This is a genomic window from Aeromonas sp. JL9 (genome assembly GCF_024436075.1).
GTDB classification, from domain to species: Bacteria; Pseudomonadota; Gammaproteobacteria; order Enterobacterales; family Aeromonadaceae; genus Aeromonas; species Aeromonas veronii.
Genome location: NZ_JANFNV010000003.1, coordinates 115,344 through 173,014, shown reverse-complemented (window position 1 = coordinate 173,014; position 57,671 = coordinate 115,344). Strand labels below are relative to the sequence as shown.

At 60.3% G+C, this 57,671-nt stretch carries 49 protein-coding genes (2 of these 49 cut by a window edge); 30 read left to right on the top strand and 19 right to left on the bottom strand.

Going from position 1 to position 57,671, the window contains the following annotated elements:
• Together NOM06_RS04320 and iadA are read left to right on the top strand one after the other, a co-directional pair.
• A protein-coding gene (locus NOM06_RS04320; RefSeq protein ID WP_019445361.1) for an ABC transporter substrate-binding protein crosses the window boundary here: on the top strand, nt 1–428 show its 3' portion. It extends 355 nt beyond the left edge of the window; 428 of the gene's 783 nt are visible here — the last part of the coding sequence; its start codon lies beyond the left edge, outside the window; it ends in the stop codon at nt 426–428.
• Nucleotides 429–494: 66 nt separating this feature from the next.
• Nucleotides 495–1,625: a beta-aspartyl-peptidase gene (gene iadA, locus NOM06_RS04315; RefSeq protein WP_255910013.1), complete on the top strand. Its 1,131-nt coding sequence runs from the start codon at nt 495–497 to the stop codon at nt 1,623–1,625.
• A 103-nt stretch (nt 1,626–1,728) separates the two neighbouring features.
• Here the strand turns inward: iadA and NOM06_RS04310 are convergent, their stop codons facing one another.
• Entirely contained in the window at nt 1,729–2,631 is a 903-nt protein-coding gene (locus tag NOM06_RS04310; protein WP_236340441.1) for a lysine exporter LysO family protein, read from the bottom strand.
• 533 nt (nt 2,632–3,164) lie between these two features.
• Between NOM06_RS04310 and NOM06_RS04305 the strand changes: the two genes are divergently transcribed.
• From NOM06_RS04305 to dcuC, 13 genes are all read left to right on the top strand, one after another.
• On the top strand, nt 3,165–3,935 hold the full coding sequence (locus NOM06_RS04305) for an ABC transporter ATP-binding protein (protein ID WP_005337310.1): 771 nt from the start codon (nt 3,165–3,167) through the stop codon (nt 3,933–3,935).
• A 49-nt stretch (nt 3,936–3,984) separates the two neighbouring features.
• Nucleotides 3,985–4,758, top strand: coding sequence for an ABC transporter substrate-binding protein (locus NOM06_RS04300; protein WP_005337307.1), 774 nt, complete (start codon nt 3,985–3,987; stop codon nt 4,756–4,758).
• A gap of 211 nt (nt 4,759–4,969) precedes the next feature.
• Nucleotides 4,970–5,710 (top strand): ABC transporter permease, encoded by a 741-nt coding sequence (locus NOM06_RS04295; protein WP_042053114.1) that lies wholly within the window; start codon nt 4,970–4,972, stop codon nt 5,708–5,710.
• 3 nt (nt 5,711–5,713) lie between these two features.
• Nucleotides 5,714–6,406, top strand: coding sequence for an ABC transporter permease (locus NOM06_RS04290; RefSeq protein WP_005337302.1), 693 nt, complete (start codon nt 5,714–5,716; stop codon nt 6,404–6,406).
• 176 nt (nt 6,407–6,582) lie between these two features.
• Complete coding sequence (locus NOM06_RS04285; RefSeq protein ID WP_255910012.1) at nt 6,583–7,242, top strand: TIGR01621 family pseudouridine synthase; 660 nt, start codon at nt 6,583–6,585, stop codon at nt 7,240–7,242.
• Nucleotides 7,242–7,937, top strand: a complete 696-nt coding sequence (locus NOM06_RS04280; RefSeq protein ID WP_255910011.1) for a haloacid dehalogenase-like hydrolase — start codon at nt 7,242–7,244, stop codon at nt 7,935–7,937. The genes NOM06_RS04285 and NOM06_RS04280 overlap by 1 nt, the downstream gene beginning before the upstream one ends.
• A gap of 224 nt (nt 7,938–8,161) precedes the next feature.
• Complete coding sequence (gene hppD, locus NOM06_RS04275) at nt 8,162–9,298, top strand: 4-hydroxyphenylpyruvate dioxygenase (RefSeq protein ID WP_206875344.1); 1,137 nt, start codon at nt 8,162–8,164, stop codon at nt 9,296–9,298.
• Nucleotides 9,291–10,442 (top strand): homogentisate 1,2-dioxygenase, encoded by a 1,152-nt coding sequence (locus NOM06_RS04270; protein ID WP_047438604.1) that lies wholly within the window; start codon nt 9,291–9,293, stop codon nt 10,440–10,442. Before hppD ends, NOM06_RS04270 begins: the two co-directional genes overlap by 8 nt.
• A 10-nt stretch (nt 10,443–10,452) precedes the next feature.
• The gene (locus NOM06_RS04265) at nt 10,453–11,448 is read left to right on the top strand and encodes a fumarylacetoacetate hydrolase family protein (RefSeq protein WP_255910010.1); all 996 of its coding nucleotides are present in this window, start codon (nt 10,453–10,455) and stop codon (nt 11,446–11,448) included.
• 139 nt (nt 11,449–11,587) lie between these two features.
• Nucleotides 11,588–12,223 (top strand): maleylacetoacetate isomerase, encoded by a 636-nt coding sequence (gene maiA, locus NOM06_RS04260; RefSeq protein ID WP_005361400.1) that lies wholly within the window; start codon nt 11,588–11,590, stop codon nt 12,221–12,223.
• Between the two features lie 457 nt (nt 12,224–12,680).
• Complete coding sequence (locus NOM06_RS04255) at nt 12,681–14,177, top strand: C69 family dipeptidase (RefSeq protein WP_255910009.1); 1,497 nt, start codon at nt 12,681–12,683, stop codon at nt 14,175–14,177.
• Nucleotides 14,178–14,661: 484 nt separating this feature from the next.
• Nucleotides 14,662–15,900 carry a peptidase T gene (pepT, locus tag NOM06_RS04250; RefSeq protein ID WP_255910008.1) on the top strand — a complete coding sequence of 413 codons (1,239 nt, stop codon included), beginning with the start codon at nt 14,662–14,664 and terminating at the stop codon, nt 15,898–15,900.
• Between the two features lie 9 nt (nt 15,901–15,909).
• Nucleotides 15,910–17,283 (top strand): C4-dicarboxylate transporter DcuC, encoded by a 1,374-nt coding sequence (gene dcuC, locus NOM06_RS04245; RefSeq protein WP_255910007.1) that lies wholly within the window; start codon nt 15,910–15,912, stop codon nt 17,281–17,283.
• 90 nt (nt 17,284–17,373) lie between these two features.
• Here dcuC and NOM06_RS04240 read toward each other — a convergent pair whose 3' ends face one another.
• From NOM06_RS04240 to NOM06_RS04220, 5 genes are all read right to left on the bottom strand, one after another.
• Nucleotides 17,374–17,898 (bottom strand): acyloxyacyl hydrolase, encoded by a 525-nt coding sequence (locus NOM06_RS04240; RefSeq protein ID WP_255910006.1) that lies wholly within the window; start codon nt 17,896–17,898, stop codon nt 17,374–17,376.
• A 248-nt stretch (nt 17,899–18,146) separates the two neighbouring features.
• Nucleotides 18,147–19,811, bottom strand: a complete 1,665-nt coding sequence (gene asnB / locus NOM06_RS04235) for an asparagine synthase B (RefSeq protein WP_005344767.1) — start codon at nt 19,809–19,811, stop codon at nt 18,147–18,149.
• A 192-nt stretch (nt 19,812–20,003) separates the two neighbouring features.
• Nucleotides 20,004–20,372, bottom strand: coding sequence for a cupin domain-containing protein (locus tag NOM06_RS04230; protein ID WP_255910005.1), 369 nt, complete (start codon nt 20,370–20,372; stop codon nt 20,004–20,006).
• Between the two features lie 144 nt (nt 20,373–20,516).
• Nucleotides 20,517–22,091, bottom strand: a complete 1,575-nt coding sequence (locus NOM06_RS04225; protein ID WP_255910004.1) for a cation:proton antiporter family protein — start codon at nt 22,089–22,091, stop codon at nt 20,517–20,519.
• Nucleotides 22,092–22,145: 54 nt separating this feature from the next.
• On the bottom strand, nt 22,146–22,895 hold the full coding sequence (locus NOM06_RS04220) for an HAD-IIA family hydrolase (protein ID WP_005337281.1): 750 nt from the start codon (nt 22,893–22,895) through the stop codon (nt 22,146–22,148).
• 197 nt (nt 22,896–23,092) lie between these two features.
• Between NOM06_RS04220 and NOM06_RS04215 the strand changes: the two genes are divergently transcribed.
• Complete coding sequence (locus NOM06_RS04215) at nt 23,093–24,157, top strand: adenosine deaminase (protein ID WP_255910003.1); 1,065 nt, start codon at nt 23,093–23,095, stop codon at nt 24,155–24,157.
• Nucleotides 24,158–24,257: 100 nt separating this feature from the next.
• On the opposite strand, the gene NOM06_RS04210 is transcribed toward NOM06_RS04215, so the two are convergent.
• From NOM06_RS04210 to NOM06_RS04195, 4 genes are all read right to left on the bottom strand, one after another.
• Nucleotides 24,258–25,244 carry a zinc-binding dehydrogenase gene (locus tag NOM06_RS04210; RefSeq protein ID WP_255910002.1) on the bottom strand — a complete coding sequence of 329 codons (987 nt, stop codon included), beginning with the start codon at nt 25,242–25,244 and terminating at the stop codon, nt 24,258–24,260.
• Between the two features lie 148 nt (nt 25,245–25,392).
• Complete coding sequence (locus tag NOM06_RS04205; protein WP_255910001.1) at nt 25,393–26,514, bottom strand: alkene reductase; 1,122 nt, start codon at nt 26,512–26,514, stop codon at nt 25,393–25,395.
• A gap of 182 nt (nt 26,515–26,696) precedes the next feature.
• Nucleotides 26,697–28,232, bottom strand: a complete 1,536-nt coding sequence (locus tag NOM06_RS04200; RefSeq protein ID WP_255910000.1) for a TerC family protein — start codon at nt 28,230–28,232, stop codon at nt 26,697–26,699.
• A 300-nt stretch (nt 28,233–28,532) separates the two neighbouring features.
• Nucleotides 28,533–29,459: a cation diffusion facilitator family transporter gene (locus tag NOM06_RS04195; RefSeq protein ID WP_255909999.1), complete on the bottom strand. Its 927-nt coding sequence runs from the start codon at nt 29,457–29,459 to the stop codon at nt 28,533–28,535.
• A gap of 167 nt (nt 29,460–29,626) precedes the next feature.
• Here NOM06_RS04195 and NOM06_RS04190 point away from each other — a divergent pair, with 167 nt between their 5' ends.
• The 4 genes from NOM06_RS04190 (at nt 29,627) to NOM06_RS04175 (ending at nt 35,898) form a co-directional block, all read left to right on the top strand.
• Nucleotides 29,627–32,698, top strand: coding sequence for an FAD-binding and (Fe-S)-binding domain-containing protein (locus NOM06_RS04190; RefSeq protein WP_255909998.1), 3,072 nt, complete (start codon nt 29,627–29,629; stop codon nt 32,696–32,698).
• The gene (locus tag NOM06_RS04185; RefSeq protein ID WP_204383010.1) at nt 32,698–33,186 is read left to right on the top strand and encodes a hypothetical protein; all 489 of its coding nucleotides are present in this window, start codon (nt 32,698–32,700) and stop codon (nt 33,184–33,186) included. The genes NOM06_RS04190 and NOM06_RS04185 overlap by 1 nt, the downstream gene beginning before the upstream one ends.
• A gap of 168 nt (nt 33,187–33,354) precedes the next feature.
• Nucleotides 33,355–33,816, top strand: coding sequence for a hotdog fold thioesterase (locus NOM06_RS04180; protein ID WP_124929190.1), 462 nt, complete (start codon nt 33,355–33,357; stop codon nt 33,814–33,816).
• A gap of 180 nt (nt 33,817–33,996) precedes the next feature.
• Nucleotides 33,997–35,898: a DEAD/DEAH box helicase gene (locus NOM06_RS04175; protein ID WP_204383012.1), complete on the top strand. Its 1,902-nt coding sequence runs from the start codon at nt 33,997–33,999 to the stop codon at nt 35,896–35,898.
• Nucleotides 35,899–36,399: 501 nt separating this feature from the next.
• On the opposite strand, the gene NOM06_RS04170 is transcribed toward NOM06_RS04175, so the two are convergent.
• The 3 genes from NOM06_RS04170 to NOM06_RS04160 all read right to left on the bottom strand — a co-directional run bounded on the left by NOM06_RS04170 (nt 36,400) and on the right by NOM06_RS04160 (nt 39,516).
• Nucleotides 36,400–37,722 carry a Na+/H+ antiporter family protein gene (locus tag NOM06_RS04170; protein WP_005361308.1) on the bottom strand — a complete coding sequence of 441 codons (1,323 nt, stop codon included), beginning with the start codon at nt 37,720–37,722 and terminating at the stop codon, nt 36,400–36,402.
• A 273-nt stretch (nt 37,723–37,995) separates the two neighbouring features.
• Nucleotides 37,996–38,673, bottom strand: coding sequence for a ribonuclease T (gene rnt / locus NOM06_RS04165; RefSeq protein WP_255909997.1), 678 nt, complete (start codon nt 38,671–38,673; stop codon nt 37,996–37,998).
• Between the two features lie 99 nt (nt 38,674–38,772).
• Complete coding sequence (locus NOM06_RS04160; protein WP_255909996.1) at nt 38,773–39,516, bottom strand: phosphatase PAP2 family protein; 744 nt, start codon at nt 39,514–39,516, stop codon at nt 38,773–38,775.
• A gap of 247 nt (nt 39,517–39,763) precedes the next feature.
• Here NOM06_RS04160 and NOM06_RS04155 point away from each other — a divergent pair, with 247 nt between their 5' ends.
• The 9 genes from NOM06_RS04155 (at nt 39,764) to NOM06_RS04115 (ending at nt 50,035) form a co-directional block, all read left to right on the top strand.
• Nucleotides 39,764–40,885: a 4-phosphoerythronate dehydrogenase gene (locus NOM06_RS04155; RefSeq protein ID WP_255909995.1), complete on the top strand. Its 1,122-nt coding sequence runs from the start codon at nt 39,764–39,766 to the stop codon at nt 40,883–40,885.
• 193 nt (nt 40,886–41,078) lie between these two features.
• Nucleotides 41,079–42,095 (top strand): aspartate-semialdehyde dehydrogenase, encoded by a 1,017-nt coding sequence (locus tag NOM06_RS04150; RefSeq protein WP_005344937.1) that lies wholly within the window; start codon nt 41,079–41,081, stop codon nt 42,093–42,095.
• 271 nt (nt 42,096–42,366) lie between these two features.
• A complete protein-coding gene (locus NOM06_RS04145) occupies nt 42,367–44,577 on the top strand; it encodes a FimV/HubP family polar landmark protein (RefSeq protein WP_255909994.1) in 2,211 nt (736 codons plus the stop codon).
• 197 nt (nt 44,578–44,774) lie between these two features.
• Entirely contained in the window at nt 44,775–45,584 is an 810-nt protein-coding gene (truA, locus tag NOM06_RS04140) for a tRNA pseudouridine(38-40) synthase TruA (protein WP_040066446.1), read from the top strand.
• 119 nt (nt 45,585–45,703) lie between these two features.
• A complete protein-coding gene (accD, locus tag NOM06_RS04135) occupies nt 45,704–46,567 on the top strand; it encodes an acetyl-CoA carboxylase, carboxyltransferase subunit beta (RefSeq protein WP_042053089.1) in 864 nt (287 codons plus the stop codon).
• Between the two features lie 2 nt (nt 46,568–46,569).
• A complete protein-coding gene (gene folC, locus NOM06_RS04130; RefSeq protein WP_201995822.1) occupies nt 46,570–47,829 on the top strand; it encodes a bifunctional tetrahydrofolate synthase/dihydrofolate synthase in 1,260 nt (419 codons plus the stop codon).
• A 74-nt stretch (nt 47,830–47,903) separates the two neighbouring features.
• The gene (gene dedD / locus NOM06_RS04125) at nt 47,904–48,704 is read left to right on the top strand and encodes a cell division protein DedD (RefSeq protein ID WP_255909993.1); all 801 of its coding nucleotides are present in this window, start codon (nt 47,904–47,906) and stop codon (nt 48,702–48,704) included.
• A 171-nt stretch (nt 48,705–48,875) separates the two neighbouring features.
• Complete coding sequence (locus NOM06_RS04120) at nt 48,876–49,193, top strand: heavy metal-binding domain-containing protein (protein ID WP_005333757.1); 318 nt, start codon at nt 48,876–48,878, stop codon at nt 49,191–49,193.
• A gap of 293 nt (nt 49,194–49,486) precedes the next feature.
• Entirely contained in the window at nt 49,487–50,035 is a 549-nt protein-coding gene (locus NOM06_RS04115) for a hypothetical protein (RefSeq protein ID WP_255909992.1), read from the top strand.
• A gap of 154 nt (nt 50,036–50,189) precedes the next feature.
• On the opposite strand, the gene cysG is transcribed toward NOM06_RS04115, so the two are convergent.
• From cysG to NOM06_RS04090, 5 genes are all read right to left on the bottom strand, one after another.
• Nucleotides 50,190–51,581: a siroheme synthase CysG gene (gene cysG, locus NOM06_RS04110; RefSeq protein ID WP_255909991.1), complete on the bottom strand. Its 1,392-nt coding sequence runs from the start codon at nt 51,579–51,581 to the stop codon at nt 50,190–50,192.
• 197 nt (nt 51,582–51,778) lie between these two features.
• Nucleotides 51,779–52,789: a sulfite reductase subunit C gene (gene asrC, locus NOM06_RS04105; protein ID WP_150388917.1), complete on the bottom strand. Its 1,011-nt coding sequence runs from the start codon at nt 52,787–52,789 to the stop codon at nt 51,779–51,781.
• 11 nt (nt 52,790–52,800) lie between these two features.
• Complete coding sequence (gene asrB, locus NOM06_RS04100) at nt 52,801–53,640, bottom strand: anaerobic sulfite reductase subunit AsrB (RefSeq protein ID WP_305120733.1); 840 nt, start codon at nt 53,638–53,640, stop codon at nt 52,801–52,803.
• Between the two features lies 1 nt (nt 53,641).
• The gene (asrA, locus tag NOM06_RS04095) at nt 53,642–54,700 is read right to left on the bottom strand and encodes an anaerobic sulfite reductase subunit AsrA (protein ID WP_255909989.1); all 1,059 of its coding nucleotides are present in this window, start codon (nt 54,698–54,700) and stop codon (nt 53,642–53,644) included.
• Between the two features lie 200 nt (nt 54,701–54,900).
• Entirely contained in the window at nt 54,901–55,743 is an 843-nt protein-coding gene (locus NOM06_RS04090) for a patatin family protein (protein ID WP_255909988.1), read from the bottom strand.
• A gap of 265 nt (nt 55,744–56,008) precedes the next feature.
• Here NOM06_RS04090 and NOM06_RS04085 point away from each other — a divergent pair, with 265 nt between their 5' ends.
• Nucleotides 56,009–57,025: a S66 peptidase family protein gene (locus NOM06_RS04085; protein WP_255909987.1), complete on the top strand. Its 1,017-nt coding sequence runs from the start codon at nt 56,009–56,011 to the stop codon at nt 57,023–57,025.
• A 78-nt stretch (nt 57,026–57,103) separates the two neighbouring features.
• On the opposite strand, the gene NOM06_RS04080 is transcribed toward NOM06_RS04085, so the two are convergent.
• Nucleotides 57,104–57,671: the end of an LTA synthase family protein gene (locus tag NOM06_RS04080; RefSeq protein ID WP_255909986.1), read on the bottom strand. It continues 1,688 nt past the right edge of the window; only the last 568 of its 2,256 coding nucleotides appear in the window; its start codon lies off the right edge, out of view; the stop codon is at nt 57,104–57,106.

Genomic DNA, 57,671 nt, shown 5'->3' with positions numbered 1-57,671 from the left:
CGGCCAAGGGGACCGAGCTGACGCTGACCCCGGAAGGCATGGCGGGCAAGCGCATCGGGGTGCAGCGTGCCACCACCCACGACAAGTACCTGACCGACAATTTTGGCTCGAATGTCACCATAGTCCGCTACGGCAATGCCGATGAGGCTTATCTCGATCTGAAGGCGGGTCGGGTGCTGGCCCTGTTGGCCGATGCCTCTGCCATCGAGCAGGGGCTCCTTGGCAAAGAGGGGGGCGACAAGTTCGACTATGTGGGGCCCGCCCTGACCGATCGCCAGTGGTTTGGTGATGGTATGGGGATCGCCGTGCGCAAGAGCGATAAGGAGCTCAAGGGCAAGCTGGACGAGGCGATCAAGGCCTTGCGTGCCAACGGCACCTATCAGCAGATCAACCAGAAGTACTTCAAGTACGATATATATGGTGGTTGACGGGGGGAGGGAGCTTGCTCCCTCTCTTTTCATTGGGCAAGCGACAATCGTGCAAGGAGGATCGCCATGTTGACCCTGATCGAGGGAGCCGAGATCTTCAGCCCCACCCACCTTTGCCAGCAGGATCTGCTGGTGGCTGATGGCCGTATCGCCTGGATGGGCAAGGGGTTGACGGTGCCCACAAACTGGCCGCTGCATCGGGTCGATGGTCGTGGCCGCTATCTGATACCCGGGTTGGTGGATCCGCTGGCCCATATTACCGGCGGCGGCGGTGAGGGGGGCTTTGCCTTTCGCACCCCTGAGCTGGCGGCGAGCGAGGCGCTTATGGCCGGTGTCACCACCCTGGTGGCGGCGCTTGGCACCGACAGCCTGACCCGCACCCCCGCGCAGGTGCTCGGCAAGGTGCGCGAGTTTCGCGCCGCCGGGGTGAGCTCCTTTATGTATACCGGCTCCTACCATCTGCCGGTCAAGACCCTGACCGGCACGGTGGAGTCGGACATCATCCTGATCCCCGAGGTATTGGGGGTGGGGGAGGTGGCCATCAGCGACCACAGATCCAGTGCGCCGACCCACGATGAGCTGGCCAGGCTTGCCAGCGAGGCGCGGGTGGCAGGGCTGCTTGCGGGCAAGAGCGGGGTCAGCTTCTTCCATGTCGGGGATAGCAAGAAGGCATTGGCCCCCCTGCGGGCCCTGCGCGATAAGACCGACATTCCGCTGCGCCAGCTCTATCCCACTCACTGCAACCGCAACCCCTGGCTCTTTGCCGAGGCCATCGAGTGGGGCAAGGCGGGAGGTTGGGTAGATCTCACCACCTCGAGCTTTCCCGATCTGCTGGAGGATGGCGAGCGGCTTGCCGCCGATGCACTCGTCGAGCTGCTGGCCGCCAATGTGCCTGCCGAGCGCATCACCTTCAGCTCGGATGCCAACGCCAGCCTGCCGCGCTTTGATGGCGAAGGGCGGCTAATCGAGATGCGCTGCGGTCAGATTGCCAGCCTGTGGCTGCAGTGCGTGCGTGCGACCCGGCTCGGTGTCTCGCTGGAGAGGGCGTTGGCCGTGGTGACAAGCAATCCGGCGCAGGCGCTGGGGCTTGGCAGCAAGGGGCGTATCGGGGTCGGGCAGGATGCGGATCTGCTGCTGGTGCACGACCGGACGTTTGCTATCGAGCGAGTGATGAGTGGCGGCCAGTGGCGCGAATAAGGCTGCGGGCAATATCGCAGCCAGTGCGAGTGCGTGGTTGCTCCAAACAGCAAAAGCCCGACAACAAGGTCGGGCTTTTTTATCTGCAATGTGGAAATCAGGCTTAGAGCGCCAGAAACCCGAGGATCAGGATGGGGCCGAGCAGGCTCAGGATAAAGCCGGAGACAATGGCCACCGGCACCACCTGAATGCCCCCTGATTTCTGGATGACCGGCAGGGTGAAGTCCAGCGCCGTGGCGCCGCCGTAACCGATGGCCGCCGAGGGGTGGCGACGCATCAGGACCGGGATGATCAGAATGGCGATAAGCTCGCGCCCAAGATCGTTGATAAAGGCAGCAGAACCGAGCACCGGCCCCAGTTTGTCGGCCACCAGAATGCCGGAGAGCGAATACCAGCCGAAGCTCGAGCTCATCGCCAGACCATGGGCAAAGGGCATCCCCAGCAACTGGGCCGCCAGCAGGCTACCCAGCCAGCTGCTGAGGATGACGGTGGCGGCTATCTTCATCCCCCAGGGGTTGAGCAGGATCTGGCGCAGCCGCATGCCGGAGTTGCGCATCTGCACCCCGATGAGAAACAGCAGCAGCATCAGGGCCCATTCGCTCCACTTGTCGATGGGCAGGGCGCGCAGATCCACCAGCAACCCGAGCAGCACACCGCCGAGCACCACAAAGCAGAGCTGCAGGGATTCCCACAACAGGTGCAGCTTGCTCGGCATTTTGCTATCGCTCGCCTCGTGGGTCGGCGGCGTGCGCTTGTCGAGCCACCAGAGGGCCAGCAGGTTGCAGATCGTGATCGCGGTCAGCATCACCCCGGCGACCTTGAAGATCACCGCCAGATTGCTGCCCAGGTTCTCCACATAGGCAAGCCCGAGCCCCATCAGAAACAGAATGAGGTAGACCATCTTGCCCAGGCTCTGGTTGACCAGCTTGATCAGTCGGGCAGAGGAGAGGGGAACCAGATAGCCGATTGCCAGTGGCAACAGGATCAGCAACACATTGAGCAGCATCGAGGCCTCGATCACAAAAACTGATAAAAACACCACCTTATCATTACTTATTGGCTCTGTGTCACATATCTCTCGCTTTCATGGCCAAAAACAGCCCTTTTAGAGGCGGATTGTTACTTTTTTGCCACAACCTCTCTGTTTGATAAGGTTCTGTGCGAGCCCGAGTGCACCAATGAAATCAAGTCGATCCGATCGGGGGGCTGATATTTCGCTCGGCAAGGGGGTGCATAAAGCCATTTTGGTGCCGGTTTGGCACACATCACGCTTTTCTCTTGCCACTGATATGATTGGGGTATAAAAAGGCGTTATCGGAATAGCCATTGAAACGGCTGTTTATGCAAACAAAGTGCTGAAAAATACGCAAAGAGCGAATAAAAATAGAGCGAATCCCCTGAAGACCCTCGTTCTGTATTGTTTTTTCACTATCCGGGTGATATTTTCGCTGAAGGTTGCCATCGGTTAACTTTTTGTTAAATGGACGATGGTTGAGTCACGCCCCCTGCGGCGTCTAGGGACAGACAAGGTTGTAATGGATGAGCGACGTTGCCGCACTGGAAGTACGTGATCTGCACAAATATTTTGGCACCCACGAAGTGCTCAAGGGCATCGACATGACCGCCCACAAGGGGGATGTGATCTCCCTTATCGGCTCCTCCGGCTCGGGGAAGTCGACCTTTCTTCGCTGTATCAATCTGCTCGAAACCCCCTCATCCGGCACCGTCTCGCTCCATGGCGAGCTGATCCGGATGAAAACCAGCCGCGCCGGCGAGCGGTTGCCGGAAGATATGCGTCAGGTGGAGCGGATCCGCAGCCGACTGGCCATGGTGTTTCAAAGTTTCAATCTCTGGTCACACATGACCATCATGCAGAACATCATCGAAGTGCCGATCCAGGTGCTCAAGGTACCTCGCGCCGAAGCACTGGCCAAGGCAGAGCAACTGCTCAACCGGGTTGGACTCTGGGAGCGGCGTGACTACTATCCCGGCCACCTCTCCGGTGGTCAGCAGCAGCGGGCCGCCATCGCCCGTGCGCTGGCGGTAGAGCCCGAGGTGATGCTGTTTGACGAACCCACCTCGGCGCTGGATCCCGAGCTGGTGGGGGAGGTGCTCGGCCTGATGCGCGAGCTGGCCGAAGAGGGGCGCACCATGCTGGTGGTGACCCACGAGATGTCGTTTGCCCGGGATGTATCGAACAAGGTGATGTTTCTGCATCAGGGGCGGGTGGAAGAGGAGGGCAACCCCAAGGAGATTTTCGCCCATCCCAAATCCGAGCGGTTCAAGCAATTCATCTCCTCCATCTACTGATGGCGGGATGCCTGGTTACCCAATCAACTGTTTTATCAAGGAGAGATACATGAACAAGCTGATGCTGGCGACAGCCGTAGTTACTGCCCTCGCTTCCGGTAGCCTGATGGCCAAGGAGTGGAAAGAGGTCCGGATCGGGGTTGAGGGTGCCTATCCCCCCTTCTCCTGGACCGAGCCCAGTGGCGAGGTGAAAGGTTTTGATATCGACATCGCCAACGCCCTGTGCGAAGAGATGAAAGTGAAGTGCACCCTGGTCAAGCAGGACTGGGACGGCATCATTCCGGCGCTGTTGTCGCGCAAGTTTGACGCCATCATCGCCACCATGGACATCACAGAAGAGCGCAAGAAGAAGGTGGACTTCACCCAGAAGTACCAGCACATTCCGGCCCGCTTCGCCGCCAAAAAGGGCACTGATGTGCAGCTCGACAAAGCCTTTATGGAAGGCAAGTCCGTCGCGGTGCAGCGTGCGACCTCCATGGATACCTTTATTACCGACAACTTCCCCAACGCCACCATCAAGCGTTACGGTACCGCCGATGAAGCCTATCTCGATCTGAAATCCGGTCGTGTGGACTATGTGCTGGCCGACTCTGCCGCCATCACCGACGGTCTGCTGAAGAAAGAGGGGGGTGATGCCTTTGAATTCGTCGGCCCGAAACTGACCGATCCCAAGTGGTTTGGCGAGGGTGCCGGTATTGCGGTGCGCAAGGCTGACAAGGATCTGAAAGAGAAATTCAACGCCGCCATTCTGGCGCTGCGTGCCAACGGCAAGTACAAGGAAATCAACGACAAGTACTTCGAATTCGACGTTTACGGAGAGTAAAACAAAGAGACGTTTACGGCGAGTAAGTCCAAAGACGTCTACGGCAAGTAACGACAGATTGATCCCGTCAGTAGTCATCGGGCCCGTCACCTCCCTGAGGGAGTTTACGGGCCCGCATTGATTGCAATGGAGCTGCACATATTTCATTCGGACTGCTATGGAGCCTTCTGGTTAGCAGGTGCGTGAAGATTCAGTGGCGATGGAGCTGCATATGTTTGATTTGAAAGGATACGAAGCCTCGCTGCTGGAGGGCGCCTGGGTTACCCTGGAAGTGGCGCTGGCCTCCCTGCTGCTGGCGTTGCTGCTGGGGATGTTGGGGGCGCTGGCCAAACTCTCTCCTTACAAGTGGGCCCGGGCCATCGCCACCGGCTACACCACCATTATTCGCGGTATCCCCGATCTGGTGCTGATGATGCTGCTCTTCTTTGGCGGCCAGGTGCTGATCAACGGCATCTGCACCTGGGTCAACGAGGCTTACAACAACTGGTTGCTGGAAAGCAATCCCAATCAGGAGTGGGTCTCCCTGCTTCCGGACTATATCGACATCAGCCCCTTTGTGGCCGGTGTCGCGACCATCGGTTTTATCTTCGGCGCCTACATGACCGAGACCTTTCGCGGCGCCATTCTGGCGGTGGACAAAGGCGAGCTGGAGGCCGCACGGGCCTTTGGCATGAGGGCAACCCAGGTGTTTGTGCGGATCCTCTTTCCCCAGATGATGCGCCACGCTCTGCCGGGGTTTGGCAACAACTGGCTGGTGCTGCTGAAAACCACCGCGCTGGTTTCCATCATCGGCCTCGATGACATGGTGCGCAAAGCCTCGCTGGCGGCGGGCTCGACCCAGCAACCCTTCACCTTCTACATGGCGGTGGCGCTGATCTTCCTGATCTTCACCGCAGTCTCCACCTCGGCGCTCAAGTGGGCCGAGCGTCATTACGCCATCAAGACGAGGTAAGCCATGGATTTCTCAATCATTCTCAAAGAGTGGCCCACCTACTGGGAGGGGCTCTATACCACCGTCTGGCTGGTGGCCCTCTCTCTGATCCTTGGGTTAATGCTGGCGGTGCCCATGGGCATCCTGCGCAATAGCCGCAACTGGCTGATCAAGGGGCCGATCTGGGCCTATATCTACTTCTTTCGCGGTACCCCGCTGCTGGTGCAGCTCTTTATCATCTACTACGGCGCCGCCCAGTGGGAGTGGCTGAAGAACAGTGCCGCCTGGTCGCTCTTCTCCGAAGCCTGGTTCTGTGCGCTGCTGGCTTTCACCCTCAATACCGCCGCCTATACCGCCGAGATCGTGCGCGGAGCGGTGCACAATATGCCGCGCGGCCAGATTGAGGCAGCCAACGCCTTTGGCATGACCCGCTGGCAGACCCTGACCCGGATCATTTTGCCCAACTCGTTTCGTCGGGCACTGCCGGCTTACAGCAACGAGGTGATCTTCATGCTGCAGGGCTCGGCGGTGGCGGGCATCATCACCATCGTCGATCTGACCGGCGCGGCGCGGATCATCAACTCTCGCTACTACAGTCCGTTCGAGGCGTTTTTGACCGCAGGGCTGCTCTATATGCTGCTCACCTTTGTCATCGTCTGGCTGTTCAAGAAGTGGGAAGCGCGCTGGCACGCTCACCTGCGCCCGCGCAATGTGTAAGGGTTGAGCTGCCAAGATGAGCGAAAATGGCTCCGCCTGTTGCAGGCGGGGCCATTTTTTATCTTCATCCTCTGCCCGCCCGGTTTGCCAAATGGCGGATGAGCAGGGAGAATGCAGCACTCCCGAGCGCAGTCAGTCGTTGGCTGCATGCCTTATTCCCCAGTTCCCGAGGTTTTATGTACCGGATATTGTTTGAGCATCCCGCTTTCCTGGTTATCGACAAGCAGCCCGGCATCGGCATGCACGACGAGAAGGACGACGGTGAGTCGGTCAATTCGGGGCTGGTCAATCGCGTGAAGGCCGATACCGGGCTCACTCTCTATCCGGTACACCGGCTCGACAAGATGACCTCCGGCTTGGTGCTGCTGGCCCGCACCACAGAGGCGAACCGTGAGCTGAGCATGGCTTTTGCGGCCCGTGAGGTGAGCAAACAGTATCTGGCGCTCTCCGATCGCAAACCCAAGAAGAAACAGGGTTGGGTGAAGGGGGATATGCAAAAGGGGCGCGGTGGCAGCTGGATGCTGGCGCGCACGCTGGAGAATCCTGCCATCAGCTGGTTTGATTCGGTGTCGGTGCGCGAGGGGCTGCGGCTCTATCGCATCAAGCCCCAGACCGGCAAAACCCACCAGATCCGGGTTGCCCTCAAAAGTATCGGCGCCCCCATTCTCGGGGATGAGCGCTATGGCGGCACGCCAGCCGATCGCGGCTATCTGCATGCCTGGCGATTGAGTTTTACGCTAGCGGGCGAGCCGTTCGACTTTGTATGTCCGCCCGATGTGGGGAGTGAATTTGTCACTCCTGAGCTCACGGCAGCCATCTCAGCCCTTGCGCCCTGATGCTTATGCGCCCAGCGTCCGACGCCATTATCCATTCAGCGAAAGAGCGTGATCCTGACGGACGTGCACCGCGCTGGATCCTGGCCGACTTTGACGACACCCTGGCCCCCGGCGACAGCCATGCCGGTCTGCTGCGCTATATCCTGCGCCGCCGGATCTGGCCGCTGCTGCTGTTGCCAGTGATTGCGCTGGGTGGCTTGGTCTATCTTCTACCCAGCCAGCGGCGGCGCGGTATCTCCCTTATCTGGTGGGCCATCACGCTTTGGCTCTCTCCCCTCGGTTGGCGCAAGCTGGTGCGCGCCTATTGCCGCACCAGGCCGGGGCTGTATCGTCAGGCTCGCGAATTGCTGCAAAACGAGGGGGCGCGCTGCTGGGTGATCTCCGCCAGTCCCTGCGCGCTGGTGCGAGCCCAGCTCTATCAGCAACTGCCCGGCCAGTTGCCCCACCGGATCATTGGCTCGCAGATGCACTACCGTTTTGGCGGCCTGATGCCGCGCTTCTATTGCCACGGCCAGCACAAGCTGTTGCCGGAGATCTGTGCCCTCGATGCCGAATTGGCCTTGAGCGACAGCCTGCACGATCTGCCGCTGCTGGGGTTGGGGAAAGAGGCGTGGCTGATCAATCCAACGCCCACGCGACTGCAAAAAGCCCGGGCCCGCTTGCCCCATCTGCTGGTCAAAAACTGGCAACTGTAATGCAAAGCTGACAGTCCTGCGGGGCGTCACCGTTTGATCCGCAAGGCTGCAGCTTGAATGTCACAATCCATTTACATTCTTTGCTGCCAGCTGCGAAAAACTATCTGCAACCCGCCTCTTCTCTTCCTGCTACGCCCTGCTTCTAATGAAACAAGTTGTTAACACTTGCCGCGCCGCTGGGTGCCGCAATCCGTTTTAACCGAATCAAGAGCAAGGAGCGCCCGATGAATGCCACCTCTTCCGCCACCCATACCATCAATCCGTTAGGCACTGACGGTTTCGAGTTTGTCGAGTACACGGCCCCCGATGCCAAGGGGATTGCCGCCCTCAAGAGCCTGTTCGTTTCGCTCGGGTTTGCCGAGGTCGCCAAGCACAAACACAAGCAGTGCTGGCTCTACCGGCAGGGGGATATCAACTTCGTGGTCAATGCTGAGCCTCACTCCCAGGCGGAGCAGTTTGCCAGCCTGCATGGGCCGAGCGTTTGCGGCATGGCATTTCGGGTGAGCGATGCGGGCAAAGCCCAGCAGTACGCCATCGCCAAGGGGGCCAAGCCCTTTGTCGGCAAGATTGGCCCGATGGAGCTCAATATTCCCGCCATCTACGGTATCGGCGAGAGCACGCTCTCCTTCGTCGACCGTTATGGCGACAAGGGCTCCATCTATGACGTGGATTTTGTTTTCTACCCTGACTGGCAGGCCCGGATGGCAGAGGTGGATGCAGGTCTCATCGAAATCGATCACCTGACCCACAACGTCCATCGCGGCAATATGGATGTCTGGTCCAATTTCTACGAGCGGATCGGCAACTTCCGTGAAATTCGCTACTTCGATATCGAGGGCAAGCTGACCGGGCTGCACTCCCGTGCCATGACCGCGCCTTGTGGCAAGATCCGCATCCCCATCAACGAGTCGGCGGATGACAAGTCCCAGATTGAGGAGTATCTGCGCCAGTACAAGGGGGAGGGTATCCAACACATCGCCATGGCCTCCAGCGATATCTACCACACCATCCGCACCCTGCGCAGCCGCGGTACCGGCTTTATGCCGACCCCGGATACCTACTACGAGAAGGTGAATAGCCGGGTCGAGGGGCATCAGGAGGATCTGGCGGCCCTCAAAGAGCTGCGCATCCTCATCGACGGCTCCCCCACCAAGGATGGCATCCTGCTGCAGATCTTTACCGATACCGTGATTGGCCCGGTCTTCTTCGAGATCATCCAGCGCAAGGGTAACGAAGGGTTTGGCGAGGGCAATTTCAAGGCACTGTTTGAATCGATCGAGCTGGACCAGATCCGCCGTGGCGTGCTGGATGGCGCCGAGGATGAGAAGGGTGCCCGCAAAGAGGGAGCGAGCGATGCGTAACTGGATTAACTTCCCCCATCGGGAGGGAACCCACTCCCGGCAGGCCCATGCCGACCTGCCGGAGCAGGCTATCTATGAGCGCGAGCTGGGGCGCAGCGGCTTTTTCGGCCCAGCTACCCACATGCACCACAAGCATGCCCCCACCGACTGGAGCAGTTGGGAGGGGCCGCTGCGACCACGGCTGTTTGACCTCAATGCCCTGCAGGAGGAGGTGAGTTCCCTCTCTCCCTGGGTGGCTCCCGACATTCTCAGCAACCCCCACTGCCGCTATCGCATCTGGCGGCTTTCTGAGGCGATGCCGTTTCTGGTGCGCAATGCCGACGGTGACGAGCTGCTCTTTATCCACGAGGGGGGTGGCGAGTTCTTCTGCGACTACGGCCACCTGACTCTTCGCGATGGCGACTACGTGGTGATCCCCCGTGGCACCATGTGGCGCATTGAGCCGACGGCGCCCCTGTTCATCCTGATGATCGAGGCGACCAACGACAGCTATCAGCTACCGGACAAGGGGTTGGTGGGCAATCACGCCATCTTCGACCCAGCGGCGCTCGATGTGCCCGCCATCAACGAGCGCTTTTTGGCCCAGCAGGATGAGAATCCCTGGTCGCTGCAGGTGAAGCGCCACGACGAGATTAGCGTCATCACCTGGCCCTTCAACCCGCTGGATGCGCAGGGGTGGCACGGCGACTTGTGCGTGGTGCGCCTCAACTGGCGGGATATCCGCCCGCTGATGAGCCACCGCTACCATCTGCCGCCGTCGGCTCATTCGACCTTTGTGGCGAGCCGCTTCGTGATTTGTACCTTCGTGCCGCGCCCCATCGAGAGTGACCCCGGCGCCCTCAAGGTGCCCTTCTATCACAGCAATGACGATTACGACGAAGTGCTCTTCTACCATGCAGGGGACTTCTTCAGCCGGGACAATATCGAGCGGGGCATGGTTACCTTCCACCCTGCCGGTTTCACCCATGGCCCCCATCCCAAGGCGTTTGCGGCGGGGCAGGCCTATGCCAAGAAGTTCACCGACGAGGTGGCGGTCATGCTAGACACCCGCGATGCGCTGAACGTCGGCAGCCTGTGTGAAGGGATCGAGAACACCCGGTATGTCTCCAGCTGGCAACGCCCGGACGCGGCTGCCGGCAAATAAGGAATCGCTTATGAAATTGGCAACATTAAACAATGGCAAGCGCGATGGCGCTTTGGTGGTGGTGAACCGGGATCTGACCCGGGCGGTACGGGTGAGCGAGATTGCCCCGACGTTGCAGGCCGCCCTCGACGAGTGGGCCGAGGTTGCCCCCAGGCTGGAGGCTGTCTATCAGCAGCTTAACGAGGGCCGCGTGGCCGAGGCGTTCCCCTTTGACGAAGCGTCTTGCCTCTCTCCGTTGCCGCGCGCCTATCAGTGGGCCGATGGCAGCGCCTACGTCAACCACGTGGAGCTGGTGCGCAAGGCGCGCGGCGCCGAGATGCCGGAGAGCTTCTGGCACGATCCGCTGATGTATCAGGGGGGCTCCGACAGCTTTTTGGCTCCCCGTGGGCCGATTGTCATGGGATCGGAGGAGTGGGGGATCGATTTCGAGTCGGAGGTGGCCATCATCACCGACGACGTGCCGATGGGGGTGAGCCCGCAGGGGGCCGCCAGCCACGTCAAATTGCTGATGCTGGTCAACGACGTGAGCCTGCGTAACCTCATTCCGGGCGAGCTGGCCAAGGGCTTTGGCTTCTTCCAGTCCAAACCGTCCAGCGCCTTCTCGCCGGTGGCCATCACCCCGGACGAGCTCGGCGATGACTGGCGTGATGGCAAAGTGCATCTGCCGCTTCTGACCCACCTCAACGGTGCCCTGTTCGGTGCGCCCGAAGCCGGGGTGGACATGACCTTCAGCTTCTTCGAGCTGATTGCCCACGCCGCCAAGACCAGACCGCTCGGGGCAGGCTGCATCATCGGCTCCGGCACCGTCTCCAACTACGATCGCAGCGCCGGCTCATCCTGCATCGCCGAGCGCCGCATGCTGGAAATTCTTGATTGTGATCAAGCTATAACCCCCTATTTGCAGTTTGGTGATAGAGTGTCGATCGCGATGGAAGATCGCTCTGGCCAAAACCTGTTTGGCACTATCTCTCAACAGGTGGTGTCAGCGAACGGTCAGGGAGGTTGATGGCCAGCGCCGGTTGGCGGCAAGCATATTCGGGATATGTCCGGATCACGACGAGCCCTCAACCGGTGCCGGATACACAAGGAGGCAGGTGGTGAGCACCTGCCGGGCTTCGGGCCCAGATAAGATGCAGGGACAGATTATGTTGCAGTTGTTTGGCTATTGGCGTTCGTCGGCAAGTTTTCGGGTGCGGATCGTGTTGCAGCTCAAGGGGCTCGCCTATGAGCAGCACCCCATCAATTTGCGGCAAGGCGAGCAGAGCGAGAAGGCCTATCGCCGGATCAACCCCCAAGGGCTGGTGCCGTTTCTGGTGGATGGCGATGTGCAGATCGGTCAGTCGGTCGCCATCATGGAGTACCTTGACGAGACCTATCCCGCCTATTCTCTGATGCCCTCTTCCCCCGACGCGCGGGCCCGAGTGCGCCAGATCGTCAACATGATCGCCTGCGATATTCACCCGCTCAACAATCTGCGGGTACTCAACTATCTGGAAGAGCACTTCAGGGCCAACAACGAGCAGGAGGCCCGCTGGTATCGCCACTGGATTGACGAGACCTTCACCGCCCTCGAACAGCTGTTGATGACCACCGCCGGTGTCTACTGCGTCGGCAACGAAGTGACCCTGGCCGACTGCATGCTGGTGCCCCAGGTCTACAACGCCCGCCGCTACGACATGACCCTGGACGATTACCCCACTATCCGCCGCATCGTCGCCAACTGCGAACAGTTGCAAGCCTTTATCAAGGCCGCCCCCGCAAACCAGCCGGATGCGCAGTGACCTACTGACTTGAATCGCGGGATGGCGTCAGCACGCCATCCCGCGCGTTATATCTCCTCATCTCTTTATTTCCCTTCTGTATGCGCCTTGCGTGCCTTGTGTTGACGGCTGAATGTCGCCAAGGATCCTGCACTTGTCACACTTATCAACATTTTGCATCGATTGAGTCTTTATTGTTGGTGTTTTGGGCTGTCAGTCACACTCAAGTCAGTTGATTGGGCCTAGTATCGCCACGCCAGCGGGACAGCGGAAAGCAGAAATGCGCACAGGTCGCCTATCAGGGGGCCTGGCTACCTCCCTGGTTTCCATGGTTTATTCGCACTGCTCTTTTTCGTGTTTACGGTTTGATGGCCCGCACTGTCCGGCCCGTGTCACCGCGCAGATCCCTTGTGACAGCGGCAGGTTGACTGGCGCGCCACCGCTTATTTGCAACCACTCTGTGCAACAAGGAGATCTCATGTATTCCTTCAAAAAGTGCGTCGTCGCACTCTCCATCAACCTTGCTCTCTTCTCGTCGGCGTTCGCCTGTACCACCTTGCTGGTCGGCAGTGAAGCCAGCGCCGATGGCTCCATGATGGTGGCCCGCAGCGCCGACAGCGATGCCCTGAAAGCCCAGCATTTCGTGATCCATCCGGCCAAGCAGGGGCAGAGCGGTATGCACAGCTCCAAGGCTCACAATGGCGCCAATGATTTCAGCTACCCCTTGCCGAAAAACTCCCTGCGCTATACCACGGTACCGAACTGGAAGACCCAGCTGCATGGCGCCACCGGGTTCAACGAGAAGGGAGTCGGGGTGAGCGGCACCGAGTCCATTTTTGCCTCACCCGAAGCGCTCGCCTTTGACCCCTATGTGGAAGATAAGGGGATCACCGAGGATGACATTCCCGATGTGTTGCTCTCCCGGTCCACATCGGCCCGCGAGGCGATCTCGTTGCTTGGCAACATCATCGAGACCATAGGCGCGGGAGAGGGATTTGGTGTCGCCGTGGTGGATGATAACGAGCTCTGGTATCTGGAGACTGCCACCGGCCATCACTGGATGGCGCAGCGTCTGCCGAAAAATCACTACTTTGCCACCGGCAATCAGGGCCGCCTGCAGCAGTACGATCCCGCCAGTGCCGATATGATGGGATCGAAAAATCTGATCGAATTTGCCACCGAGAAGGGGCTCTACCATCCGCAAAAGGATGGGGCGTTCAACTTCTCGAAAGCCTATACCCGCGATGACGAGCGGGACCGCACCTATAACGATCCGCGGGTCTGGACCATCCAGCAGATGTTCAACCCCTCGCTCAAGCAGGCGGTGGATGCCGGTCGTCAGTTCCCGGTCACCCTCGCCCCCGAGAAGAAGATGACGCTGGAGGAGGTCAAGGCGGTGCTGCGCAATCACTATGACGGCACCGAACACGATCCCTACAGCAAGGGGTTGAACGGTCAGGAGCCGTGGCGCCCAGTCAGTGTGTTCCGTACCTACGAGTCCCACGTGATGCAGGTACGCCCCTGGATGCCGCGTGAGGTGGGGGAGGTGACCTATGTGGGCCTCGGCATGGCAGATCTGACCGCCTTCGTTCCCTACTACAGCGGTCTGGAAGCCTATCCGGCGCACTATGCCATGGGTAGCGACAAGGCCGACAGCGACTCCATCTACTGGAAATATCGCAAGCTGCAGACCCTGATAATGACCGATTACCCCAAATTGGCCCCCATAGTGAAGCAGGCTTACCAGAGCTGGGAGGCGAAGATTGCCAAAGAGCAGAAAGAGATGGAAGCCAACTATCTGAAAACGGTCAAAACCGACAAGGCCGCCGCCAACAGCATGCTCAACGACTTCAATCTGCGGGTGATGAAGGAGGCCGAAATGCTGACCGACGATCTCACCAACCAGATCTTCACGGTGCGCACCCAGGATATTCAGGCCGATATCTTCTTCGCCAACAAGGCGAAAAGGGATTAACCGCGACGCACTCATCATGTCAAAGAGGGGCCCCGACGGTCAGCCTGAGCGGTCGCCGGGCAGATCGGTTTCTCTGATCACTTTCCCACTATCGATGCCGGAGCCTGTGCTCTGGCATTTTTCCTTTATGACATACCGCCAATGTGTCTGGCCCGGGCAGTGGATTTCGCTACCCGATACGAAAGCAGAGACTTTCATTCAGGTTTTTATTTCGCCTTTCAGCATATCAGGCATGTGATCAGCTACCCACTTTTGGTTATCTGATGGCTTTTATGCAGCTTTTCTGTGTTATTTATCACTACCCATTGATTCGACTGTGATGGGCACTCTCTTTATCCATCTCATTTTTTCTCGTTAATCCAAGGCGTTATCGCTTCATCAGACGGCTGTTTGCAGAAAAAGGCGGCTGCTTTCGGAATAAGGCGACCGCGCCGCCGGATCTCGTCACGGCATCATATCCGTCACTACTCACAGGACTACCGCAATGCATATTGTCGACAGATTTTTGGGATACACCGCCATCAATACCACCACCAATCGTGAAGCGGGCGCCGCCGGGGTAATGCCCTCCTCCCCGGGGCAGCGGGTGCTGGCTGACAAGGTGGCAGAGGAGCTGATCGCCCTGGGGTTGACCGTGGAGGTGGCGGATAACGCCATCCTGACCGCCACACTTCCTGCCAATGTGGGCGGGGATCTGCCCACCGTGGCCTTCTTTGCTCATCTCGATACCAGTGCTGAACACACCAACGATACCCATGCCCAAGTAGTGGCCTATGAAGGGGGCGATATCTGCCTCAATGCCGACCAGCAGATCACCCTGCGTCTGAGCGAGTTCCCCGAGCTGGCCAACTATGTCGGTGATCGGATCATCGTGACCGACGGCACCAGCCTGCTGGGGGCCGATGACAAGGCGGCCATCGCCGCCATCGTCAATGCGGTTGCCTATCTGCAGGCATATCCGGAGATCCCCCACGGCACCATCAAAATTGGTCTGGTACCTGACGAGGAGCAGGGATTGCGCGGGGCCAAGGCGTTCGATACCGAACGTTTTGGCGCTGACTTCGCCTATACCCTCGACTGCTGCGGCATTGGCGAGCTGGTCTATGAGAACTGGAATGCGGGGGATGCGGAGTTTGTCTTTCACGGTGCCTCGGCCCACCCCATGTCGGCCAAGGGCAAGCTGAAGAACTCGCTGCTGATGGCGCACAAGTTTATCGCCATGCTGCCGGGGGGCGAAGCGCCCGAATATACCGAGGGGCGCGAGGGTTACTACTGGGTCAAGCAGATGCAGGGCAACAGCGCCAACACAGTGCTCAAGCTGGATGTGCGCGACTTCACCGAGCAGGGGTATCAGCAACGAATGACCCTGCTCGATACCCTCGGCAAGAGCTGTCAGGCCCTGTGGGGTGAGCAGAGCGTGAGTTACCACTTGAGCGATCGCTACAGCAATGTCTTCAACAGCCTGCAGGGGGAGAACCGCTACCCCATCGAGCTGGCGCTGGCCGCTTACGAGACGCTGGGGATCACCCCCAAGCCTATCCCGATGCGCGGTGGTTATGATGGCGCTGTGCTCTCCCAGAAGGGATTGCCCTGCCCGAACCTCTTCACCGGTGCCCACAACTTTCACTCCATCTACGAGTACCTGCCGGTTAAATCCCTCGAGGCGGCCAGTGCCGTGGTGATCGAGATCATCAAGCTCACCCACGCCCGTTTCAGCCGCTAAGGAGTCGTCATGTTTCAGGTAGTTATTGCAGTGCTGGTCATCGTGCTGGTGGCCAGACTGATTCTCAAAGGCTATCGGGCCGAGCCGGTGCTGTTTGCCGCCGGTCTGGTGCTGATGGTGGCAAGCCAGCTGGCAGGGTGGGGGAGTGTGCTGCCCAAAGGGGTCGAGAGCACCGGAATTGCCCTGTTCGATCCCTTCGAGGTGATGCGGGATCTCTTCAGCTCGCGGGCGGCCGATCTTGGCTTGATGATCATGGCGCTGATGGGCTTTGCCCATTACATGGATCATATCGGTGCCAACGATGCGGTGGTGTGCATTGCGATTCGTCCACTGCGCCGGTTGCGCTCCCCCTATGTGTTGCTGTTCTTCTCCTACCTGCTGGCCAGCGCGCTGCAACTGGCGATCCCCTCGGCGACTGGTCTGGCGGTACTGTTGATGGCGACCCTGTTCCCCATCATGGTAGGGCTTGGCCTCTCTGCGGCCTCGTCGGCCGGGGTGATTGCTACCTCCCTCGGGGTGGCTTATACCCCGACCGCTATCGACGCCATCCGTGCAACCGATGCGGTGGGCATGGGCCACAACGTGATCGAGTATGTCTATACCTATCAGGGCCCTGCCGCGCTGGCGACAGTGCTGGTGGTGGGCTTGATGCACGTATTTTGGCAACGTCGTTGCGATCTGCAGGACGGACACCCGCATCAGGGCGCGGCTACGGTGGATGAGTCGGCGCAACAGGTCGGAGTCCCCGGCTTTTATGCCATTTTGCCGATGCTGCCCATCATCATGGCGGTGGGCTTCTCTTCACTGTTTGTCGATCACATCAAGCTCAACGTCATCACCATAGTGATGATCTCGATGTTTATCAGCATGGTGGTCGAGGCAGCCAGAACCCGTGACATGAAACAGGTGTGTGGTGGTTTCAGCCACTTCCTCAACGGCATGGGGTCAGCGTTCAGCAACGTGGTGGGGCTGCTGGTGGCGGCGGGGATCTTCGCTCACGGCATCAAGGTGCTGGGGGTGATCGATATCCTGATCGTCGGCGCCGAACATGTGGGACTGCCCGCCTTTGCCATGGCGATCGTTTTTGCTCTGGTGACGCTGGTTGCCGCCATCATCATGGGCTCTGGCAATGCGCCCTTCCTTGCCTTTGTCGAGCTGATCCCGCAGATCGCCGCCAGCATGGGGGTCAATACCGCCGCCATGATCCTGCCGATGCAGCAGGCCTCCCACATGGGGCGAGCCATGTCGCCAGTCTCCGGGGTGATTATCGCCGTCTCCAGCGGTGCCAAGCTGACCCCGTTCGCGGTGATCAAGCGCACCTCGGTACCACTGATGGTCGGTTTTGTCTTCCATACCCTGATCGTGGGGATCTTCTATCTGTAACGATGGATAGTGTGCACATGACGAAAAGCCTTCACGAGAGTGAAGGCTTTTTTTTGTCTAACGGTTTCGATAACGGTTGAGCCTGCTTGGCTAAAAACGGTACTCGATGTGGAGGGTATAGCTGTCCAGCCCCGGGTTCTTGTCATACATATAGGCGTTGGACATGTGCTCATACTGATAGCCGATCAGCCAATTCTTGGTGATGGCGTAACCGAGGCCGATACCCAGGGCGAACTGGAAGGGGCCGCCGTAATCCTTGTAGCCGTTGCCGCGAGTGCCAAATTGGTACTGATCGAGCCAGACCATTTCGCCGGGGAGCCAGGTTACCCAGTTACCCCATTGGCATTCGATACGGGCGCCGCCCCCCAGTCTGGCGCTCTTTTCATCTTCTACCTTGAGCATACCGCCACGTACCCCCAGCCCAAATTGGCAGCCTGAGTCTCCCCAACGCCAGAATATGTGATGGAACTTGGCGTCGGCGATGTTGATGTCGAGCTTTTCATTGCTGAAGGCCCTGCCAAGCTGCAGTACCACGATATTGTCATTGGCCATTGCAGACGGACTGGCGAGCAGTGCTGTCAGCAGGGCGATCCTTGATAGAGTGTTAGCGTCCATGCCCCCTCCCGATCCTTGTTGTCATCCTGGTGATCCTGTTGATCACCCTTCAGGCATAGTCAATCGACGCGCTCCCTGTCAATGCATGGTCACTCGGTAAAAAAATTAAATATTTATGAAAAATCAACTATCTGCGATGGTCTGATGTGATTTGGCAGGCGTGACCGCGGGGAGATGAAAAAGCCCTTCACCATGGTGAAGGGCTTTTTGCTATCTGGCGTTATCCGCTCGGGTGAACCCGTTCGGGCTTAGTAGCCCTGCTGGTGCACGTCCATTACGGCGCGGCCTGACGGGTCGGCCATCTCCTTGAACTTGGCATCCCACTCCAGCGCGGTAGGAGTGGAGCAGGCGACCGACTTGCCGTAGGGTACGGTGCGGGCGGCGGCTTCCAGCGGGAAGTGCTCGTCGAAGATGGCGCGGTAGAAGTAGGCCTCTTTGGTGAGCGGAGTGTTGATGGGGAAGCGGAAGGCGGCCGCCTCGAACATCTGATCCGTCACTTCCTGTTCCACCATGGCTTTCAGGCTGTCGATCCACGAATAACCGACGCCATCGGAGAACTGCTCCTTCTGGCGCCATGCCACTTCGTGGGGCAGCAGGTCCTCGAACGCTTCGCGCAGAATGTGCTTCTCGATCTTGCCCTTGCCACACATCTTGTCGGCAGGTTGCAGGCGCATCGCCACGTCCATGAACTCCTTGTCGAGGAAGGGCACACGACCTTCCACACCCCAGGCGGCCATCGACTTGTTGGCGCGCAGGCAGTCATAGAGATGCAGTGAGGCGAGCTTGCGCACGTTCTCTTCGTGGAACTCTTTAGCGTTGGGCGCCTTGTGGAAGTAGAGGTAGCCACCGAACAGCTCGTCGGAGCCTTCGCCGGAGAGCACCATCTTGATCCCCATCGCCTTGATGTAGCGGGCCATCAGATACATCGGGGTGGAGGCACGGATGGTGGTGACGTCATAGGTCTCTAGGTGATAAATGACGTCGCGCAGGGCATCCAGACCCTCCTGCACGGTGAAGTGGATCTGGTGGTGGATGGTACCGAGGTGATCAGCCACCTTGCGGGCGGCGGCGAGATCCGGCGACCCTTCCAGCCCGACGGCGAAGGAGTGCAGTTGCGGCCACCAGGCTTCGCTCTTGCCATCGTCCTCGATGCGGCGCGCCGCATAGAGCTTGGTAATGGCGGAGATGACGGAGGAGTCCAGCCCGCCGGAGAGCAGCACGCCATAGGGCACGTCGCACATCAGCTGGCGCTTGACCGCAGCTTCCAGCGCGGCTTTCAGCTCGGCCTTGTCGCTGACGTTGTGCTCGACCGCGCTGTACTCCATCCAGTCGCGCTTGTACCACTGTTTGAGCTCGCCATCCTTGCTCCACAGATAGTGTCCCGGCGGGAAGGTTTCGACGCTCTTGCAGACCGGCACCAGCGCCTTCATTTCGGATGCGACATAGAAGTTGCCGTGCTCGTCACGACCGGTATAGAGGGGGATGATCCCCATGTGGTCGCGACCAATCAGGTAGGCATCCTGTTCGGCGTCATAAAGGATGAAGGCAAAGATGCCGTTGAGATCGTCGAGAAACGCCGGGCCCTTCTCCTTGTAGAGAGCTAGCAGCACTTCACAGTCGGATTTGGTCTGGAACTGGAAGTCGACCTTGAGGGTCTTTTCCAGCTCTTTGTGGTTGTAGATCTCGCCGTTGACCGCCAGCACATGGGTGCGCTCGGGGTTGTAGAGCGGCTGGGCGCCATTGCCCGGGTCGACGATGGCCAGACGCTCGTGCACCAGAATGGCTTTGTCGGAGCTGTAAACGCCGGACCAGTCAGGCCCGCGGTGACGAAGTCGCTTGGACATCTCCAGCGCCGATTTGCGCAGGGCTACTGCATCGGACTTGATATCCAGAATGCCGAAAATTGAACACATTGGCGGTAATCCTCTTGATTTTTATATGAGCCCCCCACGTTTGGGCTCGAAATTCCATTTACATTCCTCGTCAGACACAATGCCTAGCGGAAAAACCTTTTGCAAGCGGGAAAACCGCAGAAAATCATGCCGTAAGCGTCAAGCAGATCAACAGGATAAGGGTTGCTGCAACGGGGCAGGGTGACGTGAACGTCAAGCCGAGGTGGGTTCGAAGATGACGTAGACCTTGCGACATGGGGTGAGGGTCTCCCACTCGCCGACAAAGCCTGCCGGAATCACGAATTGATCGCCGGGTTTGAGGGTCAGCTGGCCGCCCTGACTGTCGTGGATCACCACATCCCCCTCCAGCAGCTGGCAATACTCGTGCTCGGTGTAGTGGATGGCCCAGCGGCCGGGCTCGCAAGCCCAGAAGCCCACGTGAAACTGCTGGCTTGGGTCGGAGTAGTGGTTCCACACCATCTGACTCGGGTTGCCCGCTTTAATGCGCTCGGGGGCAGGCATCAGCGGGGTAGGGGCCGCCTCGTGGCGATCGAGCAAAATCCAGTCGTTGAGGGTCTTCATGGTGCCTCCTTGGCTATCGGCAGATAGGAACGCGGGGCCATCCAGGCCCCGCGATTGTTCGTTTTATTAAACGAGGTTGTGCATAACTTAAACGATGCGTTCCTCCTTGCCAAGAGCCCTTGCCAAGGGCTGCTGGCCGACGACTCAGAGCGGCTGCAAGCGGCGGATCACATGGCGGGCAAAGCCGCTGCCCGCTTCGTTGTAGACGTTGAACACTGCATCCACCCCCTGCTCCTTGAGGGAGGCGATATCATCCTCGAAGCGGACGATGGCGGCTATCTTGCCGTTGAACCCGTGGCTGCGCAGCTTCTCGATGGCGTAGAGATTCCCCGAGTGGTGGGGCATCGCCAGCAGCACCAGATTGACCTGATTGGAGAGCAGCACCTTGTCCCAGAAGTCGGTATCGGTAGCATCCCCCTCGATGACGTTCATCCCCTGGGCGCGCAGGGTGGGCAGTTTCTCGCTGTCGTTTTCCACCCCGAGGATGACGTTGCCGTACTTGTTCTCCAGCTCGAAGTAGGCCCCCTGACCGATCCGCCCCATGCCGAGGATGATTACCTCGGCATCGCCCAATTCGATGGGTCTGTCTTCCGGATGAAGGTTGCTCGCCTGCAATCCCCGCAGCCAGTGGCCGATGCGGTGATAAATGCGCTCGCTCTGGGCATTGAGCGGGGCGGAGATCATAAAGCTCGCCGCCAGTGCCAGCGAGACCGCCACCAGCCACTCGTGGGAGAGCCAGCCTGCCTTGGCGGCGATGGCGGCGACGATCAGGCCAAACTCCGAGAAGTTGGTGAGCGCCAAGGTCGAGAGCAGGGCGGTGCGCACCCTCAGGTGAGCGCCGCTGTAGACCAGATAGTAGAGGGCGCTTTTGAGCGGCAGGGCCAGCACCAGCGCCAGTGCCAGCAACATGGTGTCGTGGGTCGGCAGGCCGTTGAGACCGATGGTGAGAAAAAAGCAGACCAGAAAGAGGTCTTTGAGGTTAAAGAGCGCCTTTGCAAGCCCTGCCGCAGCCGGATGAGAGGCGAGCAGCATGCCGATGATGAGGGCCCCCAGATCCGGCTTGAGGCCGACCACTTCAAAACCGGCGGCCCCGACCACCAGCGCCAAAAACACCCCGAACAGCACCTGCAGCTCGCCGTGCCCGGCACGCTCCAGCAGCTTGAACAGCAGCGGGCGCAGCAGCGGCAATCCCAGTACCCAGAGCGCCCAGATACTGGGCCACTTGCCGCTGGAGAAGGCCAGAAACGCCACGGCGAACACATCCTGCATGACCAGCACCCCGATGGCGATGCGGGCGTAGAGGGCATTCATGTCGCTGCGATCTTCCAGCACCTTGACTGCGAAGACGGTGCTGGAGAAGGAGAGGGCAAAGCCCAGCAGCAGCGCCAGTTTCCAGTCCAGCGAGAGGGCAAGTTCAAGCCCCAGTCCCTTGCAGACCAGCAGTACCACGGTAAATAGCAGGGTGGAGAGCAGCAGGTGCAGGCTGGTGGTGCCCCACACATCGCGCCGCATCAGGGTTTTGATATTGAGCTTGAGGCCGATGGTGAACAGCAGCAAGGTGACGCCGAGATCGGCCACCTCGCTCAGGGCAGGGGTATTTTCATATCCCATGCCGTTGAGGATAAAACCGGCGGCCAGAAAGCCGAGCAGGGGGGGCAGGCCAATCAGATTGACTACCATGCCGCAGCCAAAGGCCACGGCGATCAGAATGGGTTCCATAACAGATCCTGCAAGGGCAGGAGAGACCTGCCCTGTTTAACGCTTGGGTGGTGATTAGACGATATCGATGTCGACCACGGAGTCGAAAATATGGTTCGGGCGAAACGGCATGCGGTCGATATCGGCGACCTTGCTTACCCCGGAGAGCACCAGCACCGTCTCGAGACCGGCCTGAAAGCCCGCCAGAATGTCGGTGCGCAGGTTGTCGCCGATGATGATGGTGTCGTCGGAGTGGGCCTCCATCCGGTTCAGTGCCGCACGGATGATCCAGGCGCTCGGCTTGCCGACGTAGAACGGCTTCTTGCCAGTCATCCGCTCGATGGGGGCGCATAGGGCGCCGCAGGCCGGGTGCATCATGGGGCCGTGGGTATCGGGGTTGGTGGCGATAAAGCGGGCCCCCTGATCGACGAACTTGGCCCCCTGTTGCATCATGGTCCAGTTGTAGTTGCGGGTCTCGCCCACTACCACGAAGTCCGGGTCGATATCGGTGATAGTGAAACCGGCCTTGTAGAGCTCGTGGGTCAGGGCCCCTTCACCGATCACATACGCCTTCTTGCCATCCTGACGCTTGAGGAAATCGGCGGTACCCATGGCGGAGGTATAGAAGCACTCCTCCGGCACCTCGATCCCGGCGGAACGGAAGCGGTTTTGCAGATCTTTCTGGGTCTGGGCCGGGTAGTTGGTGAGGAACAAGAGCTTGCTGCCCTGCTCCAGCAGGCGATGGACGAAACGGTCGGCACCGGGGATGAGATCGTTGTTGTGCAGGATGACACCGTCGATATCGCAGATGACGTTCTTCTTCATGAAAACTCCTTGTCAGGGCGCAGGCGAGCCGCCAATCGTTAAGATGTTCAATCATTTATGATTTTTGTGACGCCATTATAAGTCTGTTTGATGACAAGTCTCCCCTGTCTCGCCACTTGGGTGCACAATAAAGCTGCCGTCGGGTCAGTCTGGTGGAGGGGCTGACGCCGGATCACTTTGCTGATGGAGCCGTCGCTATGGACACCCCGATTCCCAAGCCAGTCACCCCCGAACACCTCACCGCCGCGCAATTTATCGCCGGACTGCCGAAACTGGAGCTGCACCTGCATATCGAGGGCAGCCTCGAACCCGAGTTGATGTTTGAGCTGGGCCGCCGCAACGGTGTGCCACTGCCCTGGCCCGATGTGGCCAGCGTGCGCGCCGCTTATGACTTTGACTGCCTGCAATCTTTTCTCGACCTCTACTATCGCGGTGCCAGCGTGCTGGTGACCGAGCAGGATTTCTTCGACCTCACCTGGGCCTATCTTGAGCGGTGCGCCGCCGACAAGGTGGTGCATGTGGAGATCTTCTTCGACCCGCAGACCCACACCGCTCGCGGTATCCCCTTTGCCACTGTGCTGGGCGGCATCGAACGGGCGCTGCAGACTGGGGAGCGGGAGTTTGGCATCAGCTGGCGCCTTATCATGAGCTTTTTGCGCCACCTGAGCGAAGAGGATGCCTTTGCGACGTTGGAAGAGGCTATGCCCTTCCTGTCACGCATTCACGGCATCGGCCTCGACTCGGGTGAAAAGGGCAACCCGCCGACCAAGTTTGCCCGGGTCTTTGCCAAATGCCGCGAGCTGCGGCTGCCGGTGGTGGCCCACGCAGGTGAAGAGGGGCCTGCCGACTACATCTGGCAGGCGATCAACGAGCTGCAGGTATGCCGCATCGATCACGGGGTGCGCTCGGCAGACGATCCCGAGCTGCTGCGCTATCTGGCGGATACCAGGCTGCCGCTCACCATCTGCCCCCTCTCCAACACCCGGCTCAAGGTGTTCGGCAATATGGCCCAGCACAATGTGTTGCGGCTGCTGGAGCAGGGGCTCTGCGTCACCATCAACTCGGACGATCCCGCCTACTTTGGCGGCTATATGAATGCCAACTTTGTGGCGCTGGCCGATGGCCTCGGCGCGACCATGAGTCAGCTCTGCCGCTTGTCGCTCAATGCCGTTGAGGCGAGCTGGCTCTCTCTGGCCGACAAGGCGCGGCTGACCCGTGACATTCGCACTCATGCCGCCCGCCACGGGGTGCAGCTGCACTGAGTCAGGGGCAGGTTAATCCCGGATGCAAAGAGGCCCGCTATAGCGGGCCTCTCTTATTTTCAGTTGCGAGCGTTTCTGCTGCTGGTGGATGACGCCAGCGTTACGCCACCCGTACCAGAAACTTCTCGCCCTGTCCTTCGCGCTTGAAGCGCTCGAGCAGGATGGGTAGTGCCTCAAAGTCGCCCACCACCAGCGGCGGCAGGGTCAGCTCGCCGCTCGCCATCTGCTCCATCATGTTGACACCGGCTGCGACCAGCCGGCTCCACTGTTTGTCGGTGCCAAAGGCGTGCTGGGCACCCAGTGCAATCTCGTGCAACGAGTGGCAATGGCTAAAGGCGGGCAGCGGGTTGTGCGGGATGCGCCCGAGCACAGTCACCATATGGCCGTAGTAGCCAAGGGCTGGCAGCAGGCTCTCTGCCTGTTGGCTCGAGACCAGATCGATGATCCCCTCGAACGGCTCGTTGCCGTTGGCGGCCTGCAAGGTGGCCAGCCAGTCTTGTTCCCGATAATCGGCCACCCCCTGCACCCCGATCTGTTTGAGCCACTGATGGTGGCGTGGACTGGCGCTGGCAAAGAGTCGCGCTCCTTGCTGGAGGGCCAGTTGCACCGCAAAGCGGCCGACGCTGCTGCCAGCACCTGTGATGAGCAGCGCTTCCCCGTGCAGGCGCGGCAGCTTGGCCAGCGCCTGCCAGGCGGTGAGACCGGGACAGGGCAGGGCGGCGGCCGCCTCATCGCTCAGAGCATCGGGCACCGGCAGCAGGGCGCGGGCGGGCACTTTGGTGTGGCGGGCAAAGCTGCCGTGGTGACGCAGGTCGGTGTGATAGGCGACCCGGGCGCCAAGGCGCAGATGGCTGACGTTGGCGCCGAGGGCCACGATAGTGCCCATGCCATCGACGCCGGGCACCTGACCGTCCTGCCAGTTGGAGTGGCCATATTCGATCAGCTTCCAGTCCACCGGATTGAAGGCGATGACCCGGTTGGCCACCAGTACCTCATCGGGGGCGAGCGGCGCCAGCGGCAGGTCTGCGAGGGTAAGCTGGGTCGGTTCACCGGGGGCATGCCAGCACCAGGCTTGGGTGTGATTCATGGGGACTCCTTGCGAAAGAGTGGGGGAGAGCTTAACGAGATGATTGCAACCGCGATACGGTCAGCCATATCACTGTTGCTAATGCGCAACAATACGGCAGGCCCCAACCTGTGGGGCCTGCGTTACGTGGCCGGTTGGCCATCGGCAATCAGCGGCTGGTGGCTGCGTCATCGGCCTGATAGACGGGGTAGTCGGTCAGCCCTTTCTCGCCGCCGCCAAACAGGGTAGCCGGATCGTGGGGGGCCAGCGGATAGCCGTGGCGCAGCCGGTTCGGCAGATCCGGGTTGGCGACGAAGGGGCGGCCAAAGCCAATCATGTCGGCCCAGCCCGCGTCAAGGGCGGCGCGAGCCCGCTCGCCATCATATTTGCCGGCATAGATCAGGGTGTTGGGGAAGGCATCCCGCAGACCCTGCTTGAAGTTCTCCGGCATCAGGGGGGCATCGTCCCAGTCCGCTTCGGCAATGTGTAGGTAGGTGACATTGAGCTGGCCCAGCAGGCGGGCGGCTGCCAGATAGGTCTCCTGCGGATTGGCATCCACGGTGCCGTTGAGGGTGGTGAGCGGTGCAAGACGCACACCAACCCGATCGGCGCCAATTTCGCTGCTGACCACCTCGGTCACCTCTTTGAGAAAGCGCAGCCGGTTTTCCAGTGATCCGCCGTAACTGTCGGTGCGGGCGTTGGATTCGGAGTCGAGGAACTGGTTGATCAGATAACCGTTGGCGGCGTGCAGCTCGATGCCGTCAAAACCGGCGCTGATGGCGTTGCGAGCCGCCTGACGGAACTGGCCCACTACCGCATCGATTTCGGCCTGGGTCATGGCGCGCGGGGTGACGGTCTCGACAAAGCCGGGGGCATCGCTGCCGTTATCGACGAACACCTTGACGCCCACTGCGGGCAGGGCTGAAGCGGAGATGGGCTGGGCGCCGCCGATGTTGTCCGGATGGGTGACCCGGCCCACGTGCCAGAGCTGGGCGAAGATGGTGCCCCCCTTGGCGTGCACGGCATCGGTCACCAGTTTCCAGCCAGCGATCTGCTCTGCGCTGTAGATGCCCGGCGTCCAGGCGTAGCCCTTGCCCATGGGGTCGATTTGGGTGCCTTCGCTGATGATCAGGCCCGCCTCGGCGCGCTGGGCGTAGTAGCTCGCCATCATGGCGTTGGCCACATCACCCGGCTGACTGGCACGGGAGCGGGTCATGGGGGGCATGACGATGCGGTTGGCAAGGTGCAGCTGGCCGAGGCGCAGCGGGCAGAACAGGTGATCGTGGCTCATCTTGAGTTCCTCATGGTGGACGTGAGGCCACTTTATGCCGCCATCTTGTTGTGAAAAAGAGGGGTAATTGCACAAGAGAATTGTGCTTGATGCAGCAATCAGTGCAAACCGCCGGGAAAGAGGCGTTTAGGCATAAAAAAGAGGGCCGTCTGGCCCTCTTCTGTATTCTGCTGGTGGCAGGCTCAAGCCGCGGCGGGCATCACTTTCACCCGCTCGATGCGCCGCTCGCTCACCTCGATCACCTCGAAGTTGAGCTGCTGCAGTTGCAACTGCTGACCCGGGGTGGGCAGGGTGCCGAAGTGGGAGAGCAGCATGCCCGCCAGGGTCACGTATTCATCGCTCTCGCTTACCAGTCCCTCGTGCTCCAGCACCTGCTCCACATGGTGGATGTTGGTGCTGCCGTTGATCAGCCACCCTTCGCCATCGCGTATGATATCCGAGGTTTCGTCCTCGTCCGGCAGCTCGCCGACGATGGCCTCCAGCAGATCGTGGGTGGTGACCAGCCCCTGGATCACGCCAAACTCGTCGGAGACCAGAATAAGGCTTCCCTTGGCTTTGCGCAGCTCCGCCAGCAGACGGATCACGTTGATTGTCTGCGGCACGATAATGGGATCGTTCTGCTTGGCCAGTTCGCTCAAGGATTGCCCTTCGTTCAAGGCAAACAGCAGGTCGCGCGCCTTGACCACTCCGATCACCTCGTCCAGATCCCCGTCACAGATGGGGAACAGGCTGTGGGGCTCGCGCTGCAGCAGGGCGCGGATCTCGTCGCTGGAGTCGTTGATATCGATCCAGGCCATCTCCGAGCGCGGGGTCATGATGGTGCGAATGGAGCGCTCGGCTAGCGACAGCACGCCGGTCACCATATAGCGCTCCTCCTCGCCAAAGCTGAGCGGCTCGGCAGGTGCGGCATCCAGATCGTCATCCGGTCTGTCCTGATAGGCCTTGCTCCCCATCAGCTTGAAGATGGCGGCGGTGGTGCGCTCACGCAGGGGCAGCTTGGATTCGTGACGCATGGCACTGCGCTGGGCCAGCTGGTTGAAAAACTCGATCAGCACCGAGAAGCCGATGGCCGCGTAGAGGTAGCCCTTCGGAATATGGAAGCCAAAGCCCTCCGCCACCAGGCTGAAGCCGATCATCAGCAGGAAGCTCAGACAGAGCACCACCACGGTCGGGTGGGCGTTGACGAAGCGGGTCAGCGGCTTGGAGGCGAGCACCATCACCACCATGGCGATGGTCACGGCGGCCATCATCACGCCCAAGTGTTCTACCATGCCGACGGCGGTGATGATGGAGTCGAGCGAGAAGACCGCATCCAGCACCAGAATTTGGGCGATCACCACGCCGAAGCTGGCGTAGGCGCCGACCGGGCCATCATCCTGGGGTTTGGCTTCCAGCCGCTCATGTAGCTCGGAGGTGGCCTTGAACAGCAGGAACAGGCCGCCCCCCATCAGGATCAGGTCCCGACCGGAGAAGGGGTGATCCCACAGGTGCAAAATCGGGGTGGTCAGGGTGACCAGCCATGACATGACGCTCAGAAGTCCAAGTCGCATCAGCAGGGCCAGCGACAGGCCGATGACGCGTGCCTTGTCCCGCTGGGCGGGAGGCAGTTTTTTCACCAGAATGGCGATAAAGACCAGGTTGTCGATCCCCAGCACTATTTCCAGAATGATCAGGGTAAACAGACCAATCCAGATATGGGGATCCAGCAGCAATTCCATTGTATGACCTCAATAAAAACAGACAGAGCAGAGAGTGATCACGGCGCACGATGGCCGCAGTAACAGCAAGGCAAAGGTGTTATTCAGAGGCGCTGATTAAGCAGAAAAAGATAGGCTTTGACAGAGAGAGACGAAGGGCAACTTCGGGGATTGTCCATGATGGGCAATAAAACCTCGGGTGAAAAATGAGCCCTGATGATAGCGGCTGGCGCCAATTTGGCAAGAGCAGTGTCAGTGAGGCGTGATGGGGTTGTGATGCGACAGGGGGAGGCGGCGGTGCCACGCTCCCCCATGCGGTCGTTACAACCAGCGCTTTTCGCGGGTGAAACAGACCGACAGCCAGGCATCCCCAAGGGTATCGCCAAGGCGAGACCAGAGCTCCTGACGCAGGGCATCCTGACGTTCGACGGGCCACTCCTGACCCGGCGCCACCAGAATGTTCAATTCCAGATCGAAGCGACGACCGCTTTTGGCCAGATGGCTGTAGCACTCGATGCCGTGGCGCTGGCGCAGCGCCTCGATCTCCTGCTCGACTTGCCGTGGCACATCTCCCTTGGGGGCGATCTTCAACACTTCCCGCAGGTTGCGACCGAGCACCTTGATGGGAATGAGAGTGGCGCAGAGGGCCAGCAGTGAGACCAGCACCGGGTCTATGTAGCGGTTGTATTGGCCGTAGCCGATGGCATCGAGGCCGATGGCGACCACAAAGCCAATCAGCAGAGTGGCGCTGAGCAGGGTATCCACCAGCCACTCCTTGGAGTCGACCCGCACCAGCTCGGAGTCTACCTGTTCGGCAACCTGGGCTTCGATGCGATAGATGATGGCGCAGAAAAAGGTGGAGACGGCGGCATAGATGAGGGCGTGGCCGAGATCGATCTCCCGTCCTCCCTCCAGCAGGGTGGTGATGCCGCTATAGAGGGCGCCAAGGCAGAGCAGCAGAATAATGGCGCCATTGATGACGTTGGTGATGGGCTCGAAGTGGGCATAGCCATACTGGAAGCGCGCATCGGAAGGGCGGGTAACGAGATAGGCGGTGATGAGGCCAAGGCCCGTCATGCCCATGCTGAACAGGGTGAAGATACCATCGAGCATGATGGCGTTGGAACCGACGAAGAGGCCGTAGCAGATGCCGAAGATGGCAAAGGTAATACAACCAAACAGCGACAGGGTAAGCGCCTGTTTTTCGGTGGTGACCAGCGTACTGATAACATGGCTGTGGTGAGCCATAAAAGTCCTCCTTTCAAATGGTGAATATTGCCAAGCGCAAGCGGTTTTCTAGCTGATATACTGCCCGCTCACATGTGAGCGGACTGGCCTGACTGCCATTGACAGGCGGCTGGCCAGTCGTTGTCGCCGGCGTGCCGGCATCAAGCAAAGGATGGGAACAAGGATTCATGATCCCGAGACTCGATTACCAGGACAGTTTGTCACCCGCAACCCTGCAGTTTCTTGAGTTGCTAGAGCGCAGCGCATTTCGTGGTGATATCGAAAAGTCTTATGCAAGCCGGTTGGCGATGGCGACGGATAACAGCGTCTATCAGGTAGTACCTCAGGCGGTTCTCTATCCGCGCAGTGCGGACGACATAGCAGCAATGCTCAAGCTGGCCGCAGAGCCGGCGTTCGCCTCCTTGAGTTTTTTCCCTCGCGGTGGCGGTACCGGCACCAATGGCCAGTCATTGGGCGGCGGCATTATCGTCGATCTCTCCCGTTATATGAACCAGATCATGGAAATTAATCTGGAGGAGGGGTGGGTGCGTGCCCAGGCCGGGGTGGTGAAAGACCAGCTCAACGCCTATCTCAAGCCCCACGGCTACTTCTTCTCGCCGGATCTCTCCACCTCCAACCGCGCCACCTTAGGGGGCATGATCAACACCGATGCCTCGGGGCAGGGGTCTCTGGTCTACGGCAAAACCTCGGATCACGTGCTGGGTCTCAAGGCGGTGCTGGAGAATGGCGACATCATGGCGACCGAGCCGCTGACCGGTGAGCGACTGGCCGACAAGCTGGCGCTGGAGAATCGCGAAGGAGAGATCTATCGCACCCTCTATCGTATCGGTAAGGAGCGCCGAGCCGACATCGAGGCGACCTTCCCCAAGCTCAACCGCTTTCTGACCGGCTACGATCTCAAGCACCTCTATCAACCCGATACCGACACGCTGGATGTGAGCCGGGTGCTGTGCGGATCTGAAGGGTCTCTCGGCTTTATCACCGAAGCCAGACTCAATATCACCCCCATCCCGCGCTACCGCACCTTGGTCAACGTCAAGTACGACAGCTTCCCCTCTGCCCTGCGCAATGCCCCCTTTATGGTGCAGGCCCAGGCGCTGTCGGTGGAGACGGTGGATTCCCGGGTGCTCGGGTTGGCCCGCGCCGACATCATCTGGCATTCGGTGAAAGAACTTATTCAGGATGTGCCCGGCAAGGATCTGCAGGGGCTCAATATCGTCGAGTTTGCCGACACCGACGAGGCAGAACACAGGGCCAAGGTGGCGGAGCTGTGCCGTCGTATCGACGCGCTGCTGGCCAAGGCGGAGGCCGGGATTATCGGCTATCAGGTGTGTGACCACCTGCCGAGCATCGAAACCATCTACACCATGCGCAAGAAGTCGGTGGGGCTGCTGGGCAACGCCGAAGGGCGCAAGAAGCCGGTGGCCTTCACCGAAGATACCGCCGTGCCGCCCGAGTCACTGGCCGATTTCATCATGGAGTTTCGCGCCCTGCTGGATGCCCACGGCCTCGACTACGGCATGTTTGGCCACGTCGATGCCGGTGTGCTGCACGTGCGCCCGGCGCTGGATTTGTGCGATCCCGAGCAGGAGGTGCTGCTGCGCCGCATCTCCGATCAGGTGGTGGCGCTCACCGCCAAGTATGGCGGTCTGATGTGGGGCGAGCACGGCAAGGGCTTTCGCTCCGAATACAGCCCCGCCTTCTTTGGCGAGCTGTGGGAAGAGCTGCAGCGGGTCAAGGGGGTATTCGACCCGGGCAACCGCATCAACCCGGGCAAGATCTGCATCCCCTACGGTAGCGGCGCCGAGCTGGTGTCGGTGGATGGCCCCAAGCGCGGCAAGTATGACCGCCAGATCCCGCTCGCGGTGCGCACCAGCTACACCCGCGCCATGGATTGCAACGGCAACGGTCTCTGCTTCACCTTCGAGACCGACTCCCCCATGTGCCCCTCGGTCAAGATCAGCCGTGATCGCCGCCACTCCCCCAAGGGGCGGGCGGGCCTGATGCGCGAATGGCTGCGTCAGTTGGCGGAGCAGGGCTTCGACCCGTTGGCGGAAGAGGTGGCGCTGCAATCCGGTGGCGTACGCTTCAAACAGCTGGTGGACAAGGTGCGCAACAGCTGGGCTAAACAGCGCGGCGAGTATGACTTCTCCCATGAGGTGATGGAGGCGATGGCGGGCTGTCTGGCCTGCAAGGCATGTACCAGCCAGTGCCCGATCAAGGTGGATGTACCCGATTTTCGCGCCCGCTTTATGCAGCTCTACCACGGCCGCTACCTGCGTGCGCCGAAGGATTACTTCGTCGGCACGGTGGAGAGCTATGCGCCGTTGCTTGCCAAGGCGCCGAAGCTGGTCAACTTCTTCCTCGAAAAAGAGTGGGCCCAGAAGGCGACCGAGAAGAGCATCGGCATGGTCGATGTGCCGCTGCTCTCGGTGCCGACCCTTGCCGAGAGCCTGCACGATAACCGCGCCCGCTATTTTGATCTGCCGGGACTGGAGCGGATGAGTGCCGAGCAACGCAAACAGGTAGTGCTCATCGTGCAGGACCCCTTCACCACTTATTACGACGCCCCCGTGGTGCGCGACCTGGTGAAACTCGCCAGCAAGCTCGGCTTCCAGCCCTACCTGCTGCCTTTTAAGCCGAACGGTAAACCCCAGCATATCAAGGGGTTCCTGCGCGCATTTGCCCGCACCGCCGCCAACAGCGCCCAGTTCCTCAACAAGGTGGCGGCGCTTGGTATTCCTATGGTGGGGGTGGATCCGGCCATGGTGCTCTGCTATCGCGACGAGTATGCCAAGGCGCTGGGGTCGGCTCGCGGTGATTTTCAGGTGTTGCTGCCACAGGAGTGGCTGCTCTCGCTGCCGGCAGATCAACTGCCTGCTAGCGCCAACAAGACCAAGATCGAGGAGGGGAGCGAGCCCTGGTATCTCTTTGCCCACTGCACCGAGAAGACCGCCAAGCCCTCCACTCACGGTGACTGGAGCACCCTGTTTGGCCGCTTCGGGGCCAGCTTGCAGCCGGTCTCTGTGGGTTGTTGTGGCATGGCGGGCACCTATGGTCACGACGTCAAACAGGTGGAGAACTCGAAGGGCATCTATGGGTTGAGCTGGGCCGACCCGCTCGCCCGTCTACCCAAAGCGCGCTGTCTGGCAACTGGCTATTCGTGCCGCAGTCAGGTCAAGCGGATGGAGGGGGAAAAGCTCAAACATCCATTGCAAGCCCTGCTGGAGCTGCTCTGATGCTGACGTTTCCCAAACGGTTTCGGGTGCCGAAGGCCTATCGGCACCCACGTTTTTTGCTGTTGCCTGCCACCCCCGCTCAGGCGGTGGTGGAGTTTGTCGCCATGTTGCGCGAGCGTGAGCAGCTCCATCAGCTGTTTCGCCCGAACGATATCTGGCCCTCCGCCAACTTCAGCCTGAGCCAGCACGAAGGGGATCTGGAGTGGCAGCAGTCGGAGTTTCTGGCCAAGCGCTCCTTTGCCTATGGCCTCTGGAGCCCGGATCGGGAGCCGCAATTTTGGGGCGGGGTTTATCTCTACCCCTCGGTGTTGCCAGAGGTAGCGGTGGAGCTCTTCTTCTGGAAGGTGGCCGAGGCGCCCATCACGGATGAGGAGTTGGAGATTCAGCTGCGCGACTGGCTCGCCAGGGTGTGGCAGTGGCCAGCCCCCCGCTTGCCGGGGCGAGATGTGCCTTGGTCCGAGTGGCCCGGCGTTACCTACCCCTGGTGACATCCCGCTTAAGGGCATGATTGTGTAACACGCAGCGCCGGGTCGGGGCTGCGTTGTTAACACGTCACCTGGTAACCAACAACTCATATAACCGAACCATTTTGCCGATGGAGGGCGTTTCACTCATATCGGTACGCATTCATCGCTAACATAAGGAGTCTGCTCGCAATGAGTCACGATATTGCGCCCATCTGGCGTAAACCCATGAGTCTGGAGGGGCTCAACGCCACCTCTCGCAACACCCTGATGGCCCACCTCGATATCATCTATACCGCTTTTGGCCCAGACTGGTTGGAGGCCACTATGCCAGTGGATCACCGCACCCACCAGCCTCTTGGCATGCTGCATGGCGGCGCATCTGTGGTGCTGGCGGAAACCTTGGGATCGATTGCCGCCAATATGGCGGTCGGGCCAGATAGCTACTGTGTGGGGCTGGAGGTGAATGCCAACCATCTGCGAGCTAAACGGGAAGGGGTGGTGACCGGGCGTTGCACGCCGCTCCATCTGGGAGCAACAACCCAGGTGTGGCAGATTGAAATTCGGGACGAACGTGAGCGTTTATTGTGCACCAGCCGACTGACCATGGCGGTGCTCAAACACAAGCGGGGCAAGGACTCCAGCGAGGAGTGATCTGCAATAACGCACTATGAGTGCAAAATAAGCAAGCCATACTCGTCAGATCCCTCTATAATTGCCAACGTCTTGAGAGGCTTATCACATTTTTCAAGACAGCAGAACAAAGTGGCGCTATAATCGCCGCCTTTTTGCTATTCCGCGGTGTTAGCCGCCTGCCTTAATCTGGAAGAATCTATGTCTGATACCGAACAACTGCCCCTTTTTAGTGAGCTTGGACTGGCCGCGCCTGTATTGAAAGCGCTGCAGGACGTGGGCTATGAGCGCCCGTCACCGATCCAGGCCGCAGCAATTCCCCACCTGATGGCGGGACACGATCTGCTGGGGCAGGCGCAAACCGGTACAGGGAAGACCGCTGCTTTTGCCTTGCCTCTGTTGTCTCGTCTGGAAGCTGGTAACCGCAACACCCAGATCCTGGTGCTGGCGCCTACCCGCGAACTGGCGCTGCAAGTGGCTGAAGCGTGCCAACGCTACGCCCACCACATGCCTGATTTCCACGTACTGCCGATCTACGGTGGTGCCTCCTACGAAACCCAGACCCGCGCCCTGCGTCGCGGTGCCCAGGTTGTCGTCGGTACTCCGGGCCGCGTGATGGACCTGATCCGTCGCAAGAACCTGGACCTCTCCGGCCTGAAAGCTCTGGTACTGGACGAAGCTGATGAAATGCTGCGTATGGGCTTCATCGACGACGTTGACTGGATCATGGAGCAGTGCCCGAGCACTCGTCAGGTTGCCCTGTTCTCTGCCACCATGCCGGAGCAGATCCGTCGCGTGGCCCAGAAGCACCTGAAGCAGCCTAAAGAGATTAAGATCGCCTCCAAGACTGCTACCGCTACCACTATTCGCCAGCGCTACTGGCAGGTAACCGGTCTGCACAAGCTGGACGCCATGACCCGTCTGCTGGAAGTGGAATCCTACGAAGCCCTGCTGGTATTCGTACGTACCAAGAACGCCGCCGAAGAGCTGGCTGGCAAGCTGGCCGCCCGTGGCCACGCCTGTGAAGCGCTGCACGGCGACATCCCGCAGAAATTGCGTGAGCGTACCGTCGACAAACTGCGTCAGGGCCAGCTGGATATCCTGATCGCCACCGACGTTGTCGCCCGTGGTCTGGACGTTGAGCGCATCACTCACGTAGTGAACTACGACATTCCATACGACACCGAATCTTACGTTCACCGTATCGGTCGTACCGGTCGTGCCGGTCGTAAAGGCGAAGCCATCCTGTTCGTCGCTCCCCGCGAGCGTCGTATGCTGCGCGCCATCGAGCACGCAACCCGTCAGGCCATCGAGCCGATGAAGATGCCGAGCACCGAGGACATCAACCAGCATCGTCTGGCCAAGTTCAAAGAGCGCATCCGCGAAACCATGATGGGTGAAGAGCTCGAGATCTACCACAACTTGGTAAACGAGCTGATCGAAGAAGATTCTGCCGATCCGCTGGAGCTGGCTGCCGCACTGGCCAAGCTGGTACAGGGTGACCAACCGCTGCTGCTGGATGACTCCATTCCGGATCCGCTGCTGAATACTGGCAACGATCGTGGTGGCTTCGAGCGCCGTGACTTCAACGACCGTGGCGGTCGTGACTTCGGTGACCGTGGCGATCGTCCTGCCCGTCGCATGCCGTCCCTCGAACCGCGTCCGCTGAAAGACAACCCGGATGTGGAGATGGAGCGCTATCGCGTAGACGTGGGTGCCCATCACGGCGTCAAGCCGGGCCAGATCGTGGGCGCCATCGCCAACGAAGCGAACATCGAGAGCCGCTTCATCGGCAACATCGACATCGCTGATGACTTCTCCACCGTCGATCTGCCGAAAGGCATGACCGCCGATGTACTGGAAGTGATCAAGAAAGCCCGTGTTTGCCAGCGTCCGCTGCAAATCACCCGCTACACCGAAGTGCCGGCCGGTGGCAACACCAGCAGCCGTCCGCCCCGTGGTGATCGTCCGTTCCGTGGCGACCGTCCTTTCAACAAGGATCGCCGTCCCCAGGGTGACCGTCCGTTCAACAAGAGCGGGGAGCGCCGTGAAGGTGGCTTCAACAAAGATCGCAAATTCGGTGGCAAGCGTCGCGAAAGCTGATTGCTGATCCCGTTATGAAGAAGGCCGCTCATTGAGCGGCCTTTTTTCTGCCTGCGGTTTACCCTGTGTTCTTACTGAACGCCAGATCGGCATAAGCCGTTACATGGGGGAGCGCATGATGGCCACTATTTGATGACTGGATGTCGGGGAAAGAGAGAACGCCTTTCTACTCGACAGGCGGTTGTGACGTGGTTGGGTGTCATCCGCCGTTCTGCCATAGGTTTGGGCTGGCAGCCGTTTCTTTGTATTGGCAAGCGTTGGGACGTGTGCACTTGGGCGGATAGTTGGATGGGGAGTGACAGCATTGCGCCCGCTGACTCCGGCGGTCGCAAGGGGTGGCGACTAGGTGGCCGCTCAGAGGCTTTGTCTGGCTGGCAGCCATTATTCATGTCGAGATTCATGTCGAGCGGGGTAATTGGTTGGCATCAATGAAGAAGGCGACCATCAGGTCGCCTTCTTGTTGTGCATTGTGACGTGCAGAGTTCGCAGCCCGAGGGGCTATCAGAGCACCATGGCGGCAATCCAGCCGAAGATAACCAGCGGGATATTGTAGTGGATGAAGGTGGGCACCACGCTGTCCCAGATATGGTCGTGCTGGCCATCTGCGTTGAGGCCGGAGGTGGGGCCCAGAGTCGAGTCGGAGGCCGGTGAACCCGCATCCCCCAGCGCGCCAGCGGTACCAACCAGTGCGATGATCGCCATTGGTGAGAAGCCGAGCTGCAGACAGAGCGGCACATAGATGGTGGCGATGATGGGCACGGTGGAGAAGGAAGAACCGATCCCCATGGTGATGAGCAGACCCACCAGCAGCATCAGGAAGGCGGCGATGCCTTTGTGCTGGCCGATGCCGGAGGCGACCACCTGGACCAGAGAGTCGACCCCGTGGGTCGCCTTCATCACGGCGGCAAAACCGGCGGCGGAGATCATGATGAAGCCGATCAGCGACATCATCCGCACCCCTTGGGTGAAGGCATCCTGGCTTTCGCGAAACTTGATGACGCCGCCGCAGGTGAAGATGACAAAACCGGCCAGTGCACCCAGTACGATGCTGTTGGTCATCAGTTGCAACCCCAGCGCCACGCCAATGGCCAGCAGGGCCACCCAGATGTGGGTGAGGTTGAGCTCGACCGCTTCGGGCTCGGCATCCAGGATCTTGGCCAGATCGTACTGGCGCGGTTTGCGATAGCTGATGAATACCGCAATCAGCAGGCCCAGTACCATACCGGCAACCGGAATAGCCATCGCCAGCGGGATCTGGCTGGTGGTGATGGGCACGCCGTTATCAATCAGGTTCTTGGCCAGAATGTTGTTCAGGAAGATGCCGCCAAAGCCGACCGGCAGCACCATGTAGGTGGCGGTCAGGCCAAAGGTGATGACACAGGCCACCTGACGACGGTCGATCTGCATCTGCGCCATCACATGCAGCAGCGGCGGGATCAGGATGGGAATAAAGGCGATGTGAACCGGGATCAGGTTTTGGGACGAGATCGCCACGGCCAGCACGGAAGAGAGCAGCAGGGTTTTGACCCACATGATGCGGGTCGAGCTGGCATCCTTGCCCAACTGGTTGATCACCTTGCGGGCCAGCAGGTCGGTGATCCCGGAGCGGGAGATGGCAACCGCAAAGGCGCCCAGCATGGCGTAGGAGAGAGCAATCTCGGCGCCACCGCCCAGGCCACCGCTGAAGGTGGTGAGGGTATCGGTCAACGACAGCCCACCGACCAGGCCGCCAGCAATGGCCCCCAGCGCCAGCGAGACCACCACATTGATCCGCAGCAGACTGAGCACCAGCATCAGCCCGACTGCGATAACAACTGGATTCATTTGATTTCCTTATAGTTTGTTATTGCTGTCTGTCATGTGAAGGGGAGTTAGTTTGCGAAAAATGTGACAAATGTCGAGAAAAAAATCAGTCAAACCCCTCATATCGCAGCAGCATGTGGCACAAGGTTGCTCAACATGAGGGTTTGTGACCTGTTTGTCTCCATGCATCCCGTGCGCAGCGGTGGATAGTGACGTTGATAGCGATTTCCGGTGCGCCGTGCAATCAATCACGTCCCCAAAAAGCGAAGGCTGCCAGTGGCAGCCTTCATCCGTTTATTCTTGCCCCTCATCGTCGGCAGGAGCATCGGTTGTGCCATCATCCGGATGCGCTGGCGGCCAACCCCCCATGCTCTTCCAGCGGTTGACGATATGACAGAACAGCTCTGTGGTGCGTTCGGTGTCATAGAGGGCAGAGTGCGCCTCTTTATTGTCAAATGGGATGCGGGCGCTCTGGCACGCTTTGGCCAGCACGGTCTGCCCCAGCGCCAATCCGGAGAGAGCAGCGGTGTCGAAGGTGGCAAACGGGTGGAACGGATTGCGCTTGAGGCCAGCGCGCTCGGCGGCAGCCATCACGAAGCCGTGATCAAAGGTGGCGTTGTGGGCCACTATGATGGCGCGGCCGCAATCCTGCTCCTTCATCCCCTTGCGGATCCCCTTGAAGATCTCGGTCAGTGCCTCTTTTTCCGAGACAGCGCCACGCAACGGGTTGTAGGGGTCGATGCCGGTGAACTCCAGCGCGGCCTTTTCCAGGTTGGCCCCTTCGAAAGGCTCGACATGAAAGTGGAATACCTGATCGGGAACGAGCCAGCCCTGCTCATCCATTTTCAGGGTGTAAGCCGCGATTTCGAGCAGGGCATCGGTCTTGGCGTTGAACCCGGCTGTTTCAACATCGATGACGACGGGGTAAAAACCACGGAAACGGCCCTTGAGGGTATGAACTGCGTCGGTCATGGGATCTCGGTCGGGATAAAATGAGGCGGCATTATGGCAAAAAAGCACAGGCTTGTCCCCCCATCCCACGCAGTCGGCTGCGGCAAGGTGGCGCTCGATTTAATATCTGTGCAGCCACCAGCGGGCGGCAATCAGCGCCGTGAGCGTGCCCAACAGGGCGCTGGCCAGCACATCCACCGGCCAGTGCATTCCCATCACCATGCGTGACAGACCAACCCCTAGCGCCCACAAAGGTAGCAGCCAGACGCCCGTGGGAGCGCGGGCCAGCCAGATAAGGCCAAAGAACTGGGCCAGGCTGATGGCGGCGATACTGTGGCCGGAGGGGAAGGCGTAGTTCACCTCGTCCTGCCAGTGGTGGCCGAGCCACTCTGGCAGGGCCAGCAACTGGCTGGCGGCGTGAACCTGTTCACTGCGCACATCGATGCTACTGGCGTAGAAGTTCTTGATGGCCGGGATCAGCGCCTGACTCTCCAGCCAGAGCAGATAGGGTCTGGGCTCTTCGGTCAGGTACTTGATCAGGCTTTTGAGCACCCAGTCGCTGGCGAGCAGGGCTGCCAGCGCGCATCCCAGCGCAATGAAGGGCGTCAGCTCCAGTTTGAGTTTGTAGCGGGTCAGCAGCAGCAAGAGAGCGCCACTGACCCCGATCCCGGGAATATCGACCATGCGGGTGAGGGCGTATGACCACCATAGCCAGCCTGATTGCAGTGAACCGGTCAGAAAAGGCTGCCAGGGCAGGGTGGCGAGCAGCAGCAGGGGCAGGATTAACAGGGCAGTGAAGCCAAGCACCTGACTGCGGGTGAGTGAAGCGGTTGACATTGGGAGCGACGAAGCGTGTGGCGGCATGGTGGGTATGGGCGATCGCGAAAAAGAGGGGCATTGTGCCACCGTGATATGCCCGGACAAAGCCGAGCAGCACGTTTGTTACCTCTGCTTACACATTTGTGGCGATATCCTCTGTTTGAGCGGGCGGATGGAGCGGCTGCCGCGCAATGTGGTCCCGTTTCGCGCCGGATTGCATCACAGGCTGAAATCTCGGGCGGCTTTGCGCTAGAATGGCGCCCCCGTGGCGGTTGTGACCAAAGAGAGCCCGATGAAGATAGTCGTTGATGAGAATATGCCCCATGCCGTGGAGCTGTTTGCCGAATTTGGCGAGGTGGTCGCCTTGCCCGGACGGCAGATGCAGGCCTGCGATCTGCTGGATGCCGATGTGCTGCTGGTGCGTTCGGTCACCCGCGTCAACGGCGATTTGCTGGCGACCAGCCCCAAACTCGGGTTTGTCGGCACCGCCACCATAGGCACCGACCATGTGGACAAGGCGTTGCTGGCAAGCCGCAATATTCCCTTCTTCAGCGCCCCCGGTTGCAACAAGTATTCGGTGGGGGATTATGTGCTCTCAGCCCTGCTGGTGCTGGCGGAGCGTTACGAACTCGAGCTCTCGGCCATGACTTTGGCGGTGATTGGCGCGGGCAATACCGGCGAGTGTGTGGCGACCAAGGCCCAAGCGCTCGGCATGCGGGTACTGCGCTGCGATCCACCCAAGGCGCGTAATACCCCCGATGCGGGCTTTGTCGATTATCAGACCGCTCTTGGTGCCGATATCGTCAGCTTCCATGTGCCCATTACCCGCGAAGGGCAGGATGCCACCTACCATCTGCTGGATGCCGAACAGATTGCCGCTCGTCCTGCAGGGCAGATCCTGATCAACGCCTCCCGTGGCGAGGTGTGGGATAACCGGGCCCTGCTGGCGCGCCAGTTGAGCGATAAGCCGTTGCGACTGGTGATGGATGTGTGGGAGAACGAGCCCGAGCCACTGGCAGCGCTGGTGCCCCATACCGAGATTGCCACCCCCCATATCGCTGGTTACAGCTTGGAGGGGAAGGCCCGCGGTACCTGGATGCTCTATCAGGCGCTCTGCCAGCAGCTGGGACGCCAGCCTCGTCAGGATTTGAGTCAGCTGTTGCCTGCCCCCGATGTGCAGGCGGTGGTGCCGGGCCGCGCACCGGATCAGGCGTTGATCAAGCAGCTGGTGCATCTGGTCTATGACGTGCGTCGCGATGATGCCCGTTTCCGGGCCCGACTCGGCCTGCCCGGCAGCTTTGACGAGCAGCGCAAACACTATCCCGAGCGCCGTGAACTATCCTCCCTGCAGGTTGAGGGAGCGTTTGCCGACCGGGCGCTGGGCGCGTTGGGATTTGCGCTGTCATGCCCCTGAATCGGGGACCAAGAGTTGGAAGATAACCGGAAGGGGTGAGCCGTACTGGCTACCTCGACCCGCTTTTTTACTGAGCTGGCGCAGATCCTGCTGCGCCGGCTCAGCCATATCAGGCAGCGTCATCTCGCCGTGCGGGAGCCTGCCGACCATGGCGCCACCCGGCGCCATTGCAGCATTATCAGAGGAGAACAGAATGAGCCAGCAGTTTAATGTAGCGGTATTGGGTGCCAGCGGCGCCGTGGGTCAGGCGATGATCGAGATCCTGGAAGAGCGCGAATTTCCGGTAGCGACCCTCTATCCGCTGGCTTCCAGCCGCAGCGCCGGTGATACCGTGCGCTTTGGCGGCAAGAACCTCGAGATCCTCGATGTGGAGGAGTTTGACTGGAGCCAGGTGCAGATCGCACTCTTCTCCGCCGGTGCCGAGGTCTCTGCCAAGTGGGCGCCGATTGCTGCCGAACACGGCTGCATCGTCATCGACAACACCTCCTGCTTCCGTTACGACGAAGATATCCCGCTGGTGATCCCGGAAGTGAACCCGGATGCGCTGGCCGATTTTCGCAATCGCAACATCATCGCCAATCCCAACTGCTCCACCATCCAGATGCTGGTGGCCCTGAAGCCGCTGCACGACGAAGTGGGCATTGCCCGCATCAACGTGGCCACCTATCAATCCGTGTCAGGCTCCGGCAAAGAGGGGGTCAGCGAGCTGGCAGGTCAGACCGCTCATCTGCTCAACGGTCGTCCGGTGGAACCGACCCTCTATCCGCAACAGATCGCCTTTAACCTGATCCCGCAGATCGACAGCTTCACTGACAACGGTTACACCCGTGAAGAGATGAAGATGGTGTGGGAAACCCAGAAGATCCTAGGGGATGCCAGCATTGCCGTGAACCCCACCTGCGTGCGGGTGCCGGTCTTCTACGGCCACGCCGAGGCGGTACACGTCGAACTGCACCAGCCGCTCGATGCCGAACAGGTCAAGGATCTGCTGCGCAATGCGCCGGGCGTGACCCTGTTTGATGACGAAGGGGATTATCCGACCCCGGTGCGTGACGCAACCGGCAAGGATGAGGTGCTGGTGGGCCGGGTGCGCCAGGATATTTCTCACCCGAGTGGTATCAATATGTGGATCGTGGCCGATAACGTTCGTAAGGGCGCGGCAACCAACAGTGTACAGATTGCCGAGCTGCTGGTTCGCGACTATCTGTAAGGCTGGTCAGATGCCACAGATGCGCAGCAGGGAGTGCTGCGCATCCGGCCTGTGATCAAACCGGGGTGTGACCCATGCCGCACTCCGTCACTTCAAGATTCTGTTGCGATATCAACTGATTAAGTTTTTTCCTACACTCAGGGTCAAGTTGGGTGCTAAATGTGTCGGACTGCTGGCTTGCCAGGCGAGCCTGATTTATATTGAACCGACTGTTTTGGGGTAACTATCCAGATTTTTCAATGTGATAGGGCCGTCATACGAAGGAACGAATATGGGACATTCCCGCATAACATTGGCAACGCTACTCGCATTGGGTCTGCTGGGCACCGTCCAGGCTGAAGACTCGGCGCGGGAGCCTTTTTTTGTCGAGCTAAAAGGCCCTGACGAACCCGCACCTCCCGCCGTCAATTCCCAGCCGCTGGCGCAGCCGCAGCCGGTCGCCAGACCCGTCGCGCAACCGGTGCGTTCAACCGCCCAGCCGGTGGTGCGTCAGGTCACTGCCAATGCCGGTAGCTATGGCCCCGTTCGTCCGACCGATACCCTCTGGAGCCTGGCGAGCAAATATCGCCCCTCCAATCGGGTCAGCGTCTACCAGACCATGGTGGCGATTTACGAGAAAAACCCCCGCAGTTTTGCCGATGGCAATATCAACCACATTCTGGTGGGATCCCGCATTCTGCTGCCGACCGCGGCCGAGGCGAGCGTCATCACTGATGCTCAGGCCCGCGCCAAGTTCCGCAGCGACAACGCCAGCTGGAAGGGGTTAAGCCCCAAATATCTGGCTGACAAGCAGGCCCATACCGCCAAACCCGCTGCCGCCAAACCCGCGAAGGTGGAAGCCGCCAAGACCGAGTCGGTGAAGGCTGCGCCTGCGCCGCTACCAGTGGCGAAAGCCGCCCCCATTCCCGCTCCGGTGGTGGCACCGCAACCGGCTGCTGAAACCAAAGAAGTGGCCAAGGTGAGCGAGCCTGCGCCGAAAGAGGCGGTAGCACCTGCTCCGAGCGCTGCAGAAGGCACCACCCCGGCGCCTCTGCCTTCCGATCTGGATAAACCGGTGGGCAAACCGGCTACCGAGATGGCGCTGGCACTGGAAGATGCCAATGCCCAGCTCGGCCAGGTGACCGAGATGAACCACAGGCTCAAGCTGCGTCTGCAATCCCTGACCGAAGAGGTGGAGACCCTCAAGGCCCAGCTGCAGGATCAGACCGCGCTGCAAAAAGAGATTGCCGAGCTCAAGGCGCAACCGGTCCCGCCGGTGGCAGCCGAGCCTGAGCCTGAGAAAAACTGGTTGATGGATCTGCTCTCCTCACCGCTCAACCTCGCCATGATCATCCTGCTGCCTGTGCTGCTGGTATTGGCACTGGTGACCCTGTGGCTGCGTGCCCGTGCCCGCCGCGAACTGGAAGAGCAGGAGAAGAGCCTCTCCGAATCCACCGCCATGATGATGGATCAGGAGCAGAGCGAGTTTGATGATCTACTGAGCGTCGATGTGACCGACAACGAGCCGGTGCGCCCGGTGCCGGATCTCAACACCCCCGATGGCTTTATGCCGATGGAGCCTGACGAGCCGGCCGCCAAGCCGGATGTCGATCTGGTGTTCAGCGACGAGGGCGAGATGGAGCAGCAGGGCTTCGAGCCCGAGCGGATGGCGGCCCAGCCAGCCAGTCGTGACCCGGATCTGGTGCCGGATCTCGATCTCTCGCTGGATGAGCCCATCGCGCTTGCCAACGAGCCCGCCATGGATCTGGCCAGTGAGTTCAACCCCAAGCCCAAGGCCGCTGACGAGATCATGAGCGAAGAGGAGCTGCAGGCAGCCCTGTTTGCCGAGCTGGATGCGGATCTCTCCGCCGACCTTGAGCCCGATTTGAGCTCCATCGACGAAGTCGGCGCCGCTGACGACGATCTGGCGAGCTTCGATCTCGGCGATTTCGACAATGCCCTCGACGAGCCTGCTGCTGGCAAAGATGATAACGCCATTGATCTCAGTGCCGCAGAGGACGCTGACGAGAGTGCGGATGCCATGCTGGCCGAGCTCGGTCTTGAGCCTGTCAAGGCGAAGGACGCGGAGCTGGATCTGGAGTGGGATCCCAACGAGCTGGCGCTCTCCGATTTCGAAGACGCGTTCGCCGAGGTGGAATCTCATCCGGCAGATCTCCAGCCCCGTGAGCAGGCACAGGAGAGTGGCTACGTCGAGATCGACAAGCTGCTGGCCGAAGCGGATGCCACCGCGCCGGAGCAGGAGCCGTATCAGGGCTTCTCGCTGGATGTGGGGCTCGATGGCTTCCCCGAGGTGCTGCCGGAATCCACCGGATTTGACGTGGATGCCGACGACGGCGGTGTGGGTGCCAAGCTGGATCTGGCCCGTGCCTACCTCGAGATTGACGACAAGGATAGCGCCCGCGAGCTGCTGCAAGAGGCGGCGGAGCAGGGTAGCGATCACCAGCGCGCCGAAGCCGAGAAGTTGCTCAAGCGGTTGGGCTAAAGCATCTCCCATCACGGGATCAGCAAAACGGGGGCAGCCAGCAGGCTGCCCTCTTCTTTTGGCGATTTGCGATGGGGGCATGGCCGCGCAGGCTCGCTATCCAGGCCAATTGCGCGCGTGGTGGGACTTTTCGGGCTGAGCGCGTATAATCCGCCCCGTTTCTTTCACTGCGTTTTCACAACAAGACAAGTTTATCCATGCGAATTGCCCTAGGTATTGAATATGACGGCAGCCGGTATTTCGGCTGGCAGCGTCAGCGTGAAGTGATCAGCGTGCAGGCTGAACTGGAGACGGCGCTGAGCCGGATTGCCAACCACCCTGTCTCCATCCAGTGTGCCGGACGCACCGATGCCGGTGTCCATGCGACCGGTCAGGTGATCCACTTCGATACCGAGGCGAACCGTGCCGAAGGGGCCTGGACCCTGGGGCTTAATTCCAACCTGCCGCCGGATATCGCCGTGCGCTGGGTCAAGCAGGTGGACGAGAGCTTCCACGCCCGCTTCAGCGCCACCGCCCGTCGCTACCGCTATGTCATCTACAACCACAACTACCGGCCGGCGATCCTCGGCAGTGGCGTCAGCCACTACCACGAGACCATCGATGCCGAGTTGATGCACCAGGCGGGCCAGAGCCTGCTGGGAGAGCACGACTTCAGCACCTTCCGTGCCGTCGCCTGCCAATCCAACACCCCGTGGCGCAATGTGACCCATCTGTGTGTCAGCCGCTCCGGCCCCTACATCGTGCTCGACATCAAGGCCAACGCCTTCCTGCACCATATGGTGCGCAACATCACCGGCTCCCTGCTGCTGGTGGGGCAGGGGCTCAAACCGGTGGAGTGGATTGCCGAGGTGCTGGCTGCCAAGGATCGCAATCTGGCCGGGCCGACCGCCAAGGCCGGTGGCCTTTATTTGGTCGACGTGGATTACCCGGCCGAGTTTGCTCTGCCGCAGTTGCCGCTCGGCCCGCTGTGGCTGCCGGACTCGGCACCGGGTACGACCAGTTTTTAGTAACTGCGCCCGAAAAATTGTGGTTTAATGACCCGTCATTTGTTGCCATCGAGCTATTAAGTCATTGAACAATCTAGGCTCGATGCGTTTTGTCAGGCACAAAAGCATTAAGGAATTCCATGAGCTGGCTTGAGAAGATTCTTCCCAAGAGCAAGATCACTGCGCCCCGTCGTCACAACATTCCGGAAGGGGTGTGGACCAAGTGCAGTGCTTGTGAACAGGTGCTCTACCGGGCAGAGTTGGAGCGCAACCTCGAAGTGTGCCCCAAGTGTGATCATCATATGCGCATCAGCGCCCGCGCCCGTCTCGAGAGCTTCCTCGATGAGCAGGGGCGTACCGAGATCGGTGCCGAGCTGGAGCCGCAGGATGTACTGAAATTCAAGGATTCCAAGCGCTACAAGGATCGTTTGTCTGCCGCTCAGAAAGAGACGGCGGAGAAAGATGCGCTGGTGGTGATGAAAGGGACCCTCAAAGGGGTACCGGTTGTCGCCTGTTCATTCGAATTCTCCTTCATGGGTGGCTCCATGGCCTCCGTGGTCGGTGCCCGCTTTGTGCGCGCCGTCGAGGAGTGCATCAAGGAAGGCCGCGGTCTGGTCTGTTTCTCCGCCTCTGGTGGTGCTCGCATGCAGGAAGCGCTGTTCTCCCTGATGCAGATGGCCAAGACCAGTGCGGCGCTGGACCGTCTGTCCAAAGCCGGCCTGCCCTATATCTCCGTGCTGACCGACCCCACCATGGGGGGCGTCTCTGCCAGTCTGGCGATGCTGGGTGACATCAACGTGGGCGAGCCCAAGGCGCTGATCGGCTTTGCCGGCCCGCGCGTTATCGAGCAGACCGTGCGCGAGAAACTGCCGGAAGGCTTCCAGCGCTCCGAGTTTCTGCTGGAAAAGGGTGCCATCGATATCATCATCGATCGCCGTGAAATGCGTAACCGTCTGGCCAGCCTGCTCGCCAAAATGCTGAATACTCACGTCATCGAAGAGTGAAGATGAGTTCAAACATGCAACAATCCCAAAGCCGGTCGCTTGTCGACTGGCTTTCTTATTTGGAGCAGATCCATCCGGTCAATATCGACATGGGGCTGGATCGGGTCGGTGCTGTCGCCCGGCGTATGGGGCTTACCCAGCTGCCGTTCAAGGTGATCACGGTGGCGGGCACCAACGGCAAGGGCTCCAGCTGTGCCATGGCGGCCAGCATTCTGATGGCCGCAGGCTATAAGGTCGGCGTCTACTCCTCGCCCCATCTGCTGCGCTTTACCGAACGGGTGCGGGTCAACGGGCAGGAGCTATCCGACAGCGATCACTGCGCCGCTTTTGCCGAGGTGGAAGCGGCCCGCGGCGAGATTGCCCTTACCTTCTTCGAGTTCGCCACCCTGGCTGGCTTGTGGCTCTTCTGCCGCGCCGCCCCCGATGTGCTGCTGCTGGAAGTGGGGCTGGGTGGTCGGCTCGACGCCACCAACGTGGTGGAGTCCGATGTGGCGATGATCACCTCCATTGCCCTTGATCACTGCGACTGGCTGGGTGATACCCGCGAAGCAGTGGCGGTGGAGAAGGCGGGGGTCTATCGCGCCGGTAAACCCGCCATCAGCGGTGAGCCCAATCCGCCAGCGACTATTGCGAGCGAAGCACAGCGTCTTGGCGCCAACCTGCGTCAGGTCGGTATCGATTTTCGTGGCGATGAGCATGAGAGCGGTTGGGATTATCACGGCCTCAACCAGTGGCGGGATCTGCCAAAACCGGCGCTACCGCTGATGAACGCGGTGACCGTGCTGGCGGCGCTGGAATCCCTCGGCTTGCCGCTGCCGGAGTCCGCCATTCGTGACGGGCTTGCCAATGCCCGGCTGGCTGGCCGGATGCAGCAGTTGCAAAGTGCGCCGCTGGTCATCGTCGATGTGGCCCATAACCCCCATTCGGCAGCCTATCTGGCAGCTCAATTGCGCATGATGCCCTGCGCGGGTGTGCGCCGCGCAGTGGTCGGCATGCTCAAAGACAAGGACATGGCGGGATCCCTTGCCGAACTTGATGGTCTGATTGGCGAGTGGTATCTGGCCAGTCTCACCGGCCCGCGCGCCGCCACTGCTGCGCAACTGGCTGCGGCGCTGGGGGAGGGAAAGGGCCCTGCCAGAGAGTTTGATGATGTCAGCGCGGCTTATCAGGCAGCGTTGGCCGCATCGAGTCCGGACGATATGGTCATTGTGTTTGGTTCGTTTTACACTGTCGCCGACATTCTGGCGGGTGTCGCCGTCTAGGCCACACCCCGGCTCCCCGGCCTTCGGGCGGGGAGCCAAATCGCATATTGAGTTACGTAAAGGTAGGATTCAACTTGGCCTCGAAGTTTCAAAACCGTCTGGTGGGCACCGTCATCCTGGTGGCCCTGGTTGTTATTTTCCTGCCGGACTTGCTGGATGGTCACAAGCTGGCACAAAAGGAGGAGGCCTTTGCCAAGATCCCGCTGCGCCCCGAGCTGGAGCCTGCCAAGCCTGCGCTGCAGGTCTCGGCAGCCAGCAGCCTGCCCGCTGATCATCTGGCCAGCCAGCAACAGGCCTCTGCGGCCCAGCAGTGGCAAGTGGAAGAGGTGGCTGATCCCATGACCCTTGCCGGTCAGGGCAACGGCGCGCAGCCGGCGACAACCCCTGCCGCACCGGCGCCGGTTCAGCCGCAACAGAATGCCCAACCCAAGCCACAGCCCAAGCCGGAAGTGGTGGCCAAAAAACCGGTCGAAGCGCCCAAGCCAGCACCCAAGCCGACGCCAGCCAAACCGGTTGAAGTGGCCAAGGCGCCCGCACCGACCAAGCCGCAGGCGGGTCAGATCAAGTCCCTCGACGATCTGATTGAAAGCAAGATGACCCAGCCGACCACACCCGCGCCTACTGCGGCACCGGCGCAGGGTAGCTGGATCCTCCAGCTTGGCGCCTTCAAGAACGTCGACAGCGTCAACGCGCTGGTGAGCAAGCTGCGGGCGGCGGGCTACTCTGCCCACACCTCGCCGCGCACACCGGTGCAGGGTCAGCTCAACCGGGTCTTTATCGGACCGGATGTCTCCAAGGCCAAACTGCAGGGGATGCAGGGGCGGATTTCCCAGATGACCGGCCTCAGTGGCTCGGTGGTCTCTTACAATCCGTGATGGTCTGGCCGCTGGCCATGACGTTCCGATAGCAACACCGCGCCCCGTGCGCGGTGTTTTTTATCTGGCTGTCGTGATTTTTAAGGACGGCGTCGTACAGGTCACCCCTCGGTTGGGATTTTCGGGCAGTTGGGGTAGTCTGAGCCCTTCTGCTACTCACAGGAGTTCAAGATGATCCTCTCGACGACCCCCACGCTGGAAGGCAAAACCATTCGTGAATACCGCGGCATCGTGGTGGGCGAAGCCATCCTCGGCGCCAACATTTTCAAGGATCTCTTCGCCGGGATCCGCGACATCATCGGCGGCCGCTCCGGCGCTTATGAAAAAGAGCTGGCCCGTGCCCGCGAGATCGCTTTCGACGAGCTGAAAGAGCGCGCCGCGGCTCTTGGTGCCAACGCAGTGGTTGGCATCGATATCGACTACGAGGTGGTGGGGCAAAACGGCAGCATGCTGATGGTCAGCATCAGCGGCACCGCCGTGGTGGTCTGAGCGCGCACCAGCGCAGCGTCTTCATGGGCAATGAGCCGATAACCGGGTTATCGGCTTTTTTATGCCCGATGGCGGGCAACGAGGAGTGAACGGGGTGTTGAACCCATGCCATAAATGACTCTAAGTTGATGATTTAAAACTTTTATATTTTTTCATAACCCGATGACTCGGGTTTTATTTTTTTTAACTGGGCCCCCCTGAATCGCCGGACTAGAGTGGCAGCCATCAGGACGATACCTCATCACGGATGACCCCATTTTGTATGAATCACTCTTTCTTGAAGGCGTATCAAGATGCACAAAAAATCTGCTCTGTTGACTGTTATTACTCTGGCCATCGCCACTTATGCCGGAAGTGTTGTCGCGGCCGTTCCCAACTTTACCGCCAGCTGCCCGATGAATATTCAGGTCAAGTCGCAAGGGGGCAATGTCTTTATCAATGGCAAGAAGGCCACGCTGAAAACCGATGCGCCGACCGCCTATACCGCCCAGAGCGGCAAGATCATGATCGGCATCACCTCTGACTCCGCGACCAGCGAGCCCAGTGTCGATTACGCCATCAAGCATGACAAGCGTGCCAACGGTATCTGCACCGTGAAATCTTGGTCAGCGGGCAAGGCTACCTCGTTGCCGATGGTCAAGGGGGATTCCCCTTATCAGGGCAAATGGACCGCCAAAAATAGCGAGACCGGTGCCACGGTGGCCAATATTCAGGTGGATGGCAAGGAGCAGGTGTGGGTCAACGGAGTCAAGGTGAAGGCCAAGCGGGCCGATGGCGCGCTGCAGTTTCGTCAGGGCACCATCCTCTACACCTTGCAGGGGGGATCCGCGCATTCGCGATGAGAGCGACTGGAATGACAGCGATGTTCAGAATACCGGCCCCATCCGGCTCGAGTAACAGACGCGCCGTGCCACGGCTTGTCATTGATGCAAAAAACAGAGAGCGGCATGGCCGCTCTCTGTTTTCTTGTTTCTATTGGATGATAGCCGTGCGGGGTTAGATGCCGTGGATGGCGTTGGCTTCCCCATACCAGTCCAGTTTGTCGGCCAGAGTGACTACCGAGCCGATGATGATGAGACTCGGGCTCTTCACCTGACGAGCCAGTTCGGCCAACTGTTGCAGCTCGCCGCGCACCACCCGCTGACTGAGCTGGGTGCCTTGCTCCACCAGCGCCACCGGGGTGTGACCTGACATGCCGTGGGTTTGCAGCTCATCCTGAATGCGGGCGGCGTGGGCCAGCCCCATGTAGAACACTAGAGTCTGGCGGGGGGCCGCCAGCGCCGACCACTCCTGGGCGATATTGCCCTCCTTGTCATGCCCGGTGATGAACTGCACCCGCTGGGCGTGATCGCGGTGGGTGAGGGGAATGCCGCTGTAGGCGGCGCAGCCTGAGGCTGCCGTAATGCCCGGTACCACTGAGAAGGGGATGCCCGCCTCGGCCAGGGTTTCCAGCTCCTCGCCACCCCTGCCAAAGATAAAGGGATCGCCCCCCTTGAGCCGCACCACCTGTTTGCCCAGCTGCGCTTGTTCCAGCAACAGCTGGTTGATCGCCTGCTGGGGCACACAGTGGCGGCCCGCCTCCTTGCCAACAAAGATCCGCTCGGCATCCCGGCGAACAAGCGCCAATACCTCCTGCGAGACCAGTCGGTCATAGACCACCACATCCGCCTGCTGCAACTGCTGCAGACCGCTCAGGGTAAGCAGTCCCGCATCGCCGGGGCCGGCGCCTACCAAGGTTACGCTTCCCTTGCTCTGCGGTTGCTCCTCGAGTAGCTCAGCGACGCTCTGTTCGGCAGCTTGCTGCTGGCCGCGGGCCAGTTGGCGGGCGAGGCGATCGTGGCTAAAGAGCAGCTCCCAGAAGCGGCGGCGGGCCAGCTTGTCCGGAATGAGTTTGACCCGCTCGCGCAACTTGCCCGCCAGCGCCGCGAGCTGGCCGAGGTGTTGCGGCAGCATGGCTTCGAGTTTTTCCCGCAGCTGGCGGCTCAGTACCGGCGCCGCGCCTGCGCTGGAGATGGCCACCATCAGCGGCGAGCGGTCGATGATGGCGGGCATGATGGCGCTGCAGTGGGCCGGAGAGTCCACCACATTGCAGAAGATTTGGCGCAGGTTCGCCTCATGAAAGACCTGCTGGTTGACCTCTTGCTGGTTGGTGGCGGCGATCACCAGCCACTTACCATCGAGCAGTTCGGGATGAAAGCCGGTGGCGCAGACGGTCAGGCGACCCTGCTCGGCCCAGCTCATCAGCTGGGGTTCCAGGTGTGGGGCATTGATGGTGATCTTCGCCTTGGCATCGAGCAGCAGGCGCGCCTTGCGCACCGCCACCTCACCGCCGCCGACGATCAGGACCGGCTTGTTTTGCAGCTGACAGAAGAGAGGGAGAAAGTCCATAACAGGCTCCGGATGCTGGCCCGCTCGCAATGCCGCGCCGGGCGAGATAGCAGGGCGCGCCGTGACGCACCCCGGATGGTCGGGGGAAAGATCCCCCGACGGGAATAAAAAAGGGGAAGGGTGATCTACGCCCGGGCCAACGACAGATCCCCACCGGTGTCGGCCACTTGATCACGCTTCCCCAAACGAGGTTTTTCCTATTGCACCGCTTTGACGTGCATGTTGGCGACGTACTGATCTTCGGCCCAGAAGATGCGGTCAGCGACCATGGCTTCCGGGTTGAGGGTGACGCCGCGCAGCACCCGCTCCTTGAACTTGTGATAACCGGCCCGGTCGATAAGGTGACCCATGTGCAGGTAGATGGGTTTGCCATCCAGCATCTCGGCCTCGAACTCGAACAGGTTCTTGATCACCGCGTGCAGCACCTCTTCGGTGACCCAGTTGAGGAACAGTTTGCCAGTACGGGGGGTCTTCTTGCTGGTGCGTCCCCCCAGCTTGACCATATAGAGCTGCTTGGGATCCCGCTGCCAGGCCATGGTCGGGCAGGCCAGCACGCACTCGCCACAGCCGATGCACTTGCTCTCCTCTTTGACCGCCTTGCCATGTTTGATGGCGAGGCAATCCACCGCGTGGTGGCTGCATGCCTTGACGCAGGCGCCGCAGCCGATGCAGCGCTCGGCATTGAAGTGGATTTTGGCGATGCCGAGGATGCCGAAGTCGGCCATGTTGGCCTTGGCGCAGTCGTTGGGGCAGCCGGCGATCACCATCTTGAGGTGATAGGGGTTGGGGTAGAGGTGTTTCTCCATCCGCTGGGCCAGCCCGGTGCAGTCGATATTGCCCTTCTGGCAGATGGTGTTGCCCTGACAGGCGACGATGTTGCGCCCGCCGATGGTCTGGTAACCGGCTGTGGTGTCCTCTACCTCGATGCCGCAGGTCTCCACCTCGATCTCCTTGATAAAGGGCTCGAGGGCGGCGTTGACCTTGTCCATGTCCTGATACTTGATGCCGGGCATCGCCAGCTTCTGGCGGGTGGTGAGGTGGATCAGGCCGTTGCCATACTGTTCGGCGATCTGCTGGGCCACCGCCAGCAGGTGGGCGGGCATGATCCCGCCGGGAATGCGTACGCTGATCATCGCTTCGCCGCGCACCTTGGAGAGGCGGTATTCGTTCTTGGCGCGGGCCTTGATGATGTCGATATCGAGACTCATGGTGTTCTCCCTCAGTCGATCAGATGCTGGGCCTGGTCAAAACGAAAGACCGGTCCATCCACGCAGATATAGGTGTCGCCCATCCGGCAGTGGCCACACTTGCCCACGGCGCAGGCCATGCGGCGTTCGTAGTCGACCCAGATGCGATCCTTGGGGATGCCCCGTTCGAGGAAGGCGAGCACCACGAAGCGGATCATGATGGGGGGGCCGACCACGATCACCTGGATATCCTCCTTGTCAGCGAGATCCAGCTGGTCGATGTAGTCGGTGACCCGACCGATGCGAAACAGTTCGCTCTCCTTGCCCTCGTCCAGGGTGACGATGAGGTTCTGCTGCTCGGCCCAGAGCGACATCTCGTGGCGATAGAGCACCGCCTGCTCGTTCTTGAAGCCGAGGATCATGTCGAGGGATTTCACCTCTTCCGGATGTTTGCTGAAGCGGCGCAGCAGTCCCTTGACCGGGGCGACGCCGGTGCCGCCCGCCACCACGATGAGATGCTGGTTGCGGTAGGTCTCCAGCGGATAGCCGTTGCCGTGGACGCCGCGCATCCACACCTTGTCGCCCACATCGAGGGCAAACAGCGCATCGGTTACCTTGCCGACTTTGCGGATCAACAGATCCACATAGCCATCGCCATAGTCGGAGACCGAGATAGGCGCTTCGCCGACGGTGGGCAGGGAGATCTCCACAAACTGGCCGTAGTGGACATCAAAGTCGCGGGAGACCCGAAAGTTCCACTCAAGCTCGGTGTGGCGCTCGATGGCCAGAATGGTGTAGGCCTTGGGCAGCAGGCGGTTTTCGACCACGTCCTGCTGCGGTTCTGCTGTTGCTGTTTGCTGGCACTGGCACATATCAGTTCGCCCCCTGCGCGTTGTCGGCTGCGATGGTCTGTTCGACCACATCGGTCATCTTGTTGATGATGTTGCTAAAGGAGATGTAGTGAGGGCAGCGATCGTCGCAGCGGCCGCAGCCGACGCACATGTGCTCCTCTCCCTGACGGGCCTTGTAGTCGTTGACCTTGTGCAGGGCGCGATAACGCAGGCGCTCGCCATGCTTGGCGCGAAAACCGTGGCCACCGGCCATGTCGCTGAAGCCATCCACCATGCAGCTGGCCCACTGGCGACGGCGCTCGCCCTGCTTGGGGTTCTCGGCATAGGTGAGGTCATGCACGCTGTAGCAGCTGCAGGTCGGGCAGGAGGTGGTACAGCGGCCGCAACCGATGCAGCGGCTGTCGTACTCGGCCCAGACCGGATGGGCGGTGAGGATCTGGCGGATCCGCTGGGGGTCGTCACAGACACTGTCCGGGGTGCGCACCTTGACCGGGTTGCTCTGGACAAATTCCGGGGTGAAGTCGTCGGATTCACCCAGCTCGGCGAAGTAGCCGAGCAGCTCGGGATCCTTCACCTCAATACGGGCACCCTCATCGCTCAGACGAATGGCGGCGGCGTAGTCCTGGGTCTCGTTGCTGCCCATGGAGACGCAGAAGCAGTTCTCGAAGCTCTCGCGGCACTCCAGCAGCACCAGCTTGAGCTTGCTGCGCAGCCGGGCGTAGTAGACGTCGCTGTTCTGGCCATTTTTCAGGTAGACCTGATCCAGCCTGCGCAGGGCGTGGATATCGCAGCTGCGCAAGAACAGCAGGGTGGGCTTGGCCTCCACCTTTGATTCGCGCAGCTCCAGATTGTCGAAGTGGAACAGGGTCTGGGTGATGGGGAGCACCACCTCTTTCGGGGAGAAGTGGGACTTCTCCTGCCACACCAGATCGGCCGGATGGCGGATGCTGTGGTAGGTGACGTTGTCGGTGTCGGAGAAGCGGCCACCCCGATATTCGGCCGCAGGGGCCATGATCCGGTAATCGGGTAGCAGCCGCTCGAACAGCTGCGCCAGCGCGGGCTGGGTGAGAAGAAACGACATAAATAAACACCTTGTATGAGGGTGAGATGCCCTGGCATAGAGATGAGGCGCGGGCCGGTCAGGGTGTCTGGCTCCGATTCTGGCCGCGCTTGCCTCGCCACGGTCTGTTTTTATGACTCATGTTGCTCAACTGACCCGATTGTTATTGTGTTGGCGGCGTGTGCGTCGCGGCAGGTCGGGTCATGCCTGTAAAACCCTTGTCAATTGAGCAGGGCGGCCTGATAGCCTGCACACTTGCCCATCACGTATCCCATCTCCAGCTTGTTGATATCGCGGGTAAAACGGGAAACGGGGAAGTAGTCGGCCGGAGCGATCACCTCGATCTGGCAGTCATCCGGCGGATTGGCAATAAAATCGAGCGCCTCGTTGTAGCTGCGATCCCGCTGCTCCAGCGCCTGTGCCAGCGCGGGGCGGGTCTTGAGCAGGGTACGGATCATCCAGGGGAAGGGCATCGGCTTGAGCCGATAGCCAAGGGGCTCGGAGAGGATCACCGTCAGGTGACGGGCACCGCGGCGGTAGGCCTCGATCACCGGGATGGAGTCGGCCACCCCGCCATCTGTCATCGGCACCCCTTGCACCTCCGGGTATTCGTGGGAGGCGAGGGGTATGGCGCAGCTGGCGGGCAGCACCTCGTTCATGTTCTCCGGCTTGACCCGGATGTACTCCGCCTTGCCGGTCAGGGTATTGGTCACCACCGCATAGAAGGGGATGCCGGTCTCCCGGTAGGCGTGAATGTCGAGGGGATACTTGCGGCAGCTGGTGTTCCACAGCCAGTGGATATCCACCAGATTGCCCCCCTTGGCAAAGCGCAGGGGATCCATAAACTGCTGGCTGCACGCCAGTTTGGTCAGGATCTCGTGGCTGCGGCCATGCTGGCTGGCGAGATAAGCCAGCAAGTTGGTGGCTCCCGCCGAGACGCCGATGGCGAAGTCAAAGGGGCGATAGTCATGCTCGATAAACGCATCCAGCACGCCGCTGGCAAATATGCCGCGCATGGCGCCGCCTTCTACAACCAATGCGCTGGGGGATGCGTTTTTGTTCATGACAGGCACCTCATTGATAAGTCAGAGAGAAAAAGTGGGAAAGAGAACGTTCGGGCTGTCAGGCCGACCATTCTGACAACCAACCGGGGTTGGCCATCGCAATGAGGTCATTCTAGGAAGGGGATGGTGTTTAGAATATCTGTTAATAATGAATCAAGTGTTTTGAATTTCTAAACGATAGTGATAAACCCGTTGTGATCAAAGGGGTTGTGTAGGAGTCTCAACGACTCTGTGATGGCTGGATATTGGCAAGGATGAGTGTGTCATGACGTTATTGGTTCCCCCGCTGCTTAAACGTGGCGATACCATCGCTTTTTTCTCCCCCTCCAGCGCGGCGACCGCCTGGGCACCCAACCGTTTTGCCCGCGCAAAAGCCTTTCTTGAGGGGCAGGGCTTTAGGCTCAAGGCGGGCAGCCTCACCGGCCAGCAGGAGCACTGGCGTTCCGGCTCCATCGTTGCGCGGGCTGAAGAGCTCAACGCCCTTATTCGCGACCCAGCAGTACGCTGCATCATGTCGGTGATTGGCGGCAGCAACTCCAACTCCCTGCTGCCCTACCTCGATTTTGAGGCGCTGAGGCGCGACCCCAAGATCATCGTCGGCTACTCAGACGTGACGGCGCTACTGCTCGGCATCCACGCCCAAACTGGCCTGGTTACCTTTTATGGCCCGGCGCTGGTGGCTTCTTTTGGCGAGTTGCCGCCGCTGGTGGATGAGACGCTGGCCAGTTTTTTACAGATTGCGTTGGCCGACGAAGCTGGCGTCCCCTGCACGCTGCCTACGCCAGCACAATGGAGCGATGAACGGCTGGACTGGGAGAACCAGACCCGGGCCAAGCAGTGCAAGCCCAATCGGCTGATCTCGGTGGGTTCAGGTCGGGTAGAGGGACGACTGATCGGCGGCAACCTCAACACCATGGCGGGGATCTGGGGATCCCCCTATATGCCGGCCATCGAGCGCGGTGACATTTTGCTGCTGGAGGACAGCCTGAAATCTGCCGAGACGCTGGAGCGCTCGTTTGCCCATCTCAAGCTGTGCGGGGTGTTTGATCGGATTGGCGCCCTTATCCTCGGCAAGCACGAGCTGTTCAACGATCAGGGCAGCGGCAAGCGCCCCCTCGATATCCTGCTGGAGGTGGTGGGGGAGCCGAACTTCCCCATTCTGGCGGAGTTTGACTGCGCCCATACCCACCCCATGCTGACGCTGCCGCAGGGGATCGAGGTGGCGCTCGATCTCGACCGCCAGCAGCTCACCTTGCTGGAGCCCTGGTGGCGAGCAGAATAAGGGCGAAATGAATGTCAAAAAATGGGTGTCAAAAAACAAGGCCGCGGATGCGGCCCTGTCTGTTTTTGTGGGGAGGGATCAGGGCAGGGCATCGGGCCGGAAGCTGGCGCGGATCTGCGGCACCAGGCTTGATGGGTCGAACCCTTTCTCCTCGCCCAGCACCGGATGGAGCAGGGGTTTCTCTTCGATGGGGGTGATATCCCCCGCCAGCAGCTGGCGGGTGGCCTGACCCATCTGGTAGAGCTGGCGTACCGGCGCAAACTGGGTCGCCAGATTGAGGGGATCATCGGCGCGGGTGAAGGCCATCATGGGGATCTGGTAGGTGGCATCGCGCGCCGGCTTGTCACCGTGAATGCCCTTGCCGGCGGACATCAAAAACGGCTGGTGATCGCCAAAGGCCACCACCAGATAGCGCTTGCCCGACTGGTCGAGGGTCTTGAGCAGCCGCTCCAGCGAGGCCATGGCATCCACCACCCCGGTGTAGTAGGTGTTGAGCAGTTGGGTGTCGCTCTCGCTCTGGTTCGGGCAGGCGCCGCTGCGCTCCTGCCCCTGATAGCGGGGGCCATCGAAGGGGCCGTGCCCCTGCATGGTGACCGCGTAGGCAAACAGCGGCTTGTCATCCTGCTCGCTGCGTTTGAGCAGGTGG

Bases quoted from the DNA above. Each gene is read 5' to 3' on its own strand.
- NOM06_RS04305 (WP_005337310.1), top strand. From the start codon at position 3,165: ATGAGCGACGTTGCCGCACTGGAAGTACGTGATCTGCACAAATATTTT.
- NOM06_RS04295 (WP_042053114.1), top strand. From the start codon at position 4,970: ATGTTTGATTTGAAAGGATACGAAGCCTCGCTGCTGGAGGGCGCCTGG.
- maiA (WP_005361400.1), top strand. From the start codon at position 11,588: ATGTTGCAGTTGTTTGGCTATTGGCGTTCGTCGGCAAGTTTTCGGGTG.
- asrA (WP_255909989.1), bottom strand. From the start codon at position 54,700: ATGTCGTTTCTTCTCACCCAGCCCGCGCTGGCGCAGCTGTTCGAGCGG.
- truA (WP_040066446.1), top strand. From the start codon at position 44,775: ATGCGAATTGCCCTAGGTATTGAATATGACGGCAGCCGGTATTTCGGC.
- NOM06_RS04115 (WP_255909992.1), top strand. From the start codon at position 49,487: ATGCACAAAAAATCTGCTCTGTTGACTGTTATTACTCTGGCCATCGCC.
- NOM06_RS04090 (WP_255909988.1), bottom strand. From the start codon at position 55,743: ATGAACAAAAACGCATCCCCCAGCGCATTGGTTGTAGAAGGCGGCGCC.
- NOM06_RS04215 (WP_255910003.1), top strand. From the start codon at position 23,093: ATGGACACCCCGATTCCCAAGCCAGTCACCCCCGAACACCTCACCGCC.
- NOM06_RS04265 (WP_255910010.1), top strand. From the start codon at position 10,453: ATGAAATTGGCAACATTAAACAATGGCAAGCGCGATGGCGCTTTGGTG.
- pepT (WP_255910008.1), top strand. From the start codon at position 14,662: ATGCATATTGTCGACAGATTTTTGGGATACACCGCCATCAATACCACC.
- NOM06_RS04145 (WP_255909994.1), top strand. From the start codon at position 42,367: ATGGGACATTCCCGCATAACATTGGCAACGCTACTCGCATTGGGTCTG.
- NOM06_RS04170 (WP_005361308.1), bottom strand. From the start codon at position 37,722: ATGAATCCAGTTGTTATCGCAGTCGGGCTGATGCTGGTGCTCAGTCTG.
- NOM06_RS04205 (WP_255910001.1), bottom strand. From the start codon at position 26,514: ATGAGCCACGATCACCTGTTCTGCCCGCTGCGCCTCGGCCAGCTGCAC.
- NOM06_RS04120 (WP_005333757.1), top strand. From the start codon at position 48,876: ATGATCCTCTCGACGACCCCCACGCTGGAAGGCAAAACCATTCGTGAA.
- NOM06_RS04270 (WP_047438604.1), top strand. From the start codon at position 9,291: ATGCGTAACTGGATTAACTTCCCCCATCGGGAGGGAACCCACTCCCGG.
- folC (WP_201995822.1), top strand. From the start codon at position 46,570: ATGAGTTCAAACATGCAACAATCCCAAAGCCGGTCGCTTGTCGACTGG.
- NOM06_RS04195 (WP_255909999.1), bottom strand. From the start codon at position 29,459: ATGGCTCACCACAGCCATGTTATCAGTACGCTGGTCACCACCGAAAAA.
- NOM06_RS04280 (WP_255910011.1), top strand. From the start codon at position 7,242: ATGCTTATGCGCCCAGCGTCCGACGCCATTATCCATTCAGCGAAAGAG.
- iadA (WP_255910013.1), top strand. From the start codon at position 495: ATGTTGACCCTGATCGAGGGAGCCGAGATCTTCAGCCCCACCCACCTT.
- NOM06_RS04225 (WP_255910004.1), bottom strand. From the start codon at position 22,091: ATGGAACCCATTCTGATCGCCGTGGCCTTTGGCTGCGGCATGGTAGTC.
- NOM06_RS04240 (WP_255910006.1), bottom strand. From the start codon at position 17,898: ATGGACGCTAACACTCTATCAAGGATCGCCCTGCTGACAGCACTGCTC.
- NOM06_RS04190 (WP_255909998.1), top strand. From the start codon at position 29,627: ATGATCCCGAGACTCGATTACCAGGACAGTTTGTCACCCGCAACCCTG.
- NOM06_RS04285 (WP_255910012.1), top strand. From the start codon at position 6,583: ATGTACCGGATATTGTTTGAGCATCCCGCTTTCCTGGTTATCGACAAG.
- NOM06_RS04150 (WP_005344937.1), top strand. From the start codon at position 41,079: ATGAGCCAGCAGTTTAATGTAGCGGTATTGGGTGCCAGCGGCGCCGTG.
- rnt (WP_255909997.1), bottom strand. From the start codon at position 38,673: ATGACCGACGCAGTTCATACCCTCAAGGGCCGTTTCCGTGGTTTTTAC.
- NOM06_RS04210 (WP_255910002.1), bottom strand. From the start codon at position 25,244: ATGAATCACACCCAAGCCTGGTGCTGGCATGCCCCCGGTGAACCGACC.
- NOM06_RS04085 (WP_255909987.1), top strand. From the start codon at position 56,009: ATGACGTTATTGGTTCCCCCGCTGCTTAAACGTGGCGATACCATCGCT.
- NOM06_RS04220 (WP_005337281.1), bottom strand. From the start codon at position 22,895: ATGAAGAAGAACGTCATCTGCGATATCGACGGTGTCATCCTGCACAAC.
- hppD (WP_206875344.1), top strand. From the start codon at position 8,162: ATGAATGCCACCTCTTCCGCCACCCATACCATCAATCCGTTAGGCACT.
- dcuC (WP_255910007.1), top strand. From the start codon at position 15,910: ATGTTTCAGGTAGTTATTGCAGTGCTGGTCATCGTGCTGGTGGCCAGA.
- NOM06_RS04160 (WP_255909996.1), bottom strand. From the start codon at position 39,516: ATGCCGCCACACGCTTCGTCGCTCCCAATGTCAACCGCTTCACTCACC.
- NOM06_RS04300 (WP_005337307.1), top strand. From the start codon at position 3,985: ATGAACAAGCTGATGCTGGCGACAGCCGTAGTTACTGCCCTCGCTTCC.
- NOM06_RS04175 (WP_204383012.1), top strand. From the start codon at position 33,997: ATGTCTGATACCGAACAACTGCCCCTTTTTAGTGAGCTTGGACTGGCC.
- NOM06_RS04255 (WP_255910009.1), top strand. From the start codon at position 12,681: ATGTATTCCTTCAAAAAGTGCGTCGTCGCACTCTCCATCAACCTTGCT.
- cysG (WP_255909991.1), bottom strand. From the start codon at position 51,581: ATGGACTTTCTCCCTCTCTTCTGTCAGCTGCAAAACAAGCCGGTCCTG.
- asrB (WP_305120733.1), bottom strand. From the start codon at position 53,640: ATGTGCCAGTGCCAGCAAACAGCAACAGCAGAACCGCAGCAGGACGTG.
- NOM06_RS04155 (WP_255909995.1), top strand. From the start codon at position 39,764: ATGAAGATAGTCGTTGATGAGAATATGCCCCATGCCGTGGAGCTGTTT.
- asnB (WP_005344767.1), bottom strand. From the start codon at position 19,811: ATGTGTTCAATTTTCGGCATTCTGGATATCAAGTCCGATGCAGTAGCC.
- NOM06_RS04310 (WP_236340441.1), bottom strand. From the start codon at position 2,631: ATGCTGCTCAATGTGTTGCTGATCCTGTTGCCACTGGCAATCGGCTAT.
- NOM06_RS04230 (WP_255910005.1), bottom strand. From the start codon at position 20,372: ATGAAGACCCTCAACGACTGGATTTTGCTCGATCGCCACGAGGCGGCC.
- asrC (WP_150388917.1), bottom strand. From the start codon at position 52,789: ATGAGTCTCGATATCGACATCATCAAGGCCCGCGCCAAGAACGAATAC.
- NOM06_RS04185 (WP_204383010.1), top strand. From the start codon at position 32,698: ATGCTGACGTTTCCCAAACGGTTTCGGGTGCCGAAGGCCTATCGGCAC.
- accD (WP_042053089.1), top strand. From the start codon at position 45,704: ATGAGCTGGCTTGAGAAGATTCTTCCCAAGAGCAAGATCACTGCGCCC.
- NOM06_RS04290 (WP_005337302.1), top strand. From the start codon at position 5,714: ATGGATTTCTCAATCATTCTCAAAGAGTGGCCCACCTACTGGGAGGGG.
- NOM06_RS04180 (WP_124929190.1), top strand. From the start codon at position 33,355: ATGAGTCACGATATTGCGCCCATCTGGCGTAAACCCATGAGTCTGGAG.
- NOM06_RS04200 (WP_255910000.1), bottom strand. From the start codon at position 28,232: ATGGAATTGCTGCTGGATCCCCATATCTGGATTGGTCTGTTTACCCTG.